The organism is Bradyrhizobium sp. USDA 4369 (assembly GCF_054056435.1).
The window spans coordinates 5,220,446-5,276,302 of the sequence record NZ_JBSRYH010000001.1 but is presented as its reverse complement, the minus strand read 5'-3'; the positions used below and the strand labels follow the sequence as shown (position 1 = coordinate 5,276,302).

The 55,857-nt window shown below is 65.6% G+C and carries 56 protein-coding genes and 1 pseudogene (1 of these 57 running past the window's edge); 20 read left to right on the top strand and 37 right to left on the bottom strand.

Going from position 1 to position 55,857, the window contains the following annotated elements; genetic code table 11:
* Positions 1–860: the 5' portion of an HWE histidine kinase domain-containing protein gene (locus ACVIJ6_RS23880; RefSeq protein WP_456774697.1), read on the bottom strand. It extends 40 nt beyond the left edge of the window; 860 of the gene's 900 nt are visible here — the first part of the coding sequence; its start codon is at positions 858–860; its stop codon lies beyond the left edge, outside the window.
* A 436-nt stretch (positions 861–1,296) separates the two neighbouring features.
* Between ACVIJ6_RS23880 and ACVIJ6_RS23875 the strand changes: the two genes are divergently transcribed.
* From ACVIJ6_RS23875 to ACVIJ6_RS23860, 4 genes are all read left to right on the top strand, one after another.
* The gene (locus tag ACVIJ6_RS23875; RefSeq protein WP_012045311.1) at positions 1,297–1,710 is read left to right on the top strand and encodes a hypothetical protein; all 414 of its coding nucleotides are present in this window, start codon (positions 1,297–1,299) and stop codon (positions 1,708–1,710) included.
* Between the two features lie 129 nt (positions 1,711–1,839).
* Positions 1,840–2,007, top strand: coding sequence for a hypothetical protein (locus ACVIJ6_RS23870; protein WP_456774696.1), 168 nt, complete (start codon positions 1,840–1,842; stop codon positions 2,005–2,007).
* Positions 2,008–2,238: 231 nt separating this feature from the next.
* Positions 2,239–2,769, top strand: a complete 531-nt coding sequence (locus tag ACVIJ6_RS23865) for a thermonuclease family protein (RefSeq protein WP_456774695.1) — start codon at positions 2,239–2,241, stop codon at positions 2,767–2,769.
* A 144-nt stretch (positions 2,770–2,913) separates the two neighbouring features.
* Positions 2,914–4,017 carry a D-alanine--D-alanine ligase family protein gene (locus ACVIJ6_RS23860; protein ID WP_456774694.1) on the top strand — a complete coding sequence of 368 codons (1,104 nt, stop codon included), beginning with the start codon at positions 2,914–2,916 and terminating at the stop codon, positions 4,015–4,017.
* A 25-nt stretch (positions 4,018–4,042) separates the two neighbouring features.
* On the opposite strand, the gene ACVIJ6_RS23855 is transcribed toward ACVIJ6_RS23860, so the two are convergent.
* The 10 genes and pseudogenes from ACVIJ6_RS23855 to ACVIJ6_RS23810 form a co-directional block, all read right to left on the bottom strand.
* Positions 4,043–5,242 carry an efflux RND transporter periplasmic adaptor subunit gene (locus tag ACVIJ6_RS23855; RefSeq protein ID WP_456777069.1) on the bottom strand — a complete coding sequence of 400 codons (1,200 nt, stop codon included), beginning with the start codon at positions 5,240–5,242 and terminating at the stop codon, positions 4,043–4,045.
* Between the two features lie 2 nt (positions 5,243–5,244).
* A complete protein-coding gene (locus ACVIJ6_RS23850) occupies positions 5,245–6,744 on the bottom strand; it encodes an FtsX-like permease family protein (protein WP_456777068.1) in 1,500 nt (499 codons plus the stop codon).
* A gap of 223 nt (positions 6,745–6,967) precedes the next feature.
* Positions 6,968–7,567 (bottom strand): annotated as a pseudogene (locus ACVIJ6_RS23845) (ABC transporter permease); the annotation flags it as partial.
* Between the two features lie 38 nt (positions 7,568–7,605).
* Complete coding sequence (locus ACVIJ6_RS23840) at positions 7,606–8,367, bottom strand: ABC transporter ATP-binding protein (RefSeq protein ID WP_456774693.1); 762 nt, start codon at positions 8,365–8,367, stop codon at positions 7,606–7,608.
* Positions 8,368–8,526: 159 nt separating this feature from the next.
* Positions 8,527–8,805 (bottom strand): hypothetical protein, encoded by a 279-nt coding sequence (locus ACVIJ6_RS23835; protein ID WP_456774692.1) that lies wholly within the window; start codon positions 8,803–8,805, stop codon positions 8,527–8,529.
* A 91-nt stretch (positions 8,806–8,896) separates the two neighbouring features.
* Positions 8,897–10,060, bottom strand: a complete 1,164-nt coding sequence (locus ACVIJ6_RS23830; protein ID WP_456774691.1) for an extracellular catalytic domain type 1 short-chain-length polyhydroxyalkanoate depolymerase — start codon at positions 10,058–10,060, stop codon at positions 8,897–8,899.
* A 4-nt stretch (positions 10,061–10,064) separates the two neighbouring features.
* Positions 10,065–10,484 carry a CopG family transcriptional regulator gene (locus ACVIJ6_RS23825; protein WP_456774690.1) on the bottom strand — a complete coding sequence of 140 codons (420 nt, stop codon included), beginning with the start codon at positions 10,482–10,484 and terminating at the stop codon, positions 10,065–10,067.
* 123 nt (positions 10,485–10,607) lie between these two features.
* Positions 10,608–11,009 (bottom strand): thiol-disulfide oxidoreductase DCC family protein, encoded by a 402-nt coding sequence (locus ACVIJ6_RS23820; protein ID WP_456774689.1) that lies wholly within the window; start codon positions 11,007–11,009, stop codon positions 10,608–10,610.
* Between the two features lie 379 nt (positions 11,010–11,388).
* Positions 11,389–12,060 (bottom strand): transposase, encoded by a 672-nt coding sequence (locus ACVIJ6_RS23815; RefSeq protein ID WP_456774688.1) that lies wholly within the window; start codon positions 12,058–12,060, stop codon positions 11,389–11,391.
* Entirely contained in the window at positions 11,972–12,535 is a 564-nt protein-coding gene (locus tag ACVIJ6_RS23810) for a hypothetical protein (RefSeq protein ID WP_456774687.1), read from the bottom strand. The genes ACVIJ6_RS23815 and ACVIJ6_RS23810 overlap by 89 nt, the downstream gene beginning before the upstream one ends.
* 1,047 nt (positions 12,536–13,582) lie before the next feature.
* Here ACVIJ6_RS23810 and murI point away from each other — a divergent pair.
* The 7 genes from murI to ACVIJ6_RS23775 all read left to right on the top strand — a co-directional run bounded on the left by murI (position 13,583) and on the right by ACVIJ6_RS23775 (position 19,245).
* Positions 13,583–14,380, top strand: a complete 798-nt coding sequence (gene murI, locus ACVIJ6_RS23805; RefSeq protein ID WP_456774686.1) for a glutamate racemase — start codon at positions 13,583–13,585, stop codon at positions 14,378–14,380.
* Between the two features lie 13 nt (positions 14,381–14,393).
* A complete protein-coding gene (locus ACVIJ6_RS23800; RefSeq protein ID WP_456774685.1) occupies positions 14,394–15,167 on the top strand; it encodes an HpcH/HpaI aldolase family protein in 774 nt (257 codons plus the stop codon).
* Between the two features lie 62 nt (positions 15,168–15,229).
* A complete protein-coding gene (locus ACVIJ6_RS23795; RefSeq protein ID WP_456774684.1) occupies positions 15,230–15,616 on the top strand; it encodes a cupin domain-containing protein in 387 nt (128 codons plus the stop codon).
* A gap of 98 nt (positions 15,617–15,714) precedes the next feature.
* A complete protein-coding gene (locus ACVIJ6_RS23790; protein WP_456774683.1) occupies positions 15,715–16,539 on the top strand; it encodes an acyltransferase in 825 nt (274 codons plus the stop codon).
* Positions 16,540–16,755: 216 nt separating this feature from the next.
* Positions 16,756–17,373: a 30S ribosomal protein S4 gene (rpsD, locus tag ACVIJ6_RS23785; protein ID WP_011925811.1), complete on the top strand. Its 618-nt coding sequence runs from the start codon at positions 16,756–16,758 to the stop codon at positions 17,371–17,373.
* Between the two features lie 199 nt (positions 17,374–17,572).
* Positions 17,573–18,100, top strand: coding sequence for a hypothetical protein (locus tag ACVIJ6_RS23780; protein WP_456774682.1), 528 nt, complete (start codon positions 17,573–17,575; stop codon positions 18,098–18,100).
* Positions 18,101–18,177: 77 nt separating this feature from the next.
* Positions 18,178–19,245, top strand: coding sequence for a threonine aldolase family protein (locus ACVIJ6_RS23775; protein ID WP_456774681.1), 1,068 nt, complete (start codon positions 18,178–18,180; stop codon positions 19,243–19,245).
* A 31-nt stretch (positions 19,246–19,276) separates the two neighbouring features.
* On the opposite strand, the gene ACVIJ6_RS23770 is transcribed toward ACVIJ6_RS23775, so the two are convergent.
* The 3 genes from ACVIJ6_RS23770 to grxD are packed head-to-tail and all read right to left on the bottom strand — an operon-like array spanning position 19,277 to position 21,420.
* Positions 19,277–20,524 carry a serine hydrolase domain-containing protein gene (locus ACVIJ6_RS23770; protein WP_456774680.1) on the bottom strand — a complete coding sequence of 416 codons (1,248 nt, stop codon included), beginning with the start codon at positions 20,522–20,524 and terminating at the stop codon, positions 19,277–19,279.
* Positions 20,525–21,085, bottom strand: a complete 561-nt coding sequence (locus tag ACVIJ6_RS23765) for an O-acetyl-ADP-ribose deacetylase (RefSeq protein WP_456777067.1) — start codon at positions 21,083–21,085, stop codon at positions 20,525–20,527.
* The gene (gene grxD, locus ACVIJ6_RS23760; protein WP_006609190.1) at positions 21,082–21,420 is read right to left on the bottom strand and encodes a Grx4 family monothiol glutaredoxin; all 339 of its coding nucleotides are present in this window, start codon (positions 21,418–21,420) and stop codon (positions 21,082–21,084) included. The genes ACVIJ6_RS23765 and grxD overlap by 4 nt, the downstream gene beginning before the upstream one ends.
* Positions 21,421–21,723: 303 nt before the next feature.
* Between grxD and egtB the strand changes: the two genes are divergently transcribed.
* Both egtB and egtD read left to right on the top strand, forming a co-directional pair.
* A complete protein-coding gene (gene egtB / locus ACVIJ6_RS23755; protein ID WP_456774679.1) occupies positions 21,724–22,977 on the top strand; it encodes an ergothioneine biosynthesis protein EgtB in 1,254 nt (417 codons plus the stop codon).
* 52 nt (positions 22,978–23,029) lie between these two features.
* On the top strand, positions 23,030–24,001 hold the full coding sequence (gene egtD / locus ACVIJ6_RS23750) for an L-histidine N(alpha)-methyltransferase (protein WP_456774678.1): 972 nt from the start codon (positions 23,030–23,032) through the stop codon (positions 23,999–24,001).
* Here egtD and ACVIJ6_RS23745 read toward each other — a convergent pair.
* Together ACVIJ6_RS23745 and ACVIJ6_RS23740 are read right to left on the bottom strand one after the other, a co-directional pair.
* On the bottom strand, positions 23,977–25,179 hold the full coding sequence (locus tag ACVIJ6_RS23745; RefSeq protein ID WP_456774677.1) for a low temperature requirement protein A: 1,203 nt from the start codon (positions 25,177–25,179) through the stop codon (positions 23,977–23,979). The genes egtD and ACVIJ6_RS23745 overlap by 25 nt on opposite strands.
* Positions 25,180–25,203: 24 nt before the next feature.
* Positions 25,204–25,443 carry a BolA family protein gene (locus ACVIJ6_RS23740; RefSeq protein WP_315719345.1) on the bottom strand — a complete coding sequence of 80 codons (240 nt, stop codon included), beginning with the start codon at positions 25,441–25,443 and terminating at the stop codon, positions 25,204–25,206.
* 228 nt (positions 25,444–25,671) lie between these two features.
* Between ACVIJ6_RS23740 and ACVIJ6_RS23735 the strand changes: the two genes are divergently transcribed.
* A complete protein-coding gene (locus ACVIJ6_RS23735; protein ID WP_456774676.1) occupies positions 25,672–26,034 on the top strand; it encodes a DUF427 domain-containing protein in 363 nt (120 codons plus the stop codon).
* An 80-nt stretch (positions 26,035–26,114) separates the two neighbouring features.
* On the opposite strand, the gene ACVIJ6_RS23730 is transcribed toward ACVIJ6_RS23735, so the two are convergent.
* Complete coding sequence (locus ACVIJ6_RS23730) at positions 26,115–26,288, bottom strand: DUF1328 domain-containing protein (RefSeq protein WP_012045337.1); 174 nt, start codon at positions 26,286–26,288, stop codon at positions 26,115–26,117.
* A 409-nt stretch (positions 26,289–26,697) separates the two neighbouring features.
* On the opposite strand from ACVIJ6_RS23730, the gene ACVIJ6_RS23725 reads away from it, so the two are divergent.
* Positions 26,698–27,894, top strand: coding sequence for an acyltransferase family protein (locus tag ACVIJ6_RS23725; protein WP_456774675.1), 1,197 nt, complete (start codon positions 26,698–26,700; stop codon positions 27,892–27,894).
* Positions 27,895–28,191: 297 nt separating this feature from the next.
* On the opposite strand, the gene purL is transcribed toward ACVIJ6_RS23725, so the two are convergent.
* Complete coding sequence (gene purL / locus ACVIJ6_RS23720) at positions 28,192–30,402, bottom strand: phosphoribosylformylglycinamidine synthase subunit PurL (protein ID WP_456774674.1); 2,211 nt, start codon at positions 30,400–30,402, stop codon at positions 28,192–28,194.
* A 197-nt stretch (positions 30,403–30,599) separates the two neighbouring features.
* Here purL and ACVIJ6_RS23715 point away from each other — a divergent pair, with 197 nt between their 5' ends.
* Positions 30,600–31,082: a PaaI family thioesterase gene (locus ACVIJ6_RS23715; protein ID WP_456774673.1), complete on the top strand. Its 483-nt coding sequence runs from the start codon at positions 30,600–30,602 to the stop codon at positions 31,080–31,082.
* A gap of 100 nt (positions 31,083–31,182) precedes the next feature.
* Here ACVIJ6_RS23715 and ACVIJ6_RS23710 read toward each other — a convergent pair whose 3' ends face one another.
* The 5 genes from ACVIJ6_RS23710 to purC form a co-directional block, all read right to left on the bottom strand.
* Positions 31,183–32,568, bottom strand: coding sequence for a DUF1236 domain-containing protein (locus ACVIJ6_RS23710; RefSeq protein WP_456774672.1), 1,386 nt, complete (start codon positions 32,566–32,568; stop codon positions 31,183–31,185).
* Between the two features lie 186 nt (positions 32,569–32,754).
* Entirely contained in the window at positions 32,755–33,318 is a 564-nt protein-coding gene (locus ACVIJ6_RS23705) for a hypothetical protein (protein WP_456774671.1), read from the bottom strand.
* Positions 33,319–33,472: 154 nt separating this feature from the next.
* Positions 33,473–34,174: a phosphoribosylformylglycinamidine synthase subunit PurQ gene (gene purQ / locus ACVIJ6_RS23700; protein ID WP_456774670.1), complete on the bottom strand. Its 702-nt coding sequence runs from the start codon at positions 34,172–34,174 to the stop codon at positions 33,473–33,475.
* Positions 34,175–34,361: 187 nt separating this feature from the next.
* The gene (gene purS, locus ACVIJ6_RS23695) at positions 34,362–34,604 is read right to left on the bottom strand and encodes a phosphoribosylformylglycinamidine synthase subunit PurS (RefSeq protein ID WP_012045344.1); all 243 of its coding nucleotides are present in this window, start codon (positions 34,602–34,604) and stop codon (positions 34,362–34,364) included.
* A 13-nt stretch (positions 34,605–34,617) separates the two neighbouring features.
* A complete protein-coding gene (gene purC / locus ACVIJ6_RS23690) occupies positions 34,618–35,385 on the bottom strand; it encodes a phosphoribosylaminoimidazolesuccinocarboxamide synthase (RefSeq protein WP_008974302.1) in 768 nt (255 codons plus the stop codon).
* Between the two features lie 312 nt (positions 35,386–35,697).
* Here purC and ACVIJ6_RS23685 point away from each other — a divergent pair, with 312 nt between their 5' ends.
* Positions 35,698–36,012, top strand: a complete 315-nt coding sequence (locus tag ACVIJ6_RS23685) for a DUF1476 domain-containing protein (protein WP_456774669.1) — start codon at positions 35,698–35,700, stop codon at positions 36,010–36,012.
* A 77-nt stretch (positions 36,013–36,089) separates the two neighbouring features.
* Here ACVIJ6_RS23685 and cynS read toward each other — a convergent pair whose 3' ends face one another.
* From cynS to ACVIJ6_RS23650, 7 genes are all read right to left on the bottom strand, one after another.
* Positions 36,090–36,578: a cyanase gene (gene cynS / locus ACVIJ6_RS23680; protein ID WP_456774668.1), complete on the bottom strand. Its 489-nt coding sequence runs from the start codon at positions 36,576–36,578 to the stop codon at positions 36,090–36,092.
* Between the two features lie 66 nt (positions 36,579–36,644).
* A complete protein-coding gene (locus tag ACVIJ6_RS23675; protein ID WP_456774667.1) occupies positions 36,645–37,580 on the bottom strand; it encodes an ABC transporter ATP-binding protein in 936 nt (311 codons plus the stop codon).
* Between the two features lie 228 nt (positions 37,581–37,808).
* Positions 37,809–38,648, bottom strand: a complete 840-nt coding sequence (gene ntrB, locus ACVIJ6_RS23670) for a nitrate ABC transporter permease (RefSeq protein WP_456774666.1) — start codon at positions 38,646–38,648, stop codon at positions 37,809–37,811.
* Positions 38,649–38,862: 214 nt separating this feature from the next.
* Entirely contained in the window at positions 38,863–40,248 is a 1,386-nt protein-coding gene (locus tag ACVIJ6_RS23665) for a CmpA/NrtA family ABC transporter substrate-binding protein (RefSeq protein ID WP_456774665.1), read from the bottom strand.
* Between the two features lie 96 nt (positions 40,249–40,344).
* The gene (locus tag ACVIJ6_RS23660; RefSeq protein WP_456774664.1) at positions 40,345–41,220 is read right to left on the bottom strand and encodes a sulfurtransferase; all 876 of its coding nucleotides are present in this window, start codon (positions 41,218–41,220) and stop codon (positions 40,345–40,347) included.
* Positions 41,221–41,267: 47 nt separating this feature from the next.
* On the bottom strand, positions 41,268–42,389 hold the full coding sequence (locus ACVIJ6_RS23655) for an acyl-CoA dehydrogenase family protein (RefSeq protein WP_456774663.1): 1,122 nt from the start codon (positions 42,387–42,389) through the stop codon (positions 41,268–41,270).
* 36 nt (positions 42,390–42,425) lie between these two features.
* Positions 42,426–42,968: an OsmC family protein gene (locus ACVIJ6_RS23650; RefSeq protein WP_012045352.1), complete on the bottom strand. Its 543-nt coding sequence runs from the start codon at positions 42,966–42,968 to the stop codon at positions 42,426–42,428.
* 249 nt (positions 42,969–43,217) lie between these two features.
* Here ACVIJ6_RS23650 and ACVIJ6_RS23645 point away from each other — a divergent pair, with 249 nt between their 5' ends.
* Complete coding sequence (locus tag ACVIJ6_RS23645; RefSeq protein ID WP_456774662.1) at positions 43,218–43,895, top strand: TetR/AcrR family transcriptional regulator; 678 nt, start codon at positions 43,218–43,220, stop codon at positions 43,893–43,895.
* 18 nt (positions 43,896–43,913) lie between these two features.
* Here the strand turns inward: ACVIJ6_RS23645 and ACVIJ6_RS23640 are convergent, their stop codons facing one another.
* From ACVIJ6_RS23640 to ACVIJ6_RS23610, 7 genes are all read right to left on the bottom strand, one after another.
* A complete protein-coding gene (locus tag ACVIJ6_RS23640; RefSeq protein ID WP_456774661.1) occupies positions 43,914–44,132 on the bottom strand; it encodes a hypothetical protein in 219 nt (72 codons plus the stop codon).
* Positions 44,133–44,155: 23 nt separating this feature from the next.
* The gene (locus ACVIJ6_RS23635) at positions 44,156–45,268 is read right to left on the bottom strand and encodes a DUF2336 domain-containing protein (RefSeq protein WP_456774660.1); all 1,113 of its coding nucleotides are present in this window, start codon (positions 45,266–45,268) and stop codon (positions 44,156–44,158) included.
* A gap of 155 nt (positions 45,269–45,423) precedes the next feature.
* Complete coding sequence (locus ACVIJ6_RS23630) at positions 45,424–46,842, bottom strand: HlyD family type I secretion periplasmic adaptor subunit (RefSeq protein ID WP_456774659.1); 1,419 nt, start codon at positions 46,840–46,842, stop codon at positions 45,424–45,426.
* Between the two features lie 10 nt (positions 46,843–46,852).
* Positions 46,853–48,970 (bottom strand): type I secretion system permease/ATPase, encoded by a 2,118-nt coding sequence (locus tag ACVIJ6_RS23625; protein WP_456774658.1) that lies wholly within the window; start codon positions 48,968–48,970, stop codon positions 46,853–46,855.
* A 280-nt stretch (positions 48,971–49,250) separates the two neighbouring features.
* Positions 49,251–50,954, bottom strand: coding sequence for a C2 family cysteine protease (locus ACVIJ6_RS23620; RefSeq protein WP_456774657.1), 1,704 nt, complete (start codon positions 50,952–50,954; stop codon positions 49,251–49,253).
* A 210-nt stretch (positions 50,955–51,164) separates the two neighbouring features.
* Positions 51,165–52,415, bottom strand: coding sequence for a tetratricopeptide repeat protein (locus ACVIJ6_RS23615; RefSeq protein ID WP_456774656.1), 1,251 nt, complete (start codon positions 52,413–52,415; stop codon positions 51,165–51,167).
* A 102-nt stretch (positions 52,416–52,517) separates the two neighbouring features.
* Positions 52,518–53,717 (bottom strand): TrmJ/YjtD family RNA methyltransferase, encoded by a 1,200-nt coding sequence (locus ACVIJ6_RS23610; protein WP_456774655.1) that lies wholly within the window; start codon positions 53,715–53,717, stop codon positions 52,518–52,520.
* A gap of 302 nt (positions 53,718–54,019) precedes the next feature.
* On the opposite strand from ACVIJ6_RS23610, the gene ACVIJ6_RS23605 reads away from it, so the two are divergent.
* Complete coding sequence (locus ACVIJ6_RS23605; RefSeq protein ID WP_456774654.1) at positions 54,020–55,234, top strand: NADP-dependent isocitrate dehydrogenase; 1,215 nt, start codon at positions 54,020–54,022, stop codon at positions 55,232–55,234.
* A 96-nt stretch (positions 55,235–55,330) separates the two neighbouring features.
* The gene (locus ACVIJ6_RS23600; RefSeq protein WP_456774653.1) at positions 55,331–55,837 is read left to right on the top strand and encodes a DUF3455 domain-containing protein; all 507 of its coding nucleotides are present in this window, start codon (positions 55,331–55,333) and stop codon (positions 55,835–55,837) included.
* The last annotated feature ends 20 nt before the right edge of the window (positions 55,838–55,857 follow it).

Sequence of the window (55,857 nt, the reverse complement as noted above, 5' to 3'; positions counted from 1 at the left end):
TCGGCACGAAAATCCTGTTCGACGCTGCCGCCGATCGCGGCAAGGCTTGCCCGGATCATGCGCGTGCCAAATCCCTCGCGCAGCGGCGGCTCGATCGCATGCGCGCACAGCTCGCGCCAGGTCACGACCGTGCGGCCGCCCTCTTGCGCCAGTTGCACATCGAGCCGGCCGCCGTCGCTGCGTAGCGCACCATATTTGACAGCATTGGTCGCGAGTTCGTGGAACACCAGCGCAAGATTGCGCACCGCGTCCGGCCCCAATTGCACATCGGCTCCCTCCACCGCGATCACGCCCGGCACCCGATAGGGCTGCAGCTCCATCTCGATCAGCATGCGCAGCGTCATGATGCGGTGATCGGACCAGGCGAGCGTGTTGGCACGCGCCACGGCCTCGAGCCTGAGCGAGATTGCCTCGCCCTTGTCGTGATCCTCGCCCGACAGGCTCGACCGGACGATCGACTGAAACACCGCGAGCTGGTTGTTCACGCGATGGCGGAGCTCGCCAAGCAGCAATTCGCGCGCATGCTCGCTGCGCTTGAGCTCGAGCAGCGCGTTCCGGCAGAGATTGGCCAGCCAGATCACCAGCGCAGCCGTGCCGAGGAAGGCGACGAGATTGACGGCTTCTCCATGTCCCGGCCGGTCGGTGAAAGCGACCAGCACCACCGTCGCCGACAACCACGTGGCAAAAATCGCCGAGGGGATGCCACCGAACAACGCCGAAAACACGACCGCGGGATAGAAGGTGGCGTAAGGCAGGCTCGCACCGACCAGATCTAACGCAACACGCGCGGCGGTCGATAGAGCGACAGCAAGAAGTGTCAGCAGAAACGTGGTCGCTGACCACGGCCTGCGTCTCAACACCCAATCTGACAAACTCCGACCCGCGCGCACGTTCGACACCGCATTCACGTCTATCGTCCCGCGCCGAGGGGAACAAGCTGAAGGAACTGCCGATGCGCGAGAAAAACTTTGGAACTTTTCCTAAGTAGTTGCGTTACGACGCGCCGGTCGCACCATGGAACTTGCGGCCGCGGCCTGCAGCCGCGCAAGGCATCTCACCGGCCGCTCATGTTGCAAAATGAGACGCCGCGCGTGCGGCCCGCAGTGACGATCGTGACCGCCGATCATTAAGAATGTCACTCCCCTTCGCGCGCAGCCCGCGCTGCGATCCGATGCGCGGCGGCAATGAGTGCGGTATCATGACGCTCCCCTGTGGATGAGCTTGTAGTCCCACGGGTCCTGCAGCCCCAAACCTAGCGGCTTGCTGCGCGACGCCGCGGGATCGATCATGGCGCTCATGACCACCAGATCGCGCGAGAGACTCTACGGCGCCGGCATCAGGATTGCGCAGGAGCAGGCCGCCCGCGCGCGCAAGGAAGCGGACCGCCTCGCCTGCGCGGCCTGGAACAAGCGGATGCTCGGCTACAAGGGGCCGGCGCAACCCTCGCCGCTGCTCGGCGACGCCCTCAATGCCGGCTACTTCTATCTCGAAGTGCGCTGCCTCGGCTGCGACACCAATCAGACCGTCGCGCTCGACATCATCAGGCGGCCCAAGACGACGCCGATCCACGAGCTGGAGCGCTACATGCGGTGCCAGGATTGCTCGCGGCTGCGCGGTCATCCCTACAAGCGCAGCGCGTTGGTAGCGTTGCGCGAGACCAAGATCTCGGCCGCGCATCCCGCCTCGACATGGTGGCCCGGAGAGCGATAGCTGCGCGACGGTATTCAGATCCCATGACAAGTCAGGGCGAAATTCTTTCTCAGCCCCCGGAACAATCTCGCCTGCTCGTCGTTTCGACATTTCGCCAGCGCGGCAGGGAAGCGAATTATGTCAGAGTTGATGACCGAGCCCGACAAGCTGCGGGCCGACGCGGCGGAATGCGCCATCATTCGTGACCTCGCCACCGACCGCGACAAGCGCGAGCTGTTCGCGCGCCTCGCCGCGCATCTGAGCGCGCTGGCCGCCGACGTGGAGCATGCCGCGCGGAGCAGCAGGCCGGCGCGCTGATCCCAACGGCGATGGGGCATCACGGCCGCATGTCGCATCTCCGGTCGCGCCCCTGGCCCATGACGTCCGCACCGCGAACGCGCGCGATGTCGGCGCATCTCGTGATCTCGCTTTGCAGCCATAGGATCGCGCTGCTCGGGATCGCGCTGCTCGGCTTCGCTATAAGACCTCATGAGCCGCGTCTGATTCGCCGCTCGGCGAATTGACGACCCATCGTTCACGGTGCCGATCTTGCGATATTCTCTCCTCTCGTTCTGCGCGGCTCTGCTGCTGGCTGCCGCGCCTTCTGCCGTCGCGCGCGACCTTGTCGGCCGCGGCAGCATCGTCGATGGTGATACGCTGGATCTTCACGATCAGCGCATTCGTTTGTGGGGCATCGACGCGCCGGAGAGCGCGCAATTATGCCGCGGCCGCGACCGCAAGCCCTATCGCTGCGGCGCGCTCGCCGCCAACACGCTCGACGCGTTCACGCGCGGCAAGACCATCCGCTGCATGCCCGTGGATGGCGACCGTTATGGCCGCATCGTCGCGCGCTGCGCGGCCGGCGGCGTCGATCTCGGGCAGTTCATGGTGTCGCGCGGGCTCGCGGTGGAGGAGCCGCAATATTCCCACGGTCATTACGCGGCCGATCAGGTCGCAGCCCGCCGTGCCGGGCGCGGCGTGTGGTCCGGCCGCTTCGTCGAGCCGTCGCTCTATCGCAGCTGCATGCACGCTGCCGGCACGCGGTCGGTCTGCTCCGAAGGCGCGACCGGCTGGCGGTGAGTGCAGGGCGAGACGTCGCCATCAGAGCGATACGACTCTGCATCATCCGTCATTGCGAGCGCGGATCTCGTCGCGGCAATTGCCACGCTCGGGTCAGCCGCGATACGCTGCAGCGCAGAGTCTGAAGCTGGTAGGAAGGAAGTCATGGCACACAACACGACGCGCGTGGCGATCCTGTTCGGCGGGCGCTCGGCCGAGCATGACGTGTCCCGCGCCTCGGCCGCCAACATCTTCCGGTCGCTCGATGCGAGCCGATACGCCGTCACCTTGATCGGCATCACGCCGGAGGGACGCTGGGTGCAGGCGGATGCCGTCAACGACAGGACAGCCCAGGCTTTGACCGTGCCGCCGGACGGGCCGCAGATCGTGTTGCTGCCGGCCGGCCGGGGCCGCGCGCTCGTGCTCGGCGACGGCGCCGCCGCACCGCGCGAGCTCACCTTCGATGTCATCTTCCCGGTGCTGCATGGTCCCAATGGCGAGGACGGCACCATGCAGGGGGCACTGGAGCTTGCCGATGTCGCTTATGTCGGCGCGCGGGTGATGGGATCGGCTGCGGCGATGGACAAGGACGTCGCCAAGCGCCTGCTGCGCGATGCCGGCCTGCCGATCGTGCCGTTCGTCACGATGACGGCAGCGGCACCGGTGAGCTACGAGGACGCCGTCCGCGCTGTCGGCTCCTCCGAGCTGTTCATCAAGCCGGCCAATCTCGGCTCGTCGGTCGGCATCTCCAAGGCGCGCGATCCGCAGGAGTTCGCCGCCGCCTGCGACCTCGCATTGCGCTTCGACCGGAAGATCCTGATCGAGCGCTGCATCTCGCCGGTGCGCGAGATCGAATGCGCCGTGCTGGAGCACGCCGACGGCGAGGTCAAAGCCTCCGAGCTCGGCGAGATCGTACCCGCGGGCAGCCACGGCTTCTATTCCTACGCGGCGAAATACACCGACGCGTCGGGTGCCTCGCTGCACGCCCCGGCGCAGGTCGCGCCCGGCCTAGCGCAGCGCATCCGCAACATGGCGACCGAGGTGTTCGGCGTGCTCTGCTGCGAGAGCCTCGCGCGCGTCGACTTTTTCGTCCACGGCGACGAGGTCTACGTCAATGAGGTGAACACCCTGCCCGGCTTCACCAATATCAGCATGTATCCGAAGATGTGGGAGGCCACCGGCCTGCCCCAGCCGGCGCTGATGGACGCCCTGATCGCGCACGCATTGGCGCGGCATGCGCGGCTGCGGCAGCTGGCGTCACAGCGGTGAGGACGCTTCTGCGCGGAGTCACACGTCAGCGCGGCGCGACCTTTACGCCATCCGCCACCCGGTCGCCGGGATAGATGATCACGACATCGCCGCTGGACACGCCCTCGGCCACCGCCGCGAACCGGCCCGAGCGGCGGATGATCCGCAACTTGCGCAACGCGGCGCGGCCGTCCTCGAGCACGAACACCGACCAATCGTCGCCACGCTTGAACAGCGCGCCGGTCGGAACGATGATCGCATCGTCCTGGGTGAAGACGGCGATCTGGGCATCGAGCTGATAGGCGTCGCCCAGCCGCTGCCATTGTTCGGCCGGCGAGACGATGTCGATCAGCACGTTGACGCGCTGCTCCTCGACGCCGAGCGTGGAGATCTTGGTGAAGGCCGCCGGCTCGACGCGGCGAACCCGCCCCGACAGGCGGCCCGCGCCGCCCCAACGGTCGATCGTGACGTCAGCGCCGGCAGCGATCTCGACCGCATCGGTGCTCAGCACGTCGACGACCACTTCGAGATCATGGGGGTCGCCGAGATCGAGCAGCGCCGTGCCCGGCTGCACCATGGTCTCGCTTTCCTGGGTCACCTTCAGCACCAGCCCGCCGACCGGCGCCGTCACGTTCCAGCTGTCCGCTGGCACGTCGGCATCGGTGTTGCTGCCGTAGCGCGCCAGCATCGCCCGGAGCTGTCCGAGTTCGTGCTGGGCGGCGTGGTCGACATATTCGGCGGCGCGCAGGTCGCGTTCGGCGACGCGCATCGTGAGCTCGGCGCGCTCCTTCGCCTGTATCGTCGCAGCCCCGCTTGCGGCCAGGGCCATGGTGCGCGCGAGATCGGCCGTCGCCTGTGCGCTTTGCGCCTGCGCCCGTGCCACCACCGCCTTGGCGCGTTCGACATTGGCCTCGGCCGCCCCGAGCCGCTCTTCGACCTCGCGGCGGGCGCGCGGATCAAGCAGCGGTGCCGGCGCCGGCGTGATGGTGGCGACCACGTCGTCGGCCTTGACCTGATCGCCAGCCTTGAAGCGGAGACGGCCGAGCCGTCCGGCGAGCGGCGCGGCCACGACATAGCGTTGGCGCACCCGCGTCTTGCCGTCGTCCTCGACGGTCGCAACGAACCGCCCTTTGGTCACCACAGCCGTCTCCACCGGAATGGGACCAGGCATCACCATCCAGCCGACGACGGCAGCGACCGCCAGAGCGATCGACGCGATGACGACACGGCGCAACACAGGACGCATGCTCATTCCCTGGTCTTGAGGGCGGCGACCAGATCGAGCCGATCGACCCTCCTGCGCACGATGATGGCGCTGATCGCGGCGCTGGCCAAGACCACCGCTGTCGCGATCAGGTACGTCCGCGGCGCGATCACACCGGGAATCTGGAAGCTCTCGCTCGAATGCAGCCGCGCGATCAGCGCGATGATGCCGCGCGACAGCAACAGACCGAGCGGAATCCCCAGCGCGATCTCGAGCGCGAATTCACCGAACAGGATGCCGGCGACCTCGCCGCGGGTGAAGCCGAGCACGCGCAGGCTCGCGAGCTCCCAGGCCCGCTCCTGCAGGCTGATGCGGGCGCTGTTGTAGACCACGCCCACGGTGATGATCGCGGCGAAGCCGGTGAGGATCCCCGCGGTGACGAACACGAGGCCCGCGATCTTGTCGATGAAGGATGCAACGGCATAGGCCTTCATCGAGACGGATTCGATCATCGGCAGGCTCTTGAACCGCGCGCCGAGCGCGGGCAGCGTCGCCGGGTCGACATGCAGGCTGGCGGCCGAGATGACCGCGCCTTCGCCGGTGAAGCGGTTCAGCGTGTCAATGTCCACGTAGGACGCCATCCCGATCGCCTCGTCGACGATGGCGCTCACCGGCACATCGCGGCGGCGCCGGCGGCCCTCCATGGCCTCCACGGTGACGAGATCGCCCGCGTTCAACGCCAGCCGCTCGGCGAGCCGCCGCGTCAGCGTGATGCCGTCGGGCGCCGCCACGATCGGACGGCGGGCGGCATCATGCGGACGGCGCAGCTCGTCCGCCGCCGCCAGCCCGATCACCGAGGTCAGGTAGCTGCGCTGGCCGGCGCGCAGCCGCACCGGCACGATGCGCTGACCTTCGGCCAGGAGCACGCCCGGCTGTCGCGCCAGGTCGCGCAACACCGCGCGATCCACCGGATGCGGGAAGGTGATGGAGGCGTTGCCGCGCTCGACCAGGTTGAACTGCAGCTCGATCATCTCGCCGATCGCATCGCGCCAGAAGATTCCGAGCACCATCATCGGCACCGCGAAGGCGATGCCGACGACGGTGAACAGCGAGCGGAACGGACGCCCCGCGACGTTGCGCAGCATCATCATCCGCCGAGCGCGGCGCGCCCCGCCGGGCATGATCCGCTCGATCCAGGAGCGGCGAAACCCCATCGGGACGGCCGGCCGCATCGCTTCCGCAGGCGCAAGTCCGACGACCGCCTGCAGCGCCGTGATGACACCGAGCGACCCAGCCGCGGTGCTGATCGCAACGCCGGCAAGGATCGACCACGGCGCAAGCCGGAACGGCAGCTCCGGCAGGCGAAAGAAGCCGTGGTAGCTCGTGATCATGGCCTGGCCGAAGCCGAAGCCGCCAGCGATGCCGAGCGCCGATCCGATCAGCACGATGACCAGCATCAGCGCGAGGTAATGCAGGGTCAAAGCCGAGGTCGGAAAGCCGAGCGCTTTCAGGGCTGCGATCTGCTCGCGCTGCGCGGCGACCAGCCGCCCGAGCGCGCTGTTGAGCAGGAAGGCGGCGACGCCGAAGGAAAATGATCGGAATGGTGATCGACATCACCTTCTGCTGGTTCAGCTCGTCCTCGAGAAACCGGTTCGACGGCTGGTCGCGCCGCGTGATCGCGCCAATCGACCCATAGGGCTCGAGCAGCCGGTCGAGCTCCTCGATGACGGGCTGTGCATCGGCCCCCGGTGCCAGCGCGACCACCGCGTCGTTGAACGCGCCCTTCATGTCGAAGGCGGCCTCGGCCGCGCTGCGGTCGACCCACAGGATCGCATAGAGGCGATCGTCCGGAATCGGCAATCCCGGACGCACCGCATAGACATATTCCGGCGAGAGCGCGATGCCGGAGACCCGGAACGCCTGCAGCCGGCCGTTGAGCAGCACGCGGATCTCGTCGCCCGGCTTGACGCCATTGGCATCCGCAAAGGCCTCGTTGACCGCGGCGCTGCGCGCGTCGCCAGGCGCGGGCGCCGTGCCGCGGCGCAGATGCAGCCGCGCCAGCGGCTCGTCACCGGCGCGGCTGAGCGAGACGAGGCGCGCCGACACCGGCTGCGCCGCGGCGGGCGCGTCGACGATGACCTCGCGCACGATCCGCGGCTCAGCCGCCAGAACGCCGGCGACGGCGTTGAGGCGGGCGACCAGCGTCAGCGGCGCGCGCTTCAAGGTGACGAAGACCTGCGGAAACCGCGCCTCTGCATAGAACTGCTCGCAGCCAGCGCGCAGCGATTGATAGGTGGAGACCGAGCCGACGAACACGGCGACACCCGCCGCAACCAGCAGGGCGATGGTGATCACCTGCCCGCGCATGGCGCCGATATCGCGCCAGAGCTTGCGGTTGAGCAGGCTCACCACGTCACCTCTTCGGCCGAGAGCCGCCGGGGATTGCGCGTCTCGCCGACGATGCGGCCGCCGCCGAGCCGCAGCACGCGGTCGGCCATGCCGGCGATCGCCGCATTGTGGGTGATGATGATGGTGGTGGTGCCGAGCCGCTCGTTGGCGCGCGCGATCGCGGCCAACACCACCTTGCCGGTCTCGTAGTCGAGCGCACCGGTCGGCTCGTCACACAGCAGCACGTCGGGCGCCTTCACGATGGCACGGGCCACCGCGACCCGCTGCTGCTCGCCACCGGACAGTTGCGAGGGAAAATGGTCGATCCGCCGCTCGAGGCCGACGAGCTTCAACACCTCCAGCGGATCGAGCGGCCGGTCGGCGATCTCGGTGACCAGCTGGACATTTTCGAGCACGGTCAGGCTGGGGATCAGGTTGTAGAACTGGAACACGAAGCCGACATGCTCGCGCCGGTAGCGCGTCAGCTCCGCATCGCCGGCGCCGACCAGCTGATGATCACGCCATTGCGCGTCGCCCGACGTCGGACTGTCGAGCCCGCCGAGGATATTCAGCAGCGTCGACTTGCCTGAACCCGAGGGCCCGAGCAGCACCACGAATTCGCCCTCGGTGATGTCGAGATCGACGTCGCGCAACGCATGCACCTCGACCTCGCCCATGCGGTAGGTCTTGGAGAGCTTGCGAGCGCGAAACACCGGCGAGACACCTCGCCCCTCGGAGCGCGCGGCAGCGTTCATGTCGTTGATGATCGAGGGACTCATCAAACTGTGGTTCCTGCCGCGAGGCACGCGTCGAACGTCCCAAGCATGTTCCCGTGACACTGGACGACATCGCCAAGCATCGGCCAGCAGGCGCCAATGTCCGTTGATGCAGGTCAAGCGGTCGGCATTCCCGGCGCCGAGGCTTGAACTCACGCCTCCCTATGCCCATTCGACGGTTGCGATCACATAGACCAGCAAACCCGCGCCGAGGCAGCGTCGCCACGGATTGACGCCGCGAAAGAGCTCGTCGACGGCCCACACGACAAGGCTGGCCTTGACCAGGCCATCCAGATTGAGACCCATCCGCCCTGGCGGATGCCAGACCCAGCTCACGACGCTTCCCACCAGCACGATCCACAGCGCGGGGTTTGGCATCTGTGCGATCGTGATCTCGCCGGTCTGGCGATTTCGGAAGAACCAATCCAGCAATCGGCGCATCGCACCACCGCGTTCGATGTGAATGACCTGCTTGTTGGCGGGCGCAAGTCAGTACGGCATCACCGTCATGCGCCCGCCCTCATCTATTCGGCTATTCGGCCTCGCGCGCACGCGTGAGGAAGAAGCGCAGCATCTCGCGCGTGGCGTCCGGGCCCTTCGGATCGGTGTAGGAGCCGGCCGGGCTGCCGCCAGACCAGGCATGAGCGGCGCCATGGATGGTCCAGTGCTCCGACGTCACCTGGCCGCGGTCGGTCAGAACCGTCCGCGTATAGGCATGGCCGCCGGGCACGCGGCCGCGTACCATCGACGTGGTCCCGCGCTCGCCGGCGGATCGCGCAATCCGGTCGCCATTGGCCGGATGCACGGTCGTGTCGCGGTCGCCATGAAAGACGATGGTCGGCACGAGCGCGCTGCGCGCGGGCGCGGCGCCGCCCTGACGCATGGCCATCAGCGCCGACGGCAGATCGCGCGCGGCGCCGCAGGCGAGGCCCGAATGGATGCCGGCGGCCGCATACAGGTCGGGATAGGTCGCGGCCATGATGGCAGCCGCAGCACCGCCGGCCGACAGGCCGGCGACGTAGACGCGGCTGCGATCGACCGCGTGGTCCTGCATCACCTGGCGGGTGATGCCCGCGATCAGCGACGGCTCGCCGCCGTCGCGCTGCTGATCGCTGGTACGAAACCAGTTCCAGCATTTCGATGGATTGGCGCCGCTCGGCTGCTCAGGATAGACCACGAAGCAGCCCTGCTCCTCGGCCGCGAAATTCATCCGCGTGCCCGCGGCGAAATCGTCAGGGGATTGCGTGCAGCCATGCAGCATGACGATGAGCGGCAGCGGATGTTCGTGAGTCCTGCTCGGGATCAGCAGCTTGTAGGACCTGTGCCCGGCCGCATTGCTGAAGCTCTGTTCGATGAAGCGCGCGCCCTCCGGCGCGATCTCATGCGCGGCCGGCATCCGCAGGCCGCGACCTCGCAAGCCGATCCCAGCGAGGTCGCGAAGGCCGTCACGACGGACGAAGCGCTTGCGCGCCAAAGCGGACGCGCCTCGCAATGGTATGGCTTGCGTTGGGGAGGCTTGTGTTGCGGAGGCTTGTGTTGAGCTGTGTTGCGCCGAGGGCGGCTGCTCGGCCGCGGACGATGCCGCCGCCGGAGCACCGTCGCCGCGCAGCATCCGCTGCAGCAGCGCCGTGGCCTCGACGAGCTGGCCTGCCCGCGTCAATCGCGTCGCCTCGCGCATGATATCCTGATCGAGCATGGCGCTACCTCATTCTGTCGGCGAGAGCGACCTTGACCGCGGGGGTGGCATGGAGCGCGCCCAGCACCGAGATCGAGGCGATGGTGGCGCGGGCGAGCTCGGGCGTGACGTCGGCGGCGATGGTGGCGAGCCCCAGCACGTTGATCTGCAGCATCTGGCCGGCGCGCTGCGCCGCTTCGAGATCGGCGCGGCTGAAGTTGCGCAGGCCGAGGTCCAGGCTGTGGCGCAGCGTGGACTGCTTGACCACGTCGGCATGCCGGTCGAGCTGGTTGCGGATCGCGGTGCGGATGAAATCGGTGCGGTTGGAATAGAACCCCTCCTGCACCATCAGGTCGATCTGGCCGAGATCGACATAGCCGAGATTGACCGTGATCTTCTCGGTGTCGGGCGCTTTGGCACGGAGCGGGTGGACATTGTCGGGCATCGCGGCGGCATCCCTTCTGCCATCCCATTGGATGGCCTATGGATGGTATATGGATGTCCTTCAGAGTCGTTCAAGGCGCGGGCGGGTCATTGAACGCGGGCACCGCCAAAACGTCACCCGCGATCAGCGCCCCCCGGCAGCCGCCCTGCGCTGCTGGAGACGCGCGACGCTGCGGGAGATCAATGGCCGGACGGGAAGAAACAGCCGGTAACCCAGCTCCAGCACCGCCAGCACGCCCGGCAACGACGCCAGCCGCGCCGCCCAGCGCCATCGCGGCAGCCGCCGCCAGACCTCGACGAAGGCCGCAGCCCCCGAGAGCAGCCGCCCGTCGCCGGCACGCACATGGAACCGCTGCATGGCCTCTTGCTGAGAGAGCCCGTCCGGAGCTGCGGCATCTGCCTTGGAGACGTCGACGAAGCACAGCGCGCCGGCCTCGTCGGTGCGGCTGTAGTAACCGATCTCCGCCCGGCACAGCGGACAGGAGCCGTCATAATAGACGGTCGATTTTGCTTGCTCTGGCGCCACGCGGATCTCCTTAGGGAGAGGACCGATCTCAGCCCTTGCTTCCCAAACGTCTGCGCGAGCGGTTTGGGTCAGCGGCTCCCCGGAATCGTGATCACCTCGGCCCTGACAAGTTCGATTGCCGCCGTCGTCCCGGGCAAGCCGTGACAACGCGGCAGCGTTGGCGCGGCGCCGACCCGGGACCCATACTCCGCGGCGGATGTGCGAGGCACGCTGAAAATGCTCAGCTTGCACGTCAATGTCCGCCGGTGGTGATGGATCCCGGCGTTCTGACGGCGGAGTAACGGTGACAGTGCATAAAACTCAGCATGCCATTACGGAGGCCATTACGGTGACAGTGCATAAAACCGTACCGCCTCCCCGCAACGTCCACCCCCCCCACTCAATCCTCCTCCACCGGCTTCGGCCCGCGTTTGGCAGGCTTGAGCACGCGGCCGGTCTGCTTCTCGAGTCGCGCGAGGAAGCGGTCGCTGCCGATCGGGCGGCCGATGCTCTCGGCTGCGCGCAGGCGAGCGAACAACGCCGCCTCGTCCTCGGGCGCGCCGCCCAGGAGCCCGGCCATGTCGGGGAACATCGCCTTCACCGGCTCACGCGCCGTGACGCCGTCGTCGCGCCCGCGCAGATGCGCGCGCGTGCTCGACCACGCCCAGTCCTGGGCGCGCGCCACCAGCCGGGCCCGCACCGGGTTGAGGCTGACATAGCGCAGCGCAGCCGCCAGATGCGCCTCGTCCATCGCCACCGCGCCGAACCGCCCCTGCCAGAAATGCCCGCTGCGCTTGCGCCGCGCCTGGATGATTCCGGCATAGATGCGATGCACCCGCGACAGCGCCCGGCGCAGGCCATCGGCATCCGACGGCACCAGGATCAGATGCACGTGGTTCGGCATCAGGCACCACGCCCACACCGCGACGTCGGCCGCCTCGCAATGGGTCGCGAGCAGATCGCGGTAGAGCGCGTAGTCGTCGTCACCGAAAAAGGTTCGCGCGCGGCCGTTGCCGCGCTGGGTGACGTGATGCGGCAGACCGGGAATGACGACGCGGGCAAGACGGGCCATGCGCCATCCTGCGCCTGCGGACGACGAATGTCAAATTAAATGCACTGTCACCGTAATACAGGCGCGCATGGGTCGCCTCATGCACGATGGTCGAAGCGATCTGCTCGATGGTCGTGGTGTCCGGCGAGAGATAGCGGCGATCGATGACGCAAGCCTCCAGGGCTTGGTCGTAATGCGCTCGCCCGCTCGCGATGACATCGATCCAGATGCGCTTCAGCTGGCGCGTGATCCGGGCATGGTTGATCGGATCGCGCTCGCGGATCAGTTGCAGCGCCTGGACGACACGAGCGCGGCCAGGGTGAGGCTCGTCTTCCGTACTGCCGACCCATACACCGTCGACGGTTTCACTGACGGACATGCGGAGGAGCAGCCTCGTGCCGATATCCGGCTTCGGCAGCGCTCGTCCGGGATCAGATCCGGCCCTGGCCTGCGTCCGACCCACCCCAGATCTCTCCTGCAAGCTCTGACGCTCCATTGGGCCTCAGGTCATATCTCCTTCGAACCTAATCGGATCCTGTGACCTGCGCCAGTCGTCCTGAGACGACATCCCGGCCGAGCAACTGGCGTGCTGGGTCGAGCTGCCAAAGGATTCGTATCGCCCGAATTTTGTTCTTTCGTTTTTGCAGAAAAATGCTATGCTCCGCCGCATCCCGTCCCACTTGAGGGGCGCATCGCGATCGTCACGAGCGTTGGGTGCGGGATGCGGTGGGCGTGTCGGGTTGCAGCGTGAGCGATCATGCCGACGAACGATCCGATGCGCACGGCGAAATCGTGTGGTCCTGGCATCCCGGTGCTGATGCCAAGCTCGCGCTGCCAAGTTCGACGAGCGCGCGGGGGACGGGGGCAAGACAGCCGATCCCCGGGGAGAGTACGTATAAGCCGTCAGACCATCGCGCGGGGAAGGCCGGATGATCCGGCCTGTACCTGTGGTGACTGCCGCCTGCTTTTTTTGCTGCAGGCGGGCCATGGGTGCGACGGGCACCCGGCCTTCCCCGCGCCCTCATTGTGGAGAGGGCGATCAGACGAGCAACACTCGGACGCGAGATGCGGGCGCGAGGAGGAGAGCGTATGTCTCGGCGCCGCTCATGTCTCACCGTCATTGCGAGGAGCAACGCGACGAAGCAATCCAGAGTCGTCGCGGGATTCTGGATTGCTTCCGCCATCGCCCTTCGGGCTATCGCGGACAAGTCGCTTCGCTCGCGACGACGCTTTCATCTCCGCTGTCGTCCCGGGCAAGCTGCGACAACGCGGCAGCATTGGCGCGGCGCCGACCCGGGACCCATACGCCGCGGCGGCCGTGCGAGGCACGCTGGAAGCGTCGACCTTGCGCGACAATATCCGCCGGTGGTTATGGATCCCGGCGTTCGCCAGGATGACACTGTTTTTTGACGTCTGCCGTGGCCCCCATGCGGATCTTTGAACCTTCCCTCTTCCCACCGGAACACACCCAAGTGCCTCACTCCCGCCCAGACTCGCGGAAAAACCGACTGAATCGCTCCGCTCCTTCCGGTACACTCGCCGCGTGACCCACTCCCCCACGATTCTCATCTTCGACTCCGGCCTCGGCGGCCTCTCCGTGCAGCGCGAGGTGGTGCGCGCCCGCCCGGATGCGCATTACGTCTATGTCGCCGACGACGCGTTCTTTCCCTACGGCCATCACAGCGAAGCGGCGCTGATCGCCCGCGTGGTGCCGCTGATGGGCGAGTTGATATCAGCGCATCGGCCGGATCTGATCGTGATCGCCTGCAACACCGCCTCGGTGCAGACGCTGGCGCCGCTGCGGGCCGCCTATGCCGTGCCGTTCGTCGGCACGGTGCCGGCGATCAAGCCGGCCTGTGCGCAGTCGCGGACCAAACACGTGTCGGTGCTCGGCACCAAGGCGACCGTGCAGCGCGAATACACCCACGCCCTCATCCGAGACTTTGCACAAGGCTGCGCCGTGACCCTGGTCGGCTCGCCGGAGTTGGCCTCGCTGGCCGAAGCCGCGCTCAGCGGTGGCAGCGTCAGCGACGCGGCCATCGCCGCCGAGATCGCCCCCTGCTTCACCGGCGATGCCGACGACGCCAGCGCCCGCACCGATACCGTCGTGCTCGCCTGCACCCATTATCCGCTGCTGCTCGACCGCCTCGAACGGCTGGCGCCATGGCCGGTCGCCTGGATCGACCCGGCGCCGGCGATCGCGCGCCGTGTCGTGGATCTGCTCGGCCCGTCAACAGCAAGCGCCGGCGATGGCGGCGCCACCATGATCCTCACCTCGCAAAAGCCGCATCAACTCAGCCAGGCGCTCACGCCCTATTTCGGCGGCCGCGTGCCGGCCTGACGGAGGCCTCAGGATGTCTGCAACGCCCAAACCGCTCAACCGCCTCAAACAGGCCTGGCGCGACAAGCGGCCGACCTTCGGCGCGATCGCCACCATCCCGAGCATCCAGACCGTGCGCATCATGGCGCAGCAGCTCGACTGGATCATCGTCGATCTCGAGCACGGGCCGATTGATCTCTCCAATGCGCATGCGATGATCACGGCCACATCCGGCACGCCCTGCGTGCCCCTGGTCCGGATCGCCGCCAACGAACCGCATCTCGCCAAGGCGCCGATGGATCTCGGCGCGCTCGGCATCAACTTCCCGATGATCTCCAGCCGCGCTGATGCCGAGAAGGCCGTGCGCAGCGTCCGCTATCCGCCCCGCGGCGACCGGCTCTGGGGGCCGTTCCACGCGCCGTTCCATTGGAACGTGTCGATGGCCGAGTACATGGCGACCGCCGATGACGACATGGTCTGCATGGTCACGATCGAGCACGTCGAGGCGGTCGAGCGCATCGACGAGATCATGGCCACGCCCGGCATCGACATCGCGGTGATCGGCCCGGGGGACCTCGCCACCTCGATCAACAAGCGCGGCCAGCTCGATGATCCCGAGGTGAAATCTCTCATCGCCCGCGCCGAAGCCGGCATCCTCAGATCGGGCGTGCCGATCGGCGGCGCCGCCCGCTCGGCCGAGCAGGCCAATGCAATGATCGAACGCGGCTACGTGGCGCTGGCGCTGGGTTTCGACTGGTCCTTGTTCCAGCGCGGCATTGCCGCAAGCTTCGAGGGCATCAGGCGCTGATTCGGCGCCCGCTGCGGCGCGCCTCAACTTTCAAACGAACAACAATATCGGGGGACAACATCATGATGAAAAAGACGATTTTTGGCCTGTCGCTGGCCGTGCTCGGACTTGGTGCGGCGCTGGCGCAGCAGCCGGCGATCAAGCGCACCCTGCTGCAGAAGACCGATTTTCCGGACGGTTATACCATCGTCCAGGCGATCGCCGAAGTCGCGGCCGGCGGCGCCGCGGGCCGGCATACCCATCCGGGCGTCGAGACCGCCTATATCCTGGAGGGCGAGGCGGATCTGATCGTCGAAGGCCAGCCGGACCGGCGCCTGAAACCGGGTGATTCGTTCCAAATTCCCGCGGGCGTGGTCCATGACGCCAAGGTTCATGGCGACAAGGGTCTGAAAGTGCTCGGTGTTTACGTCGTCGACAAGACCAGGCCGCTCGCCTCGCCCGCGCCATAGGCGAGGGCTTTCGTTGCCCCGTCGCTCGGTGCTAACAGCAGCCGCCGCCGGGGCGACGGACAGGCCACAAAACACGGATCGGGAGTGACGGGTTCAGGATGCGCGGAACAACCAGGCCGATTTCCCTGCACCGCCGTCTGATCATCGATCTGATGCGTGCCTCGCGCGACGTGCCGTTCGTGTCGCTGGCCCGCTCGATTGCGATCGGCCCGCTGCTGGAGGCGCGGGCCGCGGCCGCCTGCCCGCCCGGTTTCGCCGCGCTGTTCGTCAAGGCCTTCGCGCTCGTCGCCCGCGACGAGCCGGTGCTGCGCACGCTCTACGTCAAATGGCCGTGGCCCTGCTTCTACGAGCTGCCGCGCAGCGTGGCGACCGTGACCATCGCCCGGGTCGAGAATGGCGAGGATTGCGTGCTGCCGCAGCGCATCGCCGGACCGGAAAACATGACCCTGGCCGAGATCGACGCCATGATCCGGCAGGGCAAGGAGGCGCCGCTCGGCGACGTCCCGATGTTCCGTAAGATCATGCGGGCGACCCGGTTACCGCTGCCGCTGCGCCGCTTCGCCTGGTGGGTGGGGCTCAGTTTCGGCCGGCAACGGGCCAATTGGTTCGGCAATTTCTCCGTGACCAGCGTCGCCGCCTGCGGCGGCGGTGAGTTGCTGGCGCTGAGCCCGGGGCCGTTCATCATCAATTTCGACGTGGTCCAGCCAGACCAGACGATCCGCCTCCTGATCCGCTGGGACCACCGCGTCACCGATGGGGCCATGATCGCCAGGACGGCCATCCGGCTCGCCCAGGTGCTGAACGGCGAGATCGCGGCCGAGCTGAGGGCCGGACGGTCGTCCGGCCGCGGAGCGGCGGAGGCGGGCCGGGATTGCACCGCTGCACTGGAGAAAATCGCCGTCCCGCAGGAGCCGGAGCGGTGATTTACCGGCGGACGCGGCGGTTAAGGTTTGACAAGTCAGCGGTTTCTCCCTTAAGAACCGCCCTGCTCGCGGGCCGCTTTCGGCCCGCGTTGCGTTTCGCGACCCGTGGCCTCGTCCCCTACGCTTTGGGGATCGGCCTGTCGGTGGACCGGGTTTCCCGGACACACAGGAGGGCGCGTTTCCTCAAACCCGAACGCAAGACTTGAAGAGGACGCGATGACTAAGCGCAGTGAGGCGAAGTACAAGATCGATCGCCGCATGGGCCAGAATATCTGGGGCCGCCCGAAGAGCCCCGTGAACCGCCGCGAATACGGCCCCGGCCAGCACGGCCAGCGCCGCAAGGGCAAGCTCTCCGATTTCGGCGTGCAGCTGCGCGCCAAGCAGAAGCTGAAGGGCTATTACGCCAACATCTCCGAGCGCCAGTTCCACGGCATCTATGTCGAGGCCGGCCGCTTGAAGGGTGACACCGGCGAGAACCTGATCGGCATTCTGGAGCGCCGTCTCGACACCGTGGTGTTCCGCGCCAAGTTCGTCTCGACCATGTTCGCCGCACGCCAGTTCATCAACCACGGCCACATCAAGGTGAACGGCCGCAAGGTCAACATCGCGAGCTACCAGGTCAAGCCGGGCGACGTGATCGAGGTCAAGGAAGCCTCGAAGCAGCTCGCCGTGGTGCTCGAAGCCACCCAGCTCGCCGAGCGTGACGTGCCCGACTACATCGAGGCCGATCACTCCAAGATGACCGCGAAGTTCATCCGCATCCCGGCGCTGTCGGACGTGCCGTTCGCGGTGCAGATGGAGCCGCATCTGATCGTCGAGTTCTACTCGCGCTGATCTTGACCGGACGCAGGTCCGATCACATCTGATGTTCCGAAGGCCCTGGCACGCGCCGGGGCCTTCTTTTTTGGAACTTCGGATGCGGCGAATCGATTCCCGAATGCCACACTTGCCACGAATTCGCCTCACCCTGGGCTGACAGGTCCGCCGTCCCGTGATTCACTGTCGCCAGTTGTAAAGGTGCGGGGCGTTCGTCATGGAGTTCAACAGGCGCACTATCATCTTCGGTGCATTGCCGACCGATGCGGTCGGCGCTCCGCAGCTTCCGCCGTTGCGTTCGCCACCGTTACGCGCACGGCCGTCGGGGATCCGCTACCGGTTCAACGACGGCCTCTATCCTTCGACCGTCTTCGACATTCTTGAACGCTCCTGCTGGCACGTTCAGTCCGATGCGACAGCCCATGTGATCCGCCATCTCGGCACCGGGCTCACCTTTGCCGATGCGCAACTCGGCTATGATCCGTTCGCGCTCGAGCTTCTCCATTGTTTCGATGAGGCCCACGACCAGGCCGACAACTGGCAGACCATGCTGGTCGGCTGGGCCGCGGTGAACATGGGCTGGAACATCAAGCGGCAGCGGCCGGGCGCCGCTTTGCTTCTTTCGCCGTCACGACGCAGCCCGCTGGAGTCCTGGGTGTTCGATTGCGCGAAGGCGCCGCTGCTGGTGACCAAGCCCATCGATATCTCCAGGCCGCTGCGGCCGGATATCTGGCTCGCAGCATGACCGGGATGGCGGCGCGTTTTGCCGGGAGGGCACGAGTTGGGTAAGGTCGCAGCCTGAAAGCCGAACGAGGACTGCCGATGTACTACACCCCGCCCCCGCGTGATCCCAAGGCGCCGCCCGTGCGCGTCAATCTGCTGTCCGACACGCAGACCCGCCCTACCGCCGCGATGCGCGAGGCGATGGCGCGGGCCGAGGTCGGCGACGAGCAGATCGGCGACGATCCGACGGTGCATGAACTCACCGCCCGCGTCGCCGCGCTGCTCGGCAAGGAGGCCGCAGTGCTGATGCCGTCGGGCACAATGTGCAACGTCGCCGCGACGCTGGTGCATTGCCGGCCGGGCGACGAAATCCTCGCGCATGAGACCGCTCATATCATCTCGCGCGAGGGCGGCGCGCACGCCGCGCTCGGCGGCTTCCAGGTGACGCAGCTGAAAGGGCCCGACGGCCAGTTCACGCCGGAGACATTGCGCGCCGCGCTGCATCCGCGCTCGCGCTATCAGCCGCCGCAGACCGTGGTCAGCGTCGAGCAGACCGCCAATATCGGCGGCGGGACGATCTGGAAAAAGGCCGCACTCGACGAGGTCGTGCAGATCGCCAAGGCGAATGGCATGGCGACGCATATGGATGGCGCACGGCTGCTCAATGCGGCCGTCGCCACCGGCATTCCGGCCGCCGAGATGACCGCAGGCTGGGATTCGGCCTGGATCGATTTCTCCAAGGGTTTGGGCGCCCCCATCGGCGGCGTCCTCGCCGGCAGCGCCGCCTTCATCGACGAGGTCTGGCGCTGGAAGCAGCGGCTCGGCGGCGCGATGCGCCAGGCCGGCGTGATCGCAGCCGCCTGCATCCACGCGCTCGATCATCACGTTGATCGACTGGCCGAGGATCACGCCAATGCGCGCGCGCTGGCGCGCGGGCTGGCGCAGATCCAGGGCATCGAAGTGCAGGAGCCCGAGACCAATCTCGTGTTCTTCAAGCCCGACGGCGCCGGCGTGTCCGGCGACAAGATGGTGAGTGAATTGCGCCAGCGGGGCTTGCTACTCGCGATGATGGACGGCCGCATTCGCGCCTGCACCCATCTCGACGTCTCAGCCGCCATGATCGAGGAAACGATTGGCCATGTGAGGGAGATCGTGCGCGCGGCATGAAGGAGCCCGGGGGGCGCTCCGCTCGCGCGGGCTATGTCAGAGCCTCGTAGACCAGCTGCCGCACCTCTTTGGCGATGCGGCCCCGCTGTGACGGCGCCTGCATCATGACGATGACGAACAGATCGTCGGCGGGATAGATGAAGAAGAACGTCCCGCCGACGCCGTCCCAGCCATATTCGCCCGATGGCAGCGGGAGTCTGTCGGCAAGGCGCACCGAGAAGCCGAGGCCGAAACCGCTCTCCGCGCCCGGAAAGTAGAGATCATCGCGACGAATTCCCGCCGCCACGACATGGTCCTGGGTCATCAACGCGACGGTCTCGGGCTTCAGATAGAGCTTGCCGTCGAGCGAGCCGCCATTCAGCAGCATCTGCGCCAGCTGCGCATAGTCGGAGATGGTGCCGATCATGCCCGCTCCGCCCGACTCCCAGCGCTTTCGCCGGAGCGGATCGTCGAGGCCGGCAATGGGCCGATCGAACCAGTCGCGCGGCGAGGGCTCGGCAACGCGGCTGCGCTGGCTCGGGTCCGCGAGGAAAAACGCGGTCTCCCGCATGCCGAGCGGCCCGAGCAGCCGCTCGGTCTCGAACTGAAACAGCGAGCGGCCGGATACGATTTCGATCACCCGCCCGAGCACGTCGGTCGAGTGGCCGTAGTCCCACAACGTGCCGGGCTGTTCGGCGAGCGGCAGCCTGGCGAGGCGCGCAACGAAGGTGGCGTTGTCGATATCGCCATCGAACAGATGCGCATTCGCATAGAGCCGGCGTACCGCCGTCTCGCCATAGAAGCCGTAGGTGATGCCGGAGGAGTGACGCAGCAGATCGAGAATGGTGATCGGACGCGCCAGCGGCGCCCCCTCGACCGTCGTCGTCTCGGCAAAGGCAGGGATGAACTTCGACAGCGGGTCATCCAGGCTGAGCCTGCCGTCATCGACCAACATCATCGCCGCCACCGACGTGACCGGCTTGGTCATCGAGTAGATGCGAAAGATCGCATCCGCCGTCATCGGCGCGCGGCTCGCGGGATCGCGCAAGCCGAAGCTCTGCAGCAACGCCGGAGTGGCGTGCTGCTGCACAAGAACAACGGCGCCGGGAATGTTGCCGGAGGAAACCTCGTTACGGAAGTAGTCGGAAACGCGATCGAGCCGCGCCCGATCGAGCTGACGCGAGGCCCCGCCCGCCTGGGCAAGCACCGGCAGCATCGGCGCCGCGACGAGCCCGCCGAGCAACGCGCGGCGCGAGAGCAGCCGGATCTTGCGAGCGGGTTCGTCTGCGATCGCCCGCATTCACGTCGCGTAGCCGCGGTTGATGATGGCCTCGCTCAGCGCCTGCTCGTGCAGCTCAGCACTCTGTTCGGAGAAGCAGCAGAACACGATCTGCGACAGCGACGTCTCCTCGCGGATCGCCTCGATCGCCGCCAATACCGCGATCGAGGCAGCGAGATCGGCGGGGAAGCGGAAGATCCCGGTCGAGATCGCGGGAAACGCGACGGAGTCCAGCAAATGCCTGTGACACAGCTCGATCGAACGACGATAGCACGACGCCAGCAATTCCGGCTCGCCGCGCTCGCCGCCCTGCCATACCGGACCCACCGTATGGATCACGTGGCGGGCCGGCAACCGGTAGCCCCGGGTGATCTTGGCCTCGCCGGTCTTGCAGCCATGGAGCATGCGGCACTCCATCACGAGATCCGGCCCCGCCGCGCGGTGAATGGCGCCATCGACGCCGCCACCGCCGAGCAACGACGAGTTTGCGGCGTTGACGATGGCGTCAACGCCGAGCTTGGTGATGTCGGCTGTGATGACCTCGAACTGGGTCGCGCCGATCTTGCGGACTGGATAGCTCAGGCCGAAGCTGCCGTGCCGACCGGAATGCCCTTGTCGGTGAACAGCTGCTGCAGCTCGCCGCTCTGGAACATCTCGCGCACGATGTCGCAACCGCCGACGAATTCACCCTTCACATAGAGCTGGGGGATGGTCGGCCAGTTGGAAAACGTCTTGATGCCGTTGCGGAGCTCGGCGGATTCCAGGACGTTCAGGCCCTTATAGCCGACGCCGACATGGTCGAGAATCTGGACGACCTGACCGGAAAATCCGCACTGCGGAAATTGCGGCGTCCCCTTCATGAACAGGACGACGTCGTTCGACTTCACTTCGTTGTCAATGAATTGCTCGATGCTCATCTTCGCTTCCTCTAGGGCGCCTCAAGGAACGCCTGGGGCTCGGTGCCGTCCTCCACCAGGGACGCATTCCGTCCCGGCTGACAGGCCACTTCCCTATATGTAGCGCAAACCGTTGTTCAGCCATAGTAAAATGCCGAGGATCAGCCGCCCCAAGGCCAGCCCCCGCCCCGCCATAGGCTGACGGCAGCAATATTATAGCCGCCGCGAGGGTTTTATCCCGCAACCAAGCCCCCATTTAGGACGAACTGTCCGGAGGAACTTGTTCCTTCGAACAACGTTCTCTCCACCCAAACGGAGACCCGCGTGACCAGTTCAGCCTCCGCCACGGCCTCGTCCCCCGCCACAGCCACCTTGCAGACATCGGTCCACGGCTCCGTGGCCGGGAGCCTGATCGACGCTTTTCTGGCGGTCCGTGGCGAAACCGAGCGACGGGCCGCTCCGCTCAGCCCCGAGGATCAGGTCATCCAGTCGATGCCGGACGCCAGCCCGGCGAAATGGCACCGAGCCCATACGACCTGGTTCTTCGAGCAATTCGTGCTCGGCGGGCATTGCCGTGGCTATGCCCCTTTCCACCCGGATTATGCCTTCCTGTTCAATTCCTATTACGTCAGTGCCGGCCCGCGGCACACCCGCGGCGAGCGCGGACTGATCACCCGCCCCGGCGTGGCCGACATCGCCGCCTATCGCCGGCATGTCGATGCCGCGATGGTCGACTTCCTGGGCCGTGCTGATGCGGCAACCTTGCAGGCGGTCGCGCCGCTCGTGGAGGTCGGCCTCAATCATGAGCAGCAGCATCAGGAGCTGATGCTGACCGATATCCTGCACGCATTCGCACAGAACCCGACGGCACCGGCCTATGATCTGGCATGGCGCTTTCCGGTCAGGACAATCACCGGCGAGGCGTGGGTTGACCTCCCGGAGGGCATTCACACCGTCGGCCATGCTGGCGAGGGCTATCATTTCGACAATGAGGGTCCAGCGCATCGGGCGCTGGTCGGGCCGGTCAAACTCGCGCGCAACCTCGTCACCAATGCCGAATGGCTCGCCTTCATGAACGCCGGCGGCTACGAAACGGCGACGCTGTGGTTGACGGACGGCTTCGCCACTGCCACGCGCGAACGCTGGCAGGCGCCCGGCCACTGGTACAAGGTCGAGGGCGAATGGCGCATCATGACGCTCGGCGGCCTCCAGCCGGTCGATCCCGACGCACCGGTCTGCCACGTCAGCTATTATGAAGCGGACGCCTTCGCCCGCTGGCGCGGCAAGCATCTGCCGACAGAGATGGAGTGGGAAGTGGCCGCGCGCGGCCATCACCTCAACGATGCCTTTGGCACGGTCTGGCAATGGACCCGCAGCGCCTACAGCCCCTACCCCGGTTATCGGGCTATTGAAGGGGCGCTCGGCGAATATAACGGCAAGTTCATGGTCAATCAGCTGGTGCTACGCGGCTCATCGCTTGCGACGCCAGCAGGCCACAGCCGCGTCACTTACCGCAACTTCTTTTATCCGCAACATCGCTGGCAATTCACGGGGCTGAGACTCGCCGATTACGGCTAGCCGTCAGTGTCAATGCCCGACAACCGCGCCCGTGCGCGTCCTGGAGAGTATCATGAACGTCCACGTCAATGCTCTGGCCAATGCCCATCTCCCGGACGCCAAGACATCGGCCTTCGCGTCAGATGTGATGGCGGGGCTGACGCAGCAGCCCAAGCAATTGTCACCGAAATATTTCTACGACGCCGCCGGATCGGATCTGTTCGAGCAGATCACGCGGTTGCCGGAATATTATCCGACGCGCACCGAGCTTGGCATTCTCAGAGATCGGGGTGCAGAGATTGCCGCGATCATCCCCGAGGATGCGGCCCTGATCGAGTTCGGCGCCGGCGCGACCACCAAGGTACGGCTGCTGCTCGAAAACTGCAGCTTTGCGGCCTACGTCCCCGTCGATATTTCCGGCGACTTCCTGACCGCGCAGGCCGAGAGCTTGCGGCACGATTTCCCCGATTTGGCGGTCCACCCCGTCATCGCCGACTTCACCACGGCCTTCAATCTGCCCCACGCGATCGACGGCAAGCCCAAGGTCGGTTTCTTTCCGGGATCGACGATCGGCAATTTCGAGCCCCATGAAGCCTGCCGTTTCCTGCGCTCCGCGCGGGAGATTCTCGGCACCGGCGCCCTGATGATCGTGGGCGTGGACCTGGAAAAGGACGAGCGGGTCCTGCATGCCGCGTACAACGATGCAGCCGGCGTGACCGCCCGCTTCAATCTCAATCTGCTGCTGCGGATCAACCGCGAGCTCGGCGGCAATTTCGACCTGTCCGCCTTCGTCCACCGTGCCATCTACAATCGCGAGCAGCACCGCATCGAGATGCATCTGGTCGCGCGCAAGCCGCAGACCGTGCGCCTGCTCGGCACAACGATCGCGTTCCGGGCCGGCGAGAGCATTCACACCGAGAACAGCTACAAATACAGCATCGCGCGGTTTGGCGCGCTGGCGCGCGGCTCGGGCTGGAGCGTGCAGACCGTGTGGACGGATGCCAGCGAGATGTTCTCGGTTCAGGCGCTGGTCGCCGAGGCGTGAGGCTCCGGCTTCGCGCGCAACGACAGCGTCTCCCATAGCGCGACGATCGCGAGCAGCGCGCTCGTCAGCGCCGAGAGCAGCAGCGGCGACAGCGCGGTCGCGAACCAGCCGAGTCCGACCAGCGCAAGCAGGCCTGCGCCGTGAGACAGCTGGAGGAATCCGCGCGCTTCGCGCTTGAACAGGATGGTCCCGACGAGAAAGACGAATGGCCCTCCGATCGTGACGGCGACGGTCTTGAAGTCGCTATGTCCGAGGGGATGCTTGAGGACAATCTCGTCAGCCACGGCCGACACGATGATGCCGGCGACGATCGGCATATGCAGATAGGTGTAGGCCGATCGGGCAACGAGCCCGGACTGGGTCGATCGCGAGATCATCTCGGAGCCCGCCTCGGCACCGCGATTGAAATACACCGCCCACATCGCGACCGTACCGATGAAGGCGCTGGCAAAGGCGGCGATGTTGGCGCCGGACCAGTCGAGCTCCGCGAAGGTGGCACCGGTGACGACGATCGATTCTCCTAGCGCGATGATGATGAACAGCGCGCAGCGCTCCGCCATATGGCCGCCCTCGACCATCCAGTCTTCCACGGTCGAGCCGCCGAGACCCGGAACCCAGAAGCGAACGGCCGGCGAGATGTATTCCAGCGTGAGCGCAGCGCCCCAGAGCGCCATCCGCGACGCGCCCTCGGCCAGACCGCCGAGCAGCCAAAGCACGGCGGATGCGCTGAGCCAGGCCAGAATGCGGGCGGCGTTGCGGCGGACGGCCGATCGCTGTGGCGGCGTCGCGGTCAGCCAGAAGGCGGTGCGGCCGACCTGCATCGCGGCATAGGCGATCGCGAACCACAGGCCGCGATCCTCGAACGCCCGCGGGATCGACATCGACAGCACGAGGCCGGCCAGCATCAGCGCAAACAGCAGGCCGCGAACGAGCGCCTTTTCAGGATCGAGCCAGTTGGTCACCCAGGCGGTGTAGACCCAGACCCACCAGACCGCGAGGAACAGCATCGCTGTCTGCGCCGCGCCGAGCGGCGTGAAATGGCCGATCAGATAGTGCGAGATCTGCGTCACCGCGTAGACGAAGACGAGATCGAAGAACAGTTCGACGAACGTCACACGGCTGTGCTGGTTCGGCTCCAGAACCCGGAACAGCGCACCTCGCGGATTCTCCACTCCCACCTCCCCAAGGTGCGCGCCGCAGCGTCAGCGCTGATCTGGGACCCCTGTCTGCAGAGCGAGGGCGTGCAGCACATCTCCCATCTGGCCACGCAGCGATTGATAGACGAGCTGATGCTGCTGCACGCGGGACTTGCCGCGGAAGGCCTCCGAGATCACCGTGGCGGCGTAATGATCGCCATCGCCTGCGAGATCACGAATTGTCACCTGGGCATCAGGGATGGCGGCCTTGATCATCTGCTCGATATCGTGGGCATCCATGGGCATCCGATCAATCTCCTTCTATGCTCGGTCAGAGGCACCTTGGCTGATACAGCGCCCGACCTTGGAGTGGGCCGTCGAATGCAGCGAATCAAGGCACTCTCGCGCGACCGTGATGGCCGAAATTAGCCCGAACTGCTTTCGAGGTCACGTCCGGACCCACTATATAGCTGCATGCAGAAAAATGGCAGGACCGGGTGCCGCACCCGGTCGGGCAAGACGAGGATGCCTAACATGAAGCTTCCCGGTCCGGACCACCCGATCACCATCACCCCCAATCCGAAGCGCGTGCGCGTGCTTGCCGGCCAGGCCGTGATTGCCGACACCACCCGCGCTCTGACGCTGAAAGAGGCGAGCTACCCGGCTGTTCAATATGTGCCGCGGGCCGACGCCAACATGGCGGCCCTCCAGAAGACGGATCGCGTCACCCACTGTCCGTATAAGGGGGATGCCAGCTATTTCAGCATCATCGCCAATGGCACGACGCTGCACAATGCGATCTGGAGCTACGAGGCACCTTTCCCTGCGATGACCGAGATTGCGGGTCATCTCGCTTTTTACCCGGACAAGGTGCGAATCGAGGAAGTGCCTGATTGATCATCATACGCCGCGCGGCCGGCGCAAGGCCGAACCGCGCGCGGTGTCGTTTGACGTCATGGTGCCTGGACCATGAGTGTCTAGACCCTGAAGATCGTCAATCCGAGGATCAGGAGCACGAGGAAGATCACCAGAAAGATGTAGAACAGGATCCGCGCAATGTCGGCGGAAGCTGCTGAAATGCCGGTGAAGCCGAGAATACCGGCAACCACCGAGATCACGAAGAACAGCAGCGCCCATTTGAGAATCGTCACGGTATGGTCCTCCAGTCGAGCGCCGTGCCGGCGCGTTCGCCTCTCTAACGACGGTGCCTGGAACCGGTTCCTGGAGCGATCGCGCCTCAGACAGAAGAATTCGCAACCGCGAGACCTCCGGCCCGTAACTTTGAGCGCCGCTCGTCGTAATGATCGATGACGAGAAATGTTCAACTGTGTGAGAAATCGGCTTGCGGGTCGCCGCGCTTGCTGATTTGCAGCATCGGCGATCGGATCGGGTGTCCCGGCGCAGTCATCCGCTATTCGGGGTGGTGCTGCGAATGTTGCACGCGTTCTTTAATTCTCGCTCGCGGGGGTTGGACCGACCTTGCCGACCGCCTTGCGATGAGGGCGGATGCAATCGTCCGGCGAGGTCGGCGAGCTGACGCATGGGGCAGTTGGGGGGTATATGGTCATATCGGTTACGCAATCGGCGGCGGCCGCGAAGGTCGAGCTTCAAACCAAGCCTCGGGCCCGGGCGCGCAATGCAGCGCTCGACCATGCAAGGACATTCCTGACGCTGGTAGTGTTGCTGCATCACGCCGTGATTCCCTACACCTATTTCGGGCACACCGATCCGACCTCGTTCATCGGCTTCGACGGCATCGTGTTGGCCACCGACAGCTTCTTCATGGCCATGTTCTTCTTCCTGTCGGGCCTGTTCGTGTGGTCCGGCCTTGCCCACAAATCGACCTTGCAGCACTTGCGCGACCGGCTGTTGCGGCTCGGCCTGCCCTTCGTGATCGCTGCCCTGACCGTCATTCCGCTCGCTTATTATGCGATCGAACTGCGCGCCAATCCCGAGGCCTCATTCGCCGCATTCTGGTGGAAGACCGTCACCGTCGGCCGCTGGCCGAGCGGGCCGATCTGGTTCATCTGGGTGCTCCTGGCGTTCGATCTTGCGGCCGCGCTGCTCTACCGCGTCTCGCCGCACCTGCTCGATCCGATCAACCGGCTGTCGCTGCGCGCCTTCACCCATCCGCGCGATTTTTTCTTCGTCTTCCTGCTGATCACCGGCGTGCTCTACATACCGGCGCGGCTGTATTTTGGACCGACGCTTTGGTTCGAACTCGGTCCGCTCTCGGTCCAGGCCAGCCGCGTGCTGCTCTACGCCTCCTACTTCTTCGTCGGCGCCGGGATCGGCTCGGCCAATTTCGAGCGCGGCCTGCTGGCTGCCGAGGGGCAGATGTCGCAGCGCGGGCTCGGCGCATGGATCGTGGTCACGATCGTGCCTTACGCGCTGCTCTGGGTGCTGATCACGATCAAGCGTCAGGTGCTCGGCAATCCGCCCGAGCTGCCGCATTGGTACGAGGCGGCCTACGGCTTCTTCTTCGTGATCTTCAGCGCCGCGATGATGTTCGCAATCCTGTCCTACTTCCTCAACAACCGCCGTTCGGAATTCTCCGTGCTCGACCGGCTTCAGGCCGATGCCTATGGCATGTTCCTGGTGCACTATCCGATCGTGCTGTGGATCCAGTATTGGCTGTTCGACCTCAGCCTGCCGGCCATCGTCAAGGCGACGATCGCCTTTGTCGGCAGCGTGTTGTTGAGCTGGGGCGCGACCTGGGTGCTGCGGCAGATTCCGGGCGCGAAGAGCGTATTGTAGGATGGGCTGCTTCTGCCGTCATTGCGAGGAGCAAAGCGACGAAACGGTCCAGACTACACCCGACGATGGGGTCTGGATTGCTTCGCGTCGTCGCGATGACGCTGAACGATGCCACGGTGTCACGACAAACCCCGGTGTCGTCCCTGCGAAAGCAGGGACCCATAACCACACGGCGTCATTGTTGAACGCAGTCAACGACCAGCGTGCCTGACGACCGCGGCCGCGGAGTATGGGTCCCGGATCGGCGCCCCGTCGGCGCGTTGCGCCGCCGTGGCTTGTCCGGGACGACAGTGGTGATCAGGCGGCGGCGCCGCCCATGTAGCTCGGCAGCCAGCTCTCGAACCGGGTCTTGAGCACCGCGACCTCGACCGACGCCTCGCCGGCGATGGCAAGCGCCGTGCCGCCGGTGGTGCCGATGCGCGTGCATGACACGCCCGCGCCGCGCATCTTGGCGAGCACGCGGCCGGCCTCGGTCTCCGGCACCGTCACCAGATAGCGGGCCTGGTCCTCGCCGAACCAATAAGCGTGCGGCACGATCGAAGCGGGTGCGGCCAGCAGCCGGGCGCCGATGCCGGACGCCATGGCCATCTCGGCCAGCGCCACCAACAGGCCGCCATCGGAGAGATCGTGCGCAGCTGTCGCCGTGCCCGCATGGATCATGCCGCGGACGACGTCGCCGATACGCTTCTCGGCAGCGAGGTCGACCGGCGGCGGAGCGCCCTCCTCGCGGCCGCAGACGTCGCGCAGATAGACCGACTGGCCGAGCCAGCCATGGGTCTCGCCGATCAAGAGGATCGCCTCGCCTTCGGCCTTGAAGGCGATGCTGGCCGATTTGGTAAAATCGTCGAGCAGGCCGACGCCGCCGATCGAGGGCGTCGGCAGGATCGCGCGGCCGTTGGTCTCGTTGTAGAGCGAGACGTTGCCGGACACGACCGGGAAGTCGAGCGCGCGGCAGGCTTCCGAGATGCCCTTCAGGCAGCCGACGAACTGGCCCATGATCTCGGGCCGCTCCGGATTGCCGAAATTGAGATTGTCGGTGATGGCGAGCGGCCGGCCGCCGACCGCGGTGATGTTGCGCCAAGCCTCCGCTACCGCCTGCTTGCCGCCCTCGAACGGATCGGCTTCGCAATAGCGCGGCGTCACGTCGACGGTCAGCGCCAGGCCCTTCGGCCCGTCCTGCACGCGCACGACGGCGGCATCGCCGCCCGGACGCTGCACGGTGTTGCCGAGAATGACGTGATCGTACTGCTCCCAGATCCAGCGCTTGGAGCACAGATCCGGCGTCGCGATCAGCTTCTCCAGCGCCGGGATGATGTCCAGGGGCGCCTTGACCTCGCGGGCATGGATCACCTGCAGCGCGGGTGAAGCCACGTGCGGGCGGTCATACAGCGGCGCCTCGTCGCCGAGTTCCTTGATCGGCAGGTCGGCCATCACGTCGCCGCCATGCTTGACGACAAAGCGCTTGCTCGGCGTGGTGTAGCCGACGACGGCGAAGTCGAGCCCCCATTTGCGGAAGATCGCCTCGGCTTCCTTCTCCTTCTCCGGCTTCAGCACCATGAGCATGCGCTCCTGGCTTTCGGAGAGCATCATCTCATAGGCGCTCATGCCGGTCTCGCGGGTCGGCACCGCGTCGAGGTCGAGGTCGACGCCGAGATCGCCCTTGGCGCCCATCTCGACCGCCGAGCAGGTCAGGCCCGCCGCGCCCATGTCCTGAATCGCGATCACGCAGTCGGCGGCCATGATCTCGAGGCACGCTTCCAGCAGCAGCTTCTCAGCGAAGGGATCGCCGACCTGCACCGTCGGGCGCTTCTCTTCGGAGCTATCGTCGAACTCGGCGGAGGCCATCGAGGCGCCGTGGATGCCGTCGCGGCCGGTCTTGGAGCCCAGATAGACGATCGGCATGTTCACGCCGGAGGCCGCCGCATAGAAGATCTTGTCGGCATCGGCGAGGCCGACCGCCATGGCGTTGACCAGGATGTTGCCGTCATAGCGGGTGTGGAAACGGGTCTGGCCGCCCACCGTCGGCACGCCGAACGAGTTGCCGTAACCGCCGATGCCGGCGACGACGCCGGATACCAGGTGGCGGGTCTTGGGATGCTCCGGCGCGCCGAATGACAGCGCGTTCAGGCAGGCGATCGGACGGGCGCCCATCGTGAAGACGTCGCGCAGGATGCCGCCGACACCGGTGGTGGCCCCCTGATACGGCTCGATATAGCTCGGGTGGTTGTGGCTCTCCATCTTGAACACGACGGCCTGACCGTCGCCAATGTCGATCACGCCGGCGTTCTCGCCCGGGCCCTGGATCACCCAGGGCGCCTTGGTCGGCAGGCCCCGCAGATGGATCCGCGACGATTTGTACGAGCAGTGCTCGTTCCACATCGCCGAGAAGATGCCAAGCTCGGTGAAGGTCGGCACCCGCCCGATCAGCTTCAGGATGCGCTCATATTCGTCGGGCTTCAGGCCATGGGCGGCGACGAGCTCGGGGGTGATCTGCGGTTCATTGCGCATGGAGGAATGCCTTTGCCCCGTGGGCCGCTGGTCCCTTAAACCCTGCTTCATAAATACAGAGTCAGAAGCGGAAAAGGCCTTTTACGGCCCTATTCCGCCCTGTCCAGAGCTTTGGCCCGCCCCGCCAGGCGGGATATTTGCAGATTGGCGGCCAATCGGATTTAAGACGGTAAATCAACAATTAAAGGCCCTGACACGTGCACGACCTGTCCCGTTCCGCCTTCGAGAACCGCCCCGGCATCCACATCGCGACCGACGGCGAGTTCGCCGGCTGGCGCACCTGGCTGCGCGACAGCTACGAATCCCATACCGGCCCGTTCTGGCACCGGATGGAGGAGGATGGCTCGATCCGCTGCGCCTTCCGGGTCGAGAAGAAGCATCTCAATGGCGGCGGCAACGTCCATGGCGGCTGCCTGATGACCTTCGCCGATTATTGCCTGTTCGCCTTCGCCGCGCCGATCCTGCAGGGGTCGGGCGTGACCGTGTCGTTCTCGTCGGAATTCCTCGATGCGGCGCGCGAGGGCGAGCTGATCGAGGCCACCGGCGAGGTCACCCGCGCCGGCGCCTCGCTGATCTTCCTCCGCGGCATGCTACATTCCGGCCCCCGGCCGCTGTTCTCGTTTTCCGGCACGATCAAGCGGGTGAAGCGGCGGACGCCGGACGCGGCGAATTCGCCGTAGCGGAGCGCTTGCACCGAGAGGGCTGATCGTCAGCACCAAGGAAAGGACAAGGCGGAAGCGCCTTGCGCTTCCACCTCTCCATTTGGTCAGCGCAGCCCGCTTATTGCTGCTGGTCGATCACCTGCACCACCTTCTGGTCGCGCGGGTCGACCAGCACGACCTGATCGCCGATCGCCAGATACTGGTAGTTGGCGAGCTCTGGATTGGCGCGGGCGAGTTCGTCCGGCACGCGACGCAGGCTCAGGCAGCTCGCGCCGGACGAGGACGACGACGAGGTCGTCGAGCCCACCGTGCCGGTCTCGGTGGCGGCACGGCGCAGGATCTGGCGCTGGTCGTCCGACAGCACGATACGGGTCGAGCCCACACCGTAGCCGCCGCGATCGTAGCCACGATCGGCGCGCATGCCGTTCTGCGGGATGACATCGACGATCTCGCGGCTGCGCGGATCGACGATCGCGATCTCGTCATGCACGACGGTGTACTCGTAGCCGCGATATTCCGGCACGATCGTCACGATGTCCGACGGCAGCGGACGTGGCCGGACGCGTTCCGGCAGGCGCTCGCCGACATTGATGCGGATGTCGACATTGGTCCGCGCCTGGTCGAAATCGTGATCGCGCCTGAGCTGATCGACCACGCGGGTCTTCTGCTGCTCGTTGACGGAGACCTGCGTGCTGGAGCGGTTGGCGCCGGGAAGGGCCGGATTGTTGGCCTGTCCGGTCGCATTCTGCTGACGCGTATCGGACGTGGTCGAGCCCGGCTGCTGGTTCTGCTGCGCGTTGGAGGCCTTGTCCGCGCCCGGCGGCTGATTGGCCTGCTTGTTGCGATCGGGGGCCTGCTTGTCGTTCGCCTGCTTGTCGGCGGCCTGGTCGGACGTACCGGGCTTGCGCTCGTCCAGGCTCTGCCGGTTCTTGTCGGCACCGTTGCGGTCGTTGCGATCGGCTTCGCGATCCGACTTGCGCTCCGTCGCACCCGATTTGCTGTCGGCGGCGCGGTCCTCGCCCTTGCGCTGATCCTCGGCGCGTCCCTGCTGAGGCTTGGACTCGGCCCTGCTCTTGCTGTCCGACTGTTTGTCAGCCTGCTTGCTGTCGGTTGCCGACTTCGTCTCGGCGCCGTCCTTGGCGTCGCGGCCGTGCTCGGCGGCAGCCGGCCCGCGCTCGCCCTTGCTCTCGGCGCTCTGCCTGGCGTCATGCGCCGGCCGTTCCGAGGACCGTTCCTGGGCCTGCTCGCGGCCCGCCGCGGACGACGGCTCGCCCCGGCGCGGCTCCTGCGCGCTCTGCCGCGTCTCGGACGCGCCGCGCTCAGCGGCCGCTGCGCCGCCCTTGACCTCGCCCTTGGCTTCGCTTCCGGGCCGGGTCGCCTCGCGCGCCGTGGGAGCGGCAGCACCGCCCTCGCGCGTCGTTTCCGACTGCGCCGATGCAGCACCTGATGCCGTGCCGATCGCCAGGATGATCGCGGCCGTTCCAAGCCAATGTTTCGTCGTCATAAGAGAACCTCCTTGGTTCCCTGCCCCACTCGCGGGCGGACAACGCGAACAGCCGCCCGGCGTTGCCGGGCGGCGCGAGAAAAAACTGCGGAACGATTTTGATGAACGGCGTCTTCATCGACCGCCGAGAACCGCCTGCGGCAAGACGCGAGCGGTCGTCCCATGGAGCGGCAGCGTTCGCAGGCTTTACCGCGACGACGGGCCTATCAGAGCCATCACGGGAACGGCAAACTGCGCAAAGTTGGCGTTGCTGGCCGCTTCGCTGCTCGCCGTGCTGATCAGACTTGCGCTGCCCTTCGCGCCGAACAGGACGCCGCTGACCTGATATTCCTTGGTCCCATCCGGCGCCACCTTCAGACGGCGCACCCGGAACACCCGCGGCACGCCGGTGCCGTTGTCACCCTCCACGCGCAGAATTGTCGTCTTTTGGCCGGGCACGCGCTGGTCCAGCAGCTTGACCGTCTGTTCCTGTGACGCGCGAAATTGCTCGATCGTCAAGGTCGTGTTGGGCGCATAGAGCCGATAGCTCACTTTCGAGCCTGGGCCGCATTTGGCATCCTCGCACAGGAAGAAGGTCACGTCGGTGCCGTTCGGCCGCTGAGGTGTCCAGCCGCTCACAGCGATCGGCGGCCTCGGCGCGGCAGGTAGCGGGGTTTCAGCCCGCACGGCATCGAGGCCCGTGACGGCCAAGAGCAACATCACAACGAAAGGCCAGCGCAGGGTGCGCCGGGTAGCAGGCAGCGTCGACATCAAGGCACCGTCGGGATCAAGGCAGGGGCGGAGGTCATGGACGATCCGAAGTTGGAGGAACGTCCCTCATCCCTCCGCCGCCAATCGATCGTTTGTTGGTCCGGCCGCCGAGCGTCCGGACCCGGACGTGACGGGCGCTGCTGCTGAGAGGGGATCAGGCCGCGCGGTCGAGATGGGCGACGAGGCCGGCGAACAGGCCGCGGCCGTCGGTGCAGCCCATGATGTCCTCGACGTGATTCTCGGGATGCGGCATCATGCCGAGCACGTTGCCGCTCTCGTTGACGATGCCGGCGATCGAATGCGCCGCGCCATTGATGTTGCTGAGGTCGCCGACCTCGCCGTCGGCCGAGCAGTAGCGATACAGCACGCGCCCGTCGCCATTGAGCCGCTTCAACGTCTCTTCATCGGCCGCGTAATTGCCCTCGCCATGGGCGACCGGCACGCGGATGACCTGCCCGGCATTGTAGCCGCGGGTGAACGGCGAATCCGACCGCTCGACCCGAAGATGCACGTCCTTGCAGATGAATTTGAGCTTGTCGTTGCGCATCAGCACGCCCGGCAGCAGGCCCGACTCGCACAGGATCTGGAAGCCGTTGCAGACGCCGAGCACGAGGCCACCTTGGGCGGCGTGAGCGCGTACCGCATCCATGACCGGCGCCCGCGCCGCGATCGCGCCACAGCGCAGATAATCGCCATAGGAGAAGCCGCCGGGCACCACGACGAGATCGGTGCCCTTGGGCAACGCCGTTTCGGCGTGCCAGACCATGGCCGGCTCATGGCCGGAGATCATGCGCAGCGCGCGCGCCATATCGCGTTCGCGGTTGATGCCTGGGAAGACGAGGACGGCGGATTTCATGCTTCTACGTGATTGCTCGAGAATGATCCCCTCGCAGAGTCGCGAGGGTGTGTGAGTCTGACGAGAGCTCCCGGTTCAACGCTCGCACACCAGCAAGCAGGTCATCGACGGAAGCTTCGACACGGACCAGATCACGCGAGACCTCAAGCAACAGCTTGTAGGTCTCGCGGTCGGTCACAGCCATCGCCTACCCCAACAGCTCCACCCGGTAATTCTCGATCACCGTGTTGGCGAGCAGCTTGTCGGCGGCGGCTTTCAGCGCCGCCTCCGCCTTGGCCTTGTCGTCGCCCGCGAGCTCGATGTCGAACACCTTGCCCTGGCGCACGCTGGCGACGCCGTCGACGCCGAGCGACTTGAGGGCGCCCTCGATCGCCTTTCCCTGGGGATCGAGGATGCCGGATTTCAGCGTCACCGTGACACGCGCTTTCACGTCTTTTATTCCCTCAGCTCTTGACCAGGACCGGGCCTGAGCCCGCCGGACGCTCGTTCTCCATGAGGATGCCGAGCCGCTTGGCGACCTCGGTATAGGCCTCCAGAAGGCCGCCAAGATCACGACGGAAGCGGTCCTTGTCGAGCTTCTCGTTCGACTTGATGTCCCACAACCGGCAGGAATCGGGGGAAATCTCGTCGGCGACGATGATCCGCATCATCTCGTTCTCGAACAGCCGGCCGCATTCCATCTTGAAATCGACCAGACGGATGCCGATGCCGAGGAAGAGACCGGTCAGGAAGTCGTTGACGCGGATGGCGAGCGCCATGATGTCGTCGATCTCCTGGGGGGTGGCCCAGCCGAACGCCGTGATGTGCTCCTCCGACACCATGGGGTCATTGAGCTGGTCGTTCTTGTAATAGAATTCGATGATCGAACGCGGCAGCTGGGTGCCCTCCTCGATGCCGAGGCGCTGCGACAGCGAGCCCGCCGCCACGTTGCGCACCACGACCTCGAGCGGCACGATCTCGACCTCGCGAATCAACTGCTCGCGCATGTTGAGCCGGCGGATGAAGTGGGTCGGCACCCCGATGTCGTTGAGGTGCTGAAACAGGTACTCCGAGATGCGGTTGTTGAGGACGCCCTTGCCTTCGATCACCTGGTGCTTCTTGGCATTGAAGGCGGTGGCGTCGTCCTTGAAGTGCTGGATCAGGGTGCCGGGCTCGGGACCTTCGTAAAGGACCTTGGCCTTGCCTTCATAAATGCGACGCCGACGGCTCATTGGGATGTACCGTGTTTTGTTGAAATCCATGAAATGGTGGGCTCCGGATGACTTTGGACAGGACCACGACGGAGCTGCCGCGAGGGCCTGGATTCTGACGGAAACAGAACAGGAACCGGGCCTGTGGGAAACCTATCCCATTGGTGTCCCGAGCACAATCGATCCAGACCACGGAAGCGGAGTTTTACCGCCCTTCCCTGCGGCCTCGTGCCCGTTGTATTGACAAGGTGTTCCAATTATTTAGGCGTGCGGCCACCGCCCCGCAACCGCCTGCGCGGTTAACCCTTTTCGGCAACACTGGAAGTTCCGGCTATGACCACGTTCGACAAGCGCGAGGACGCGTTCGAGAAGCAATTCGCTCATGACGAGGAATTGAAATTCAAGGCGGAAGCCCGCCGCAACAAGCTCCTCGGCCTCTGGGCCGCCGAAAAGCTCGGCAAGAGCGGCGCTGACGCCGATGCCTATGCCAAGGAGGTCGTCGCGGCCGATTTCGAGGAAGCGGGCGACGCCGACGTGCTGCGCAAGGTGCTCGGCGATCTCTCCGCCAAGGGCGTCACCGAGCAGGAGATCCGCGCCAAGATGAGCGAGCTGCTGACGGCGGCGATCGCGCAGATCAAGGCCGGATAGTTGGTGAGAGGCGAATAGCGAGTGGCGAGTAGCGAATTGGGGAGATCCCCATTCGCTACTCCCTATTCGCTATTCGCTTACTCTTCCTTGAAGCCGTATTCCGGCACGTTGCCGCTGGCGCCGTAATATTTGTACGGCAGGAACTTGCCCGACATCGTGATCTTGACCCGATCGCCCTTGGCATTGGGCAGGCGCTCCATCACCATGTCGAAATCGATCGCCGACATGATCCCGTCGCCGAACTCCTCCTGGATCAGCTCCTTCCAGGCCGGGCCGTTGATCATCACGAGCTCGTAGAAGCGGTAGATCAAAGGATCGGTCGGCGGCATCTGCACGCCCTCGCCGCGCATCGGCGTCTCGTTCAGCATCGCGATCTCGGTCTTCGACAGGCCGAACAGCTCGCCGGCATTGGCGGCCTGCGGCTTCGTCAGCTTCATCTGGCCGAGAATGGCGCCGACGATCAGCACCTCGGAATAGCCGCCGATCTTTTCGCAGATGTACTTCCAGCTCCAGCCCTTCTCACGCTTGATGTCGAGCAGCTTCTCGGTGAGGTCGGATCGCTTCATGCTTGGTCTCCCTTCTCATCGTCATGCCCGGGCTTGTCCCGGCCATCCACGTCTTGTTTGCCTTGCTCAAGACATCGTGGATGGCCGGGCCAAGCCCGGCCATGACACCTGTCTTGTGTCTTCCGCCTGAGAGTCACCGCCAGAGGTGACCGTGAGTTCAGGTTTTCCAATCTTCACCACCGGCACCTTGCGCGGATCATGATCCGGCGTCTCGGCGGTGAAAATCTTGCTGCGGCTGACCAGGAAGTCGATGATGTGGTTGCGCAGCGCGTAATACAGCGGGTGGCGATGCAGATCGCCGCGCAGCCGGTCCTTCGGCAGCGGATTCTCGACGATCTCGGCCAGAACCGCGCCGGGACCATTGGTCATCAGCACGATCTTGTCGGCGAGATAGATCGCCTCGTCGACATCGTGGGTGATCATGAACACGGTCTGGCCGGTCTCGACGCAGATGCGCCGGACCTCGTCCTGTAAGGTGCCGCGCGTCAGGGCGTCCAGCGCCGAGAACGGCTCGTCCATCAGCATGATCTTCGGCGTGATCGACAGCGCGCGGGCAATGCCGACGCGCTGCTTCATGCCGCCGGACAGCTCCGACGGCCGCTTGTGCTCGGAGCCGGCCAGGCCGACCAGCTCGATATATTTCAGCGCATGCGCCTTGACCTTGGCGCGATCCCATTTGCGCCATTTCGACGAGACCGCATAGGCGACATTGCCGAGCACGGTCCGCCACGGCAACAGCGCATGGCTCTGGAAGATCACGGCGCGGTCGAGGCTCGGTCCCTCGATGGCCTGGCCGTCGACGATCACAGCGCCTTCACTCGGCACATCGAGCCCGGCCAGGATGTTGAGCACGGTCGTCTTGCCGCAGCCGGAATGCCCGATCACGCAGACGAACTCGCCGCGGGCCATGCCGAGCCACAGATTCTCGAAGATCGTCGTGCTCCGCGTGCCGTCATAGCGCTTGGCGATGCCCTCAATGGAAATGAATTTGTCTGAGGTCATCGAGCAGCCTCCCCGAGCCCCAGCCAATTCGTTACGTCGTCATGCCCGGGCTCGTCCCGGGCATCCACGTCGTTCCCAGGATGCCGAACCACGTGGATGCCCGGGACGAGCCCGGGCATGACGGCCTGGAGAGGCCCGGGCGTATAACTCCGATCGTCGCATGCGGTTGCCCTGGCGCAGGCGGGGAGAGGTAAGAATGCGACGGCGTTTTTGGTCACCATCACCGCCCTACTCCGGAAAGGTCACGAGCCGCGACACGCGGGCGAGGATCTGGTCCAGCGCCATGCCGACGACGCCGATCAGCAGGATCGCGATGATCACATTGGTGATCGAGAGATTGTTCCACTCGTTCCAGACGAAGTAGCCGATGCCGGTGCCGCCGACCAGCATCTCGGCGGCGACGATGACGAGCCAGGCGATGCCGATCGAGATTCGCATGCCCGTGAGGATCGTCGGCGCCGCCGCCGGCAGGATGACGGTGAAGGCACGGCGGATATTGCCGACCTCGAGCGTGCGCGCGACGTTGATCCACTCCTTGCGCACACTGGCGACGCCGAAGGCGGTGTTGATCAGCATCGGCCACACCGAGCAGATGAAGATCACGAAGATCGCCGACAGGCTTGAATCCTTGATCGTGTAGAGCGCCAGCGGCATCCAGGCGAGCGGCGAGATCGGCTTCATGATCTGGATGAACGGATCGAGCGCCTTGCTCATCAATGGCGACATGCCGATCAGGAAACCGAGCGGCATCGCGATCGCGACCGCGATCAGATAGCCGAGCATCACCCGCCCGAGCGAGAAGGCGAGCTGGATGCCGAGTCCCTTGTCGTTCGGCCCGTTATCATAGAACGGCCGCTTCAGATGCTCCCACAGCTTGGCGCCGACATCGAGCGGCCCGGGCATCGCCGACTTGCCCTGCGTGGCGGTCATGCCCATCAGCTTGGCGTATTCGGGGCTCATATTGGCTGCCGTCCCCGTGCTGCGCGTGGCGAGATGCCAGGCACCGAGGAAGACGGCCAGCAGCACGATCGAGACGACGGCGGCGCGCAGACGGAGTGAGGCGGTCATCGGCCACCACACCCACAAACGTCGTCCCTGCGAACGCAGGGACCCATAGCCACCGTCGGCAGTTGGTGGAAAAGATCGTCGCGACCGCTCCTGCCCCACGACAGGTCACGGCGTATGGGTCCCCGCTTTCGCGGGGACGACACCGTTGGTTTGGTCGGCGGTGTTCCGTCCATCACCAGAGGGCTTGTCAGCTGCATCGCGCCCATCGCCCCCATCACGAGGCCTTCTTGATCTTGAAGCTGGCCACGTAATCATCCGGTTTGGTCGGATCGAACGGCTTGCCCATCACCGAGAACGATTTGTAGGAGTCCTTCGGCGGCGTCAGGCCCATCTCGGTCATGACCTTGCGGGTGTCGGTGGCCAGATAGATCTGCTCGGCGACCGCCTTGTAGTCGACGTCGCCCTTGATCTGGCCCCAGCGCTTCATCTGGGTCAGCATCCACACCGCGAAGGACTGCCACGGGAACGGATCGAAATCGACGCGCTTCGGGTCGGTCTTCACACCGCCGAGGCCGTCGGCATAGGTGCCGGTCAGCACCTGCTCCAGCACCGTCACCGGCGCGTTGATGTAGTTGGCCGGCGCGATCGCCTCCGCGATCTGCTTGCGGTTCTCCGCCTTCGACGCGTAGGCCGTGGCATCGACGATGGCGCGGGTCAGCGCCGCGAAACTGTTCGGCGCCGCGGTGATGAATTCGCGGCTGGCGGCGAAGCTGCAGCAGGGATGGCCGTCCCAGATCTCCTTGGACAGAATATGCAGGAAGCCAACGCCGTCATAGATCGCGCGCTGGCAGATGTTGTCGGGCGCAAGGAAGCCGTCAATGTTGTCGGCCCTGAGGTTGGCGACCATCTCCGGCGGCGGCACGGAGCGCAGCTGCACGTCGGTATCGGGATCGATGCCGTGCTCGGCGAGATAATAGCGCAGAAGATAATTGTGCATCGAATAGTCGAAGGGAATCGCGAATTTGAGACCCTTCCAATCCTTCGGATCGCGCTTGTCCTTGTGCTTCATCGCGAGCACGATGCCCTGCCCGTTGATGTTCTCGATCGCGGGCACGGTGAAGGGGATCGGCTGCGCGCCGAGCCCCAGCGAGATCGCGATCGGCATCGGCGCCAGCATGTGCGAGGCGTCGTATTCCTTGTTGATGGTCTTGTCGCGGATCACGGCCCAGCCCGCGGTCTTCACCACCTCCACGTTCAGGCCGGCCTTCCCATAGAAACCGAGCGGCGCGGCCATGATGATCGGCGTGGCGCAGGTGATCGGGATGAAGCCGACCTTGAGATCCTTCTTCTCCGGTGTCCCCGCTTCGGCGAAGGCTTCGGTCGCGGTCTTCAGCGGGAAGAATTGCGACACCGCGGCCAGCGCGGTGGCCGCGCCGACCGATTTCAGGAACGCGCGGCGCGTGGCGGCTTCGGGGAAGACGGCTCGCAGCACGGCCGAGGCGACGACGTTCTCGTAGCGCTTCTCCGCGGACTCCACCACCGGTTCACAGCGCAACGCGCGCAGGGCGTGCTCATGTTCGGCCGGACTGCGGTGCTGGCCGCAAATACAACCGGCATTCACCCGTGAATCGGCATCGAACGGATCATCGAAAATCGACATGTGCTGCGCCCCTTTGTCACACCCGCGCTATCAGCGCCTTCGAACAGCTCATCCGGCCGCATTTTTCAGCGGCCGGACGTGCATAACATGCAGCTTCTATGCCGCTTTGCTGGTCATCGCCGGCATCGGCAGGCCTTCCTCGATCGGCAGCGACGGGTCACGCGACCACTCGTTCCACGAGCCGAAATACATCCGCACATCCTTCACGCCGGCGTTCTTCAGCGCGAGGAACGTGTTCGACGCCCGCGCGCCCTTGAAGCAGTAGAGATAGACCGGCGTATCAACGGTGATGCCGACCGTGGCGCATTCGGCCAGGATCTCGTCCTTGGACTTGAAGCGCGGGCCTTCGCCGGTCGGCTTCATCATGCGGTACCATTCGAGCCACACAGCGCCGGGGATGCGGCCCTTGCGCGGGCAGAAATCCTTACCGTAGGGCGAGGATGAATCGCCGATCCACTCATCGACGTCGCGGACGTCGAGGATCGCGATCGCAGGACTGCCGACCGCGGCCAGCATGGCCTTGGCATCGATCAGGATGCTGCCCGCCTCCGGCACGATCTTGAACGAGGCCTTCGCCGGCGCCGACACATCGGTCGTGACCGGCAAGCCGGCCGCAACCCACGCATCGTAGCCGCCATGCAGCACCTTCACCTTGGGATAGCCGAGCATCGTCAGCAGGAAATAGCCGCGGCAGGACTGGCCGAAGCCGGAGTTCATCGATTGCTCGTAGACCACGGCCGTCTCGGCGCCCGACAGGCCGGCCGCACCGAACGCGTCGGCGAACTTCGTCTTCAGCTCTTCGATGCCCTCCGGCGTCGACGTCGCAAGATAGGTGAAGATCTCATGGACGTTGACGGCGCCGGGAAGATGTCCCGCACCATAGGCATCGGGATTGCGGGTGTCGATCACGACACACGGCTCGGTCTTGATGAGTTCAGCGAGTTCGCCGGCAGTAATCAGAACGTCCGTCATGGCAGGCCTCTCCTGGTGGATGTGTTGGTTTGCCGTTCTCGCCGGCGTCAGCCGTCGGCGAGCATCTTGCGGAGCTGCTTGGTCGCGGGGGTGACGATCGCGACGAAATAGGCCTCGCGCAGGCGACGTTCGGCGCGATTGCCCTTGATGTAGCCGCGCGCCCCGCAATGGAGCATCGCGGCGTGAGCCGCAGCAACGCTGGCCTCGCCGGCCCGCAGGCGCAGCGCGACCACCTTGCGCCAGTAGGTCTCGTCCGTGTTGTAGGGATCACTGGCAAGGATGGCCGTCTCCTTGGAAAGCTCATCGGCGAGCGCGCTGAAGTCGACCGGCTGTTGCGGCAGATAGCGGTTGACATGGCCGAGCGGCGCCTCGACCTCCTGCATGATCTTGATGCAGTCCTTGATCAGGCCGAGCGCCATGCCGGCCTGCAGCAGAATGAAGCCGGCGCGGATCTTCTTGACGAAGGGCCCCGCGGGATCGGCGAGGATCAGTTCGTCCGGCACGAACAGGTCGCGGAACTGGATGCCATAGGTGCCGGTGCCGTCCATCGCCAGGAACGGCTGGCAGGGCTGCAAGGTCACCGCCGGATCGGCGCAATCGGCGACGAACATCACGATCTCGCCGGGCGCATCCTCGCGCTCGAAGATCGTGCCGAACATGTGGTCGGGCCCGAGATTGGAGACCCAGGGCAGCGCGCCGCGCACGACATAGCCGCCCTCGACCTTCCGCCCCTTCAGCTTGAGCTTCTCGATGCCGAAAAAGCTCTTCATCGGGTTGGAGAGCCCGGTGCCGCCGAGCAGCCGGCCGCTGGCCGCATCGTCGAGCAGACGATCGACCAGCGCCCGGTTGCTCGAATTCGCGATGTACCAGACCAGCGTGTTCTGGCACCACGCCATGAAGGCCGAGGCGCCGCAGACCTCGCCGATCGCCGCGATCGCGGCGATCGCGCTGTTCAGATCAGCCTCGCCATTGTCAGGCACATGACTGCTCCAGGCGCCGACCTCGCCGAAGCGGCGGAGCACCTCGGCCGGATACACCGTCCCGGCGTCGATGCCAGCAGCCAGCGGCGCGAGCTCATTGCGCGCGATCGCCGCCACCTGCTCGACGGTCGACGGCATGGGCAATACGCCCGCCCCATCGACCGCCAGATGCTGTCCGAGTGAACCCATGACGCGTCCTCCGCTGCTTCAGGCCGTCAGCCCAACTCAGATTCCGACTTCGAGATTGACCGGACGCGTGAAGGTGTTGGCGACCGGCGACCACTTCTTGACGTGATCGATCAGCGCCTGGACCTCTTCCTTGGAAATGCCTTCGCACTCCATGTCGACCTTGACCCGCACATCGGTGAAGCCGACCGGCTTCTCGCTGACGTCGCCCGTGCCCCAGACCGCGGTGATGTTGAGATCGCCCTCGAGCTCCAGCTCGAGCTTGTTGACGATCCAGCCGCGATGCACGGCGTTGGCGTGCAGGCCGACCGCGAGGCAGGAGCCGAGCGCGGCCAGCGAGGCCTCGGACGGATTCGGCGCGGTGTCATCGCCGAGCAGCCCCGGCGGCTCGTCGACGATATAGGGCGCGAGGTTGCGGATGTAGTTGGCGTGACGGAACTTGCCCTCCGCGACGGTCTTGCACTTCAGGGTCTTGATGACCTTGGGGTTGGCCTTGCCGTTGGCGATGAGCTGTTCGAGCCCGCCTTTATCGATCGGTGCGAGGCAGCCCGTGAGGGCCGTCTTCTGAACAACAGCGGTCATCTGATTTCTCTCCCTGGGATCGAGGATACCGAACGGTCTGTTTCCTGCACGAAGCGTGCCAGGGAGACTGGAAATCAAAAGGCGGAATGATCCTCGCGGCTTACGACAAGATGGCAGAACGTGGCCCCGACCTTGTCTGCCCAAGCGCGATGCACAATGCTGCGCGTCACGATGAAATTGAGCGCAAGTCTGCCTGTTGGCCGCGAGCGCACTTGCCTGCTCACGCGCACAGCGATTAAGCTCGCGCGCATGGGCAAGTCAGCTGCGGGCAAACAGACAGGCAAGAAGCCGGCGATCGTGCGGACGATTGCGGCGGTTGATGAGGACTCGGCGCGTGGCCGCTTGCTCGGCGCGGCGACGCGGCTGTTCTGCAAGAACGGCATCAACGCCACCGGCATCGACGCCATCATCAGCGAGGCCGGGACGGCGAAGACCACGCTCTACAAATTGTTCGGATCGAAGACCGCGCTCGTCACCGCCGTGCTGGAGAGCGAGGGCAAGCAATGGCGGGAATGGTTCATCGGCGCGATCGAGGCCGGCGGCGGCGATGCCGAGACCAAGCTGGCGCGGATCTTTCCGGCGTTGAAGAGCTGGTTCGGCGAGGAGCGCTTCTATGGCTGCCCCTTCATCAACGCGGTCGGCGAGCACGACAAGGACCAGAAACAGTTCCGCACCATCGCGATGCGCCACAAGAAGGTGGTGCTCGCCCATATCGAAAAACTGGCGCGTGAGATGGGGGCTCAGGATCCCGAGAGCTTCGCGCATCAGCTGGCGCTGTTGATCGACGGCGCGATCGTCGCCGCCATGGTGTCTCGCAATCCCGAGGTTGCCGACACCGCGGGCCTGGCCGCGAGCGCCCTGTTCGAGCCGGTCAGGCTGAAGGCCGGAAAGCGCAGCAGGCCGGATGCTCAGCTCGCCGCGGTGTAGCCGCCGCGACGGCCGCCCTCAACGGAAATAATCGCCGACAAGGTCGAGGTCGCGCGGCTGAGGCTTTGCCCCGTTCAGGCCCGCGTCGATGACCCGCCGGCAGGCCGCCACCGCATCCTCATCCCCGAGCTCGTTGGCGGCTTCGAGCACGAGCCAGGCGGCCTCCGCCACGCTGCGGTCGGCCGCCGGCTCGCGGCGGAGTGGTCGTGCGGAGCCGTGAAGATCCATGCTGTTCATGACACTGTCCTTCGATGACGATTTCAGTGGGCGAGAGCATGCGGCTCGCGTCCGGTCTTGGCGGGATTCTTCCGTGACTGATAGAAATCGATGACACTGCGCGAGGCCTGCATGTCGAGGCGGGCATAGTCGCGCTCCAGATCCTGCAGCTCACCGGCGGTGATTCGATGCTCGCGGGCACCGAGAAACGCCAGCGCCATGGTCGTGTCCCAGCTGAAGTGCAGTGCCTTGGCCAGCATCAGCAGCATCTCGCGATTGCGGTCGAACAGCGCCCGCTCGACGACATCGGCCGGCAGGCCGGACAACAGCGCCAGGCCGATCATCACCTCCTCGACCTTATGGGCGACGGCGTAGCCGGCAATGGTGCTTTCGTGCAGATTGCCGAGGCGATGCTGGATCGAGACGGTGCGCTTGGCGACAAAGTAGTTGCGCGAGCCCGGGCCGAACTTGGATTGCAGATCGCCGGCGATATTGGCGACCGAGCTGTGGATCTCGCCGACGAGCTCCGGCCGCTCCTCCGCCAGCCGCTTGCCGACGTCGTCGGAGGCCTTGGCGATCAATTGCTGGAACAGATGACGCGGGATGTCGAGGCGCCGGCCGAGATGCTCGGCCAGGATCGAGTCGTTCTCGGCACGCTGCACCATGTGCAGGAAGCCCGAGCCGGAGAACTGTGCGCCCTGATTGCGCGCCACCGCATTGGCGACGGCGCTGTTGCCGCGCGAGGCCAGCACGTCGGTCACGGCAGGACTCAAGCTCTTGCGCTCGGCGATCGCGAGCAAATGCGCCTGGCTCTTGGTGCGGGCATTCTCCAGCAGCGTGACATCGTCGAGCCGTTCGGACTGGCGCAGCACCGGGCCGGCGACCTCGATCGCGTCGTCGAAAGCGAGCTTGCGAACGACGCTGGCCGGCGAATATTCGATCCTCGCCAACCGATGCGCCAGCTTGGCGCGCGCTTCCGTCTCGATCTCGTCGGCGAGCCGGCCGATCACCTCGCCGAACGTGGCGATCTCCTCTTCGCAATAACGTCCCGCGATCAGAAGATCGGTCGCATGCCACAGCGCGCGCTCGCGGCTGTCAGCCGTCCCCCGCGCGATCGCATCCTCAAGATCCTGCAATATCGAATGTGTTTCGTTCATGATCAAAGCCGCCAGCCACAGCGAAAAAAATGTAGTACGGCACTCATACCGCCGGAACGCGAGTGTTCCGTAACGGGGCGCGTGACGATTTGATCGTGGTTTTTCGTTCAAATGCGCAAGCGCGCGTTAAGCATGCCCTGCGGCCGGGCCGTTGCTCAGCGCTCGCGCATCGCGTCGTGGAGGTGCTCCCGCAACGGCGCCAGCAGGAAATCGATGATGCGCCGCTTGCCGGTGAGGATCTCGGCCTTCACCGACATGCCCGGCACCAGTGCAGCCGTGCGGCCATCCACGTCCAGCGTGCCGCGGTCGAGCGCGATATGCACCATGTAGCGCAGCCGCTCGCTGGCCTCGACGCGGTCGGTCTGGTCGGCCTGGCGCTCGGCGCCCTGGACGCCATTGGGATTGACCGGCGCGGCCTCGGCGTCGCGATCCACCGAGGTCACCTGGCCGCCGAGCAGGCCGTAGCGGGTGAACGGAAAGGCGTCGACCTTGAGCTCGACGCGCTGGCCGGCCTCGACGAAGCCGACATCGCGATTCTCGACCACGGCCTCGACCTCGATCCTGTCGTCATCGGGAACGACCGACAGCAGCTGCTGCGCCGGCGTCACCACGGCGCCCGCGGCGGCGCCGTGCATCTGCTGCACCGTGCCGTCGATCGGCGCGCGCAGGGTCTGCAGCTCGGCGCGGCGCGTCGCCTTGGCCAAGGCCTCGCCGGCGGCGCGGGCGCGCTCGCGCGCGGTGGCAAGATCGCGCATCGCCTTGTCGCGGATCTCGGCCTCGGTCGCGGCGATCTTCTGATCGAGCCCGGCGATCGTGGCGTCGAGCGCGATGATCTTGGCCTTGTTGATCGCGAGCTCGGCGCGGGTCTCGGCCAGCAGCTGCTGGCTTTCCAGGCGGGCGATGATCGAGGCATTGCCGATCTCGCTCGCCTTGGTGCGGATCTCGGCGCGCTCGGCGACCATCGGCAGGGTCTGCTCATATTTGGCGACCGTCTGCTGCAGCGCCTCGCGCTCGGCGATGTGCTGGGCGCGCTCCTGCGCGAGCGCCGCCAGCTGGCTGGCGCGCATCGCCAGCTGTGCCGTGAGCTGGGCCTGGGCGCGGGCGCGGTCGAGCGGATCGACGCCGACCACGAGGTCGAATGGCCCGGCCGTCACTCCGTCGAGGAACGCCGCCAGCCGCACCTCGTCGAGCAGACTCGCGATCAGGTCGCTGCGGGCACGATCGGCCTCGGCGCTCACCGACGTCTTGTCGAGCTCGATCAGCGCGTCGCCGGCGCGCACGCGCTGCCCCGGCTGCACCAGCACCGCCTTGACGCTCGCCGTCTCGAACGGCTGCACCACCTGCGTCCGGGTGTGCGAGATCACCTTGCCGCTGGCGACCGCGACGATATCGACCTTGCCGAGGAACGCCCAGCCGAGCGCCGCAAAGGTCACGGTGCACAGCGCCAGCGCCGTGAGACGCCCCAACGGATTGGGCGGCGTCTCCGTGATCTCCAAGGCGGCGGGCAGGAACTCGCGTTCCGAGGTCTTGCCGCCGAATGAGAAGCCGCGCCGCAGGCTCGTAGGTGTCGCCATCGTCATCTCCTCAGCGCCCCGCGGACTGGATCCGGTGCAGGGTCGCGTAGCGCCCGCCGCCGGCCACCAGTTGATCGTGGGTGCCGTCCTCGATGATCACGCCATTCTCGATCGTCAGGATGCGGTCGGCGCTGCGCACCGTCGACAGCCGGTGCGCGATGATCAGCACGGTGCGGCCGCGCACGATGTCGCGCATATTAGCCTGGATGATGCTCTCGGACTCGTAGTCGAGCGCCGAGGTCGCCTCGTCGAAGATCAGGATGCGGGGATCGCCGACCAGCGCACGCGCGATCGCGATGCGCTGGCGTTGGCCACCGGACAGCGACACGCCCCGCTCGCCGATGACCGTGTCATAGCCCTGCGGCATCCGGCAGATGAACTCATGCGCGCCGGCGAGCTTGGCCGCCTCGACGACCTTCTCCATCGGCAGCGCCGGATCAGCGAGCGCGATGTTCTCGCGCACCGAGCGGTTGAACAGCACATTCTCCTGCAGCACCACGCCGATCTGGCGGCGCAGCCAGGATGGATCGAGCACCGCGGTGTCGACGCCGTCGACCAGCACCCGACCTGCTTCCGGCTGGTACAGCCGCTGCGCCAGCTTGGCGATCGTGCTCTTGCCGGAGCCCGAGGGACCGACGATGCCGACCACCTGTCCTGCCCCGATCTTCAAGGCGACATCGCGCAGCACCGGCTGGGTGTTGAGGCCGTAACGGAAGGTCACGCGCTCGAACTCGATCGCGCCCTGCAGCGGCGGCAGGTTCTGCTCGGCACCGCCGCTATGCGCCTCGACCGGCGTGTTGAGGATGTCGCCGAGCCGCTCGACCGACAGCCGCACTTGGTGGAAATCCTGCCAGACCTGCACCAGCCGCAGCACCGGGCCGGAGACCTGGTTGGCCAGCATGTTGAAGGCGACGAGCTCGCCGACCGTCATCCGGTTGGCGATCACGAGGCCGGCGCCGACGAACAGCGTCAGCGCGCCGACGCCCTTATTGAGCAGGCTCGCAGCCTGGCTCGCCCAATTGCCGATCTGCGACGCCGAAAACGAGGCGCCGACATAGCTGGCGAGCTGCTCCTCCCAGCGTCGCTGCATCAACGGCTCGACCGCCATCGCCTTGATGGTCTCGACGCCGGTGACGCTCTCGACCAGGAACGCCTGGTTCTCGGCGCCGCGACGGAACTTCTCGTCGAGCCGGGTGCGGAACGCGGGCGTGGTGGCGAGCGACAGCAGCGCATAGACCGGCAGGGTCGCGCAGACGATCCAGGCGAGCGTAGAGCTGTACAGGAACATCACGCCGATGAAGACAGCGGCAAAGGCGAGATCGAGCACCAACGTGATCGAGGACGAAGTGATGAACTGGCGGATCGTCTCCAGCTCGCGCACCCGCGCGACGCTGTCGCCGACCCGGCGGCTCTCGAAATAGGCCAGCGGCAGCCGCATCAGATGCCGGAACAGCCGCGCGCCGAGCTCGACATCGATGCGGTTGGACGTATGGGTGAACAGATAGGTGCGCAGGCCCGACAGCACCGCCTCGAACAGCGCGATCAGCGCGAGGCCCGCGACCATCACCTCGAGCGTCGACAGTCCGCGATGCACCAGCACCTTGTCGATGACGACCTGGAAGATCATCGGCGTCGCGAGGCCAAACAGCTGGATCACGAACGACGCCAGCAGTACCTCGATCAGGATGCGGCGATATTTGCTGATCGCTGAAACGAACCAGCCGAGATTGAAGCGGCGCGCGGTGTCCGACAGCTCCGCGCGCTTGGCGATCAGGATCAGCTGGCCGGACCACAGCGATTCGAACTCGGCAAAGGCCAGCAGACGCGGCCCCGCATCATTGAGCCCTTGGATCAGAATATTGGTGTCAGTCACCTTGCCGATCACGGCAAAGCCGCCATCCTTGAGCACGGCGAGCGTCGGCAGCGGCGTCGTCTTCAGGCGTGCGATCTTCGATGTGACCAGCCTCGCCTTGACCGGAAAGCGCGCGGCGGCGCGCAGGAGATCATCGGCCGAGAGCGCGTCGCTGCGACCGGCCTCGTGCTGGATGCGGCCGGGATCGGCGACGATGCCGAGCAGATGCAGCGACAGCGCCAACGCCCATGCGCCCTGATCCGTACACGCCTGCATCGAATAATCCCGCCTCGTGGTTCGACATCCCCGCGACACCCTCCGCGGCCCGCGTTGGCGCGGCGTTAAGGCGGATGCTTAACGGGTGACGTAGGCACGTCCGTATGGCGACGGGCCCGCACGAACAGCTGGGCCTCATGGTTCGAGACGCCCGCCTTCGGCGGGCTCCTCACCATGAGGGTCCAGGGTCCATCCGCGAACGCTCCCTCATCCTGAGGAGCCCGCCGAAGGCGGGCGTCTCGAAGGATGAATGGTAACAACGGATGCCGCTGCGCAGGCGTCACGCCGCCATCGGCATTGCCAGCGTGTGCTGCTGCGAGGCCAGGCCTTGCGTGAACGCGACGTTCGACGCGCCGCCATCGGTGAGCGAGGCGATCGCCTGGACGAAGCCGGATGCGGCTCCCGAGAGATCGCTGACGTCGGAGACGAGCTTCAGCCCCGAGGATGACGTGGTGGTGCTCGCCGCCAGCTTCTTGGCGTCGCCGACATTGTCGATGGTGATGGTGTCGCCGGCGGCCAGCAGGGTCGCGAGGCTGACCTCGAAGGTGGTCTGCCAATATTGGCCGGCCGCCGAGCCCCAGGGATTGCGGACCTGCAGCATGCCGTTGGCGCTGTTATAGCCGTAGATCGACATCGCGTGGCTGGCCACGAGCGTGGTCTTGCCGGTCGAATCCTTGGCATTGGTGTAGGATGACAGGATGACGTCGTCGCCCGCGGCGAGGCTGGCGGCAATGGTTGCCAGCACGCTGGATGTCGAATTGCCGGTCGTATAGCCGGTCACGCCGAAGGACGAGTTGTAGACCACCTTGCCCCAGGAGCCGCCCATGGCGCGAAAATCGGTGATCTGGGTGGCGCCGGTGATCGCCTCGAGGGCGATCTGGGGGGCGCCGCCATTGCCGATCGTGGTGTAGGAATTGCCATAATTGATCGAGTTGCCGGTGTAGACGCCACTGGCCTGCAGCTCGGCATAGGCCTTCTCGGCGAGGCTCGCCCAGATCGCGGTTCCGCCATTGTTGAAGATGTTGCCGCCATTGGCGAGCGCGCTGTTGACGGTGACGTAACGCGCGGCGCCGTTGACGTAAAAGCGCACGCCATAGGTGCCATTGCCATTGGCCGTGAACATCGACGAGATGACCGACTGCTCCTTGTAGGCGACCTCGGCGAGGCCGGCGAGCAGATAGCAATCGCCCAGATAGCCCTGGTTGATGTCGTTCATGCTGGCGCCGGCGGCCGAGAACAGCGGCTTGGTCGAGTTCGAATAGGACACCGAGAACTGGGTGCTGCCGAGGATCACCTTCGACGACGGCAGGTCGGTGCCGAGGAACCACTTGCCGATCAGCTCGGCGAATTGCAGCTCGGTCGCGCCGGCGGCGAGATTGCCGAGGGCGACCGCGCTGGCGGCTCCGCCAGTCCAGGTCGCGTTCGCGGCGTTGCCGTTGACGAAGGCCTGGGCGATGTAGGTCAGATAGCTCGACGTCGAAACGCCATTGTTGAGATTGGCGACGATCGTCTTCAGATCGGCGAATTGGCTGGCGCTCAGCTTGCTCTTCGTCGCGGCCAGCGAGGCATCGATGTCGGTGAAGACCTTGAGCAGGCCGGCATACGTCACCGTGCCATTGGTGATCGCGGCCGTCATGTCGGCCTTGATCGCAGCATTGGTCAGGGTGTTGACCCAGGCCGGCACCGTCGTCTTGATGGTGGAGGTGGCGGCGACCGTCGAGATGGTGGTTTTCGCGGTGACGCTCGAGGTCGTGCTCGACGTCGAGGTCAAGGTCGCCGCGACGCTGCAGAAATTACCATAGATCGCGATGGCCGCCGACGGATCGGCGCTCGACGTTGCCGTCGGCGCTGCCGCCGCGGCCCGGGTGGCCAGCCATAGTGGCGTCAGATCGGTTGTCAGCCAGCTGTCGGTCTCGAACATTCCGGTCTGGTCGCTGGTCTGGTCGGTCTGCGGCTTGCGTAGGCCCTGCGGCTGGATCGGCATTGGTCGAGGCTCTCCGTGAACGATGTGATCTTTGGGCGATCGGCATTGCGATCGGCCCGCCATCGTTCGCATCGGCCCTTGCGACAAAGCTGCGCGATCCGTTCGAATTTTAGAGATTTGTCGCGATCAGCTGTATCTCACGACCGTTCGATCGGTGGGATCTTACAGATCGGCCGCAAATGGTACGGAGACCGTAGTCGTACGGTGCCGTCACGGCTTCGATCCGCTCGCGTCGAGCCTCCGCAACTCGACATGTGCCGCCGTCCACTCCACGAAGTGTCGAGGACATCTGTCCGCGGAAACCTGCAAGAGCCTTCTCGCTTCCGTCATATCGTTGCTGAGAATGGCCAGTTCTCCGGCAAAAAAATGTGCCTCGCACAGCTGGGCCCTGCGCTTGAAACGATCTGAATTCTCAGCGGTCTCCAGCAGCGCATCGGGGGTTATCTCGCCAAGAAAGAGCCGAACGACCGGTGCCGGCCACTTGGCCATATCGAGCTGTGTCACGCGCTCAGCGAGTTCACCCAGTTGGCCGTTGCGTCGGCGTGCAAGTTCGAGCCAGAGCTGCGCAAAGGCATCCTTCGGCCTGATCTCGCTCGCTTTGCTGATGTCGTCGATGGCCTCTTGTGATTTTCCACTCTGAAAACGAGCAATGCCGCGAGCTTGATACAGGGCGCCGTTGTCCGGGTGGCTGCGAGTGACCTCGTCGAGCACACTCAGTGCCATGTCCGTGTCGCCGGGGCGACGATACGCGGCGGCCAGCTCCACCTGAGCGCGCAGGTTCGCCGGATTGAGCTCGATGGCACGCTTGAGATCGCGGATCGCCTGATCGCTCTCATCCTTGTCGCGATGAGCCGCCGCCCGACAGAGATAGCCGTGTTCCCGCTCCGGGCTTGTCCGGATGGCCCTGTCGCAATCGGCGATTACCAGCTCCGTTTCGTCCTTTGCAAGGTAAGCCCTACTACGGCCGATATAGGCTTGGACATTTTCGGGATGGATCTTCAGGACGCGGTCGTAGCTCGCAATCGCGCCGTCGACGTCGTCATTGGCCAGATAATCCCAAGCTCGCCCCAACAGAGCTTCAACATTATTTGGATCGAGCTCGAGGACCTTGGCGTAGTCGCTCAGAGCTGCATCGATCTCACCTTTTCTTGACAAGGCAGCAGCTCTGCAGATGTAGGCTCTGGTACTCGAAGGCTCATGGGCAATGAGCAGATCATAGTCCTCGATCGCGCGATCCGGGTCGCCCTTCTGGAGGTTGAGCCAAGCTCGCCGAAAACGCGCCAGCAACACCATCTGTGTTGCAGTGTTGGCACCTTCAATGATGGCTGTACAACCCGCGATGCGATCCTCCACGCTGAAATTGCCCGAGGCATGACATTGCACCGCTCCGGAGGATTGCGCGCCACTCTCCCGCATCGCCAGCGGCATGACGTTCACCCACACGAGCGAAATCACCGCCATCACGCGCCAGCCCCACCGCATCGCGCACCCCCGCAATATCCCCGACCAGAGTACCAGGAGGGTTCCAGCGCGACAACGTCATGTGGTGCGCGAAGACGGCGCCTACTTCGTCTCCGCGATCAGCGCCTGCAGCCGCTTCAGCTCCGCTTCGAGATCGCCCTCGACATCCACGGTCTTCACCTCGGTCACGCGGTAGTCGCGGCTTTCGAGCCAGGCCCGTCGTTGGGCGCGATCCGCGACCACGCCCTCGCTCTCGTCGTTGCCGACCAGCTCGATCGCCAGACGGTGGATGAAGGAGACGAAGTCTGGGATGTGGCGGCCCACCGGGGTCTGGCGCTTGAACTGGCCGGCGAAGCGGCGGTCGCGCGACAGTGCGTGCCAGAGGATGCGCTCGGCATCGGTCGGGTTGCGGCGGAGCAGCCGCGCCAGCCCGCGCAGCGAGCCGCGCGAATCCGGCAGGCTGGCCACCGTGCCCTGCTCGGCGATCAGCGCCCGCAACCGCGTCGCCTGCGTGCTGTCCAGCACCCCACCCTTGGCCGGTCCCTTGCGGCCCTCGGCGATCGCCATGACCACCCCGTGCAGGGTGTGGATGTCCTGCTTCGTCGGCTCCATGCGGAAGAAGATATTGCGCAGATTGACCAGCATGGTCTCGCGCTTCTCGGCCGGCCGCAGGAATTCGACCCGGTCGAGCTCGCGCACCAGATTCTCGAAGAACGCCTCCAGCTGCTCCTGGGTCGCGCGCTCGGAGCGTTCGGGCATGGCGAAGGGCAGCGCGCCGGAGGTCACCAGCTTGAACCATTCATAGCCCATCAGCAGCACGGCCTGGGCGAGGTTGAGCGAGGCAAAGCCTGGATTGACCGGATAGGTGATGGTGCGGTTGGCGCGCGCGACCTCCTCATTGGTCAGACCTGCGCGCTCGCGGCCGAACAGGATGCCGGCCCGGCCGCCGGCGGCGATCTGGCCCTGCATCTCGCGGGCGGCGGCCTCCGGCCCCATCACCGGTTTGGCTTGGTCGTGAGAGCGGGCGGTGGTCGCGAAGACGAGGTCGAGATCGGCGATCGCCTCCGGCAGGGTCGCAAACAGCCGGACGTGGTCGATGATGTGGTCGGCGCCGGCCGCCGCCCGCGTGGCCGCGATGTTCGGCCAGCCGTCGCGCGGATTGACCAGGCGCAGCTCGGTGAGCGCGAAATTGCCCATCGCGCGGGCGGCCATGCCGATGTTCTCGCCGAGCTGCGGCTCGACCAGGATCACCACCGGGCCTGCGATCTCGATTCCTGCCTTGGTCTTGTCGGTGCCCGACACGGTCGATCCTCAACTTCCACATCATGGTCAAGCGCCGGCGCGGCGCTCGATCCGCTCCGTTGGCCCGGCTGGAGAGAATTCTCAAGCAAAATAATCGGCTTAGGCCGGAATTTTGCGGTTTGCCCGAAACTGCAGGCGGCACGCTCCGGCGGCACGGCCCAGGGCATGAGAGGGCTGCGAAAATCAGCACCGGGCGCATACCGGGTGCGCTTCCGCCCGCGGTGCAGCAGTGCTATGACGCGCTTGATTTCACAAGCGCTTTCCATTCCTGGCGCGCTGTTCCCAAGAAGGCCCCATCGATCATGGCAAAAATCAAGGTGACCAACCCGGTCGTCGAGCTCGACGGCGACGAGATGACCCGGATCATCTGGCAGTACATCAAGGACAAGCTGATCAACCCGTTCCTTGACATCGACCTGCAATATTACGACCTGGGGATGGAGAGCCGCGACAAGACCAACGACCAGATCACGATCGATGCCGCCAACGCCATCAAGAAGGTCGGCGTCGGCGTGAAGTGCGCCACCATCACCCCCGACGAGGCCCGGGTGAAGGAGTTTGGCCTGAAGGAGATGTGGAAGTCGCCCAACGGCACCATCCGCAACATCCTCGGCGGCGTCGTGTTCCGCGAGCCGATCATCTGCAAGAACGTGCCGCGCCTCGTCCCCGGCTGGACCAAGCCGATCATCATCGGCCGCCACGCCTATGGCGACCAGTACCGCGCCACCGACTTCAAGTTCCCCGGCAAGGGCGTCCTGACGATGAAGTTCGTCGGCGACGACGGCACGGTGATCGAGAAGGAGGTCTTCAAGGCGCCGGGCCCGGGTATCGCGATGGAGATGTATAATCTCGACGAGTCGATCTACGACTTCGCCCGCGCCTCGCTCAACATGGGCCTCGCCAAGAACTACTCGGTCTACCTCTCGACCAAGAACACCATCCTCAAGGTCTATGACGGCCGCTTCAAGGACATCTTCCAGGAGGTGTACGACAAGGAGTTCAAGGACAAGTTCGAGGCCAAGAAGATCACCTATGAGCACCGCCTGATCGACGACATGGTCGCCGCGGCGCTGAAATGGTCGGGCGGCTATGTCTGGGCCTGTAAGAACTATGACGGCGACGTGCAGTCCGACACCGTGGCGCAGGGCTACGGCTCGCTCGGCCTGATGACCTCGGTGCTGATGACGCCGGACGGCCAGACCGTCGAAGCCGAGGCCGCCCACGGCACGGTGACCCGCCATTTCCGCGAACACCAGAAGGGCAAGGAGACCTCGACCAACTCGATCGCGTCGATCTTCGCCTGGACCCGCGGCCTGTCGCACCGCGCCAAGCTCGACAACAATGCCGAGCTCGCCAAGTTCGCCGCCACCCTGGAGAAGGTCTGCGTCGACACTGTCGAGGCCGGCTACATGACCAAGGACCTCGCGCTGCTGGTCGGCGCCGACCAGCGTTGGCTCTCGACCACCGGGTTCCTCGACAAGATCGCCGAGAACCTGACCAAGGCGATGGCGGCGTAAGTCTCCCCACTTTCGCCTTCTGGTTTGGTCACCTATCAACGGGCCGCGCCGCAAGCGCGGCCCGTTTCCGTTTCCGCTGTTATCGAGGACTTGACCATGCGCGTGATCCCGACGCTGTCGCTGCTGCTGCTGGGAGCCCTGACCGTCCACGTCGATGCCGCCGAGACCGCGATTCCCGATGCCCTCGTCGCCGCCGGCGAGAAGCCGGTGGTGACGCTGCATGCCGAGGGCGCGCAGGTCTATGAATGCAAGACCGATAAGGAGGGCAAGCTCGCCTGGACGTTCCGCGAGCCGGTCGCCACGCTGGTCGCGGACGGCAAGACGGTCGGCCGCCACTATGCCGGGCCGAGCTGGGAGCATCAGGACGGCTCGATCGTCAGCGGCCGGGTACAGGGCACCGCGATCGGCACCACCGACAACGACATTCCCTGGCTGAAGCTCGCCGTCGTCTCGCATCGCGGCGGCCAGGGCGTGTTCTCCGACATCACCACGGTGCAGCGGACCAACACCGTTGGCGGCAGGCTGGAAGGCGCCTGCGAGACCGCGGGGCAGTTCCGCAGCGTGGCCTATTCTGCGGACTACGTCTTCCTCCGCAAGGAGTGAGCGGATGCACCGCGGCGCGG

Coding starts and splice junctions, on each gene's coding strand:
- ACVIJ6_RS23840 (WP_456774693.1), bottom strand. CDS start 8,367: ATGAGTCCCTCGATCATCAACGACATGAACGCTGCCGCGCGCTCCGAG.
- purL (WP_456774674.1), bottom strand. CDS start 30,402: ATGCGCAATGAACCGCAGATCACCCCCGAGCTCGTCGCCGCCCATGGC.
- ACVIJ6_RS23710 (WP_456774672.1), bottom strand. CDS start 32,568: ATGACGACGAAACATTGGCTTGGAACGGCCGCGATCATCCTGGCGATC.
- ntrB (WP_456774666.1), bottom strand. CDS start 38,648: ATGACCGCCTCACTCCGTCTGCGCGCCGCCGTCGTCTCGATCGTGCTG.
- ACVIJ6_RS23780 (WP_456774682.1), top strand. CDS start 17,573: ATGGAGTTCAACAGGCGCACTATCATCTTCGGTGCATTGCCGACCGAT.
- ACVIJ6_RS23800 (WP_456774685.1), top strand. CDS start 14,394: ATGTCTGCAACGCCCAAACCGCTCAACCGCCTCAAACAGGCCTGGCGC.
- ACVIJ6_RS23770 (WP_456774680.1), bottom strand. CDS start 20,524: ATGCGGGCGATCGCAGACGAACCCGCTCGCAAGATCCGGCTGCTCTCG.
- ACVIJ6_RS23705 (WP_456774671.1), bottom strand. CDS start 33,318: ATGTCGACGCTGCCTGCTACCCGGCGCACCCTGCGCTGGCCTTTCGTT.
- ACVIJ6_RS23600 (WP_456774653.1), top strand. CDS start 55,331: ATGCGCGTGATCCCGACGCTGTCGCTGCTGCTGCTGGGAGCCCTGACC.
- ACVIJ6_RS23725 (WP_456774675.1), top strand. CDS start 26,698: ATGGTCATATCGGTTACGCAATCGGCGGCGGCCGCGAAGGTCGAGCTT.
- ACVIJ6_RS23675 (WP_456774667.1), bottom strand. CDS start 37,580: ATGACCTCAGACAAATTCATTTCCATTGAGGGCATCGCCAAGCGCTAT.
- egtD (WP_456774678.1), top strand. CDS start 23,030: ATGAACGTCCACGTCAATGCTCTGGCCAATGCCCATCTCCCGGACGCC.
- ACVIJ6_RS23645 (WP_456774662.1), top strand. CDS start 43,218: ATGGGCAAGTCAGCTGCGGGCAAACAGACAGGCAAGAAGCCGGCGATC.
- purQ (WP_456774670.1), bottom strand. CDS start 34,174: ATGAAATCCGCCGTCCTCGTCTTCCCAGGCATCAACCGCGAACGCGAT.
- ACVIJ6_RS23615 (WP_456774656.1), bottom strand. CDS start 52,415: ATGGCGGTGATTTCGCTCGTGTGGGTGAACGTCATGCCGCTGGCGATG.
- ACVIJ6_RS23815 (WP_456774688.1), bottom strand. CDS start 12,060: ATGGCCCGTCTTGCCCGCGTCGTCATTCCCGGTCTGCCGCATCACGTC.
- purC (WP_008974302.1), bottom strand. CDS start 35,385: ATGAGCCGTCGGCGTCGCATTTATGAAGGCAAGGCCAAGGTCCTTTAC.
- ACVIJ6_RS23740 (WP_315719345.1), bottom strand. CDS start 25,443: ATGCCCATGGATGCCCACGATATCGAGCAGATGATCAAGGCCGCCATC.
- ACVIJ6_RS23835 (WP_456774692.1), bottom strand. CDS start 8,805: ATGCGCCGATTGCTGGATTGGTTCTTCCGAAATCGCCAGACCGGCGAG.
- grxD (WP_006609190.1), bottom strand. CDS start 21,420: ATGAGCATCGAGCAATTCATTGACAACGAAGTGAAGTCGAACGACGTC.
- rpsD (WP_011925811.1), top strand. CDS start 16,756: ATGACTAAGCGCAGTGAGGCGAAGTACAAGATCGATCGCCGCATGGGC.
- cynS (WP_456774668.1), bottom strand. CDS start 36,578: ATGAAGCGATCCGACCTCACCGAGAAGCTGCTCGACATCAAGCGTGAG.
- ACVIJ6_RS23685 (WP_456774669.1), top strand. CDS start 35,698: ATGACCACGTTCGACAAGCGCGAGGACGCGTTCGAGAAGCAATTCGCT.
- ACVIJ6_RS23605 (WP_456774654.1), top strand. CDS start 54,020: ATGGCAAAAATCAAGGTGACCAACCCGGTCGTCGAGCTCGACGGCGAC.
- ACVIJ6_RS23855 (WP_456777069.1), bottom strand. CDS start 5,242: ATGCGTCCTGTGTTGCGCCGTGTCGTCATCGCGTCGATCGCTCTGGCG.
- ACVIJ6_RS23620 (WP_456774657.1), bottom strand. CDS start 50,954: ATGCCGATCCAGCCGCAGGGCCTACGCAAGCCGCAGACCGACCAGACC.
- ACVIJ6_RS23735 (WP_456774676.1), top strand. CDS start 25,672: ATGAAGCTTCCCGGTCCGGACCACCCGATCACCATCACCCCCAATCCG.
- ACVIJ6_RS23810 (WP_456774687.1), bottom strand. CDS start 12,535: ATGGAGCGTCAGAGCTTGCAGGAGAGATCTGGGGTGGGTCGGACGCAG.
- ACVIJ6_RS23825 (WP_456774690.1), bottom strand. CDS start 10,484: ATGCCCGACAATGTCCACCCGCTCCGTGCCAAAGCGCCCGACACCGAG.
- ACVIJ6_RS23650 (WP_012045352.1), bottom strand. CDS start 42,968: ATGACCGCTGTTGTTCAGAAGACGGCCCTCACGGGCTGCCTCGCACCG.
- ACVIJ6_RS23660 (WP_456774664.1), bottom strand. CDS start 41,220: ATGACGGACGTTCTGATTACTGCCGGCGAACTCGCTGAACTCATCAAG.
- ACVIJ6_RS23870 (WP_456774696.1), top strand. CDS start 1,840: ATGACCGAGCCCGACAAGCTGCGGGCCGACGCGGCGGAATGCGCCATC.
- ACVIJ6_RS23875 (WP_012045311.1), top strand. CDS start 1,297: ATGACCACCAGATCGCGCGAGAGACTCTACGGCGCCGGCATCAGGATT.
- ACVIJ6_RS23640 (WP_456774661.1), bottom strand. CDS start 44,132: ATGAACAGCATGGATCTTCACGGCTCCGCACGACCACTCCGCCGCGAG.
- ACVIJ6_RS23665 (WP_456774665.1), bottom strand. CDS start 40,248: ATGTCGATTTTCGATGATCCGTTCGATGCCGATTCACGGGTGAATGCC.
- ACVIJ6_RS23635 (WP_456774660.1), bottom strand. CDS start 45,268: ATGAACGAAACACATTCGATATTGCAGGATCTTGAGGATGCGATCGCG.
- ACVIJ6_RS23860 (WP_456774694.1), top strand. CDS start 2,914: ATGGCACACAACACGACGCGCGTGGCGATCCTGTTCGGCGGGCGCTCG.
- ACVIJ6_RS23655 (WP_456774663.1), bottom strand. CDS start 42,389: ATGGGTTCACTCGGACAGCATCTGGCGGTCGATGGGGCGGGCGTATTG.
- ACVIJ6_RS23625 (WP_456774658.1), bottom strand. CDS start 48,970: ATGCAGGCGTGTACGGATCAGGGCGCATGGGCGTTGGCGCTGTCGCTG.
- ACVIJ6_RS23790 (WP_456774683.1), top strand. CDS start 15,715: ATGCGCGGAACAACCAGGCCGATTTCCCTGCACCGCCGTCTGATCATC.
- ACVIJ6_RS23630 (WP_456774659.1), bottom strand. CDS start 46,842: ATGGCGACACCTACGAGCCTGCGGCGCGGCTTCTCATTCGGCGGCAAG.
- ACVIJ6_RS23830 (WP_456774691.1), bottom strand. CDS start 10,060: ATGCTCGATCAGGATATCATGCGCGAGGCGACGCGATTGACGCGGGCA.
- ACVIJ6_RS23775 (WP_456774681.1), top strand. CDS start 18,178: ATGTACTACACCCCGCCCCCGCGTGATCCCAAGGCGCCGCCCGTGCGC.
- ACVIJ6_RS23795 (WP_456774684.1), top strand. CDS start 15,230: ATGATGAAAAAGACGATTTTTGGCCTGTCGCTGGCCGTGCTCGGACTT.